This window comes from Mesorhizobium loti (assembly GCF_003148495.1).
In the GTDB taxonomy this organism is placed as follows: Bacteria; Pseudomonadota; Alphaproteobacteria; order Rhizobiales; family Rhizobiaceae; genus Mesorhizobium; species Mesorhizobium loti.
The window spans coordinates 169,933-227,603 of the sequence record NZ_QGGH01000007.1 but is presented as its reverse complement, the minus strand read 5'-3'; the positions used below and the strand labels follow the sequence as shown (position 1 = coordinate 227,603).

Sequence of the window (57,671 nt, the reverse complement as noted above, 5' to 3'; positions counted from 1 at the left end):
ACTGGCGACGGCATTGTCGAAATCAGACTCGAAAGACGGCACGGTTTCAGCGGCGGCCGCATGGCTGGCGCCGGCTGCTTGGTCGTCGACTTCGTCCAGGTCTAGATGGAAATCGTCGTCGAGCGACACCGAAAGCTCGTCGTCCATTGCGCCGGCGTCAGCCGCTTCGAACGCCGGCTCATGTCCGAATCTCGGCTCATGGGCCCCGGCAACCGGAGCGGCGTCGCTGTCGTCAGCGCCGAACTCGCCCATCATTTCCTTTTCGAGATCGATATCGAAATCGCCCTCTTCCGCCATGTGGTCGACGGCGGGGGCTTTCGGCTGGGCGGGCGATTGCGGCTTGACCGGCTGGCGCGGGTCGAACCCCATGATCCTGGTCAGTTCCGCGAACGGATCATCGTCAGCGATGTCGTTGTTGTCGGCTACTCTCAGCTGGGTTCTGTCTGCCATTATTGTTCCCGAACTCGCACTCATTCGGACGCCATGGACGTCGCGTAGGGTTGGCCCTTACCAGCGCAATGTGGGCAAAAGGTGACAGGTTATTTAGTCAAACCTAACGCATTTCGGTGGGCGCGGCGGCTCCGATCAACGTCAGGCCGGACGTCAAAACGTCCGAAACAGCCTGCACCAGCCCTAGTCTGGCATGCGTCAATTGTCGGTCGTTAACCTTAACAAAACGTAAGTCCGGATTATCCGTGCCACGGTTCCAGTGTCCGTGGAAGCTGGAAGCCAAATCATAGAGGTAGAATGCCAGCCTGTGCGGCTCGAGCGCAAGTGCCGCTGACTCGATCAGACGCGGGTACTCGGCAAGCTTGCGGATCAGGCCGATCTCGCCCTCGTCGGTCAGCAAAGCCACGGCGGACACCAGGCTGTTGCGGTCGAAATTGGCTTCGCCCAATTGCTCGCTCGCCTGACGGAACACCGAATGGCAGCGCGCCGAGGCATACTGCACATAGAACACCGGATTGTCCTTGGACTGCTCGGTCACCTTGGCGAAATCGAAATCCAACGGTGCATCGTTCTTGCGGTAGAGCATCATGAAGCGTATCGCGTCGCGGCCGACCTCCTCCACCACTTCGCGCAGCGTCACGAAATCACCGGACCGCTTCGACATGCGCACCGGTTCGCCCTCGCGAAACAGCTTGACCAAATTGCACAGCAGCACGGTGAGCTTCACCTCTTCGCCGGCGATCGCCCGCGCCAGGGCTTCCAGCCGCTTGACGTAACCGCCATGGTCGGCGCCGAGCACATAGATCAAGTCGACGAAACCACGATCGACCTTGTCCTTGAGATAGGCCACGTCGGCGGCGAAGTAGGTGAATGAGCCATCCGACTTGACCAGCGCCCGATCCATGTCGTCGCCGACCGCGGTCGAGCGGAACAACGTCTGCTCACGGTCCTCCCAATCGTCGGGCTTCTCGCCCTTGGGCGGCGGCAGCTTGCCCTTGTAGATATGGCCTTTCAGAGTCAAATCGTTGATCGCCGAGCGAATCTTCTTGGCATTGTCGGCGTGCAGCGTGCGCTCGGAGAAGAACACGTCGTGATGCACGTTGAGCATCGCCAGATCCTCGCGGATCATCGCCATCATCGCATCGATGGTGCGGTCCTTGACGATGGCGAGCGCCTCATCGTCCGGCATCTGCAGAAGCGAGCGGCCGAATTCCGTGACCAGCGCCTGACCGACTGGCACCAGGTAATCGCCGGGATAGAGGCCGGCAGGTATTTCGCCGATGTCGTCGCCAAGCGCTTCGCGGTAGCGCAGGAATGCGGAACGGCCGAGCACGTCGATCTGCGAGCCGGCATCGTTGATGACATATTCCTTGGTCACGTCGTAGCCGGCGAAGGCCATCAGATTGGCGAGCGCGTCGCCGACGACAGCGCCCCTGCAATGGCCGACATGCATCGGCCCCGTCGGATTGGCCGAGACATATTCGACATTGGTCTTCCTGCCGCCGCCAACCGTCGAGCGGCCATAGTTGCGGCCCTCGCCAAGCAGTGCGGTCAGATGTGTCTGCCAGAAGCCGTCCTTGAGCCTGAGATTGACGAAACCAGGACCGGCCACCTCTGTCGCGGCGACATCCTTGTCGTCGCGCAGCGCTTGCGCCAGTCTTTCGGCCAGTGCGCGCGGATTCTGGCCGGTGGGCTTGGCCAGCACCATGGCCGCATTGGTCGCCAGATCGCCATGGCTGGCGTCGCGCGGCGGCTCGACGGCAATGCGCGACAAATCCGGCGAAACGCCATCATTGTCTTTCAGATCAAGCGCTTCGACGGCTTTTATGATTCGCGCGGTGAAATCGGCGAAGATGTTCATTTGTGTGACTCTGGGGTCTGGCTCTGGCGGCTTTGCAGCGAATCCGGCTCGTTGGCCGGCAAAATCGAGCCCGCCCTAGCTCAATTCAGGCGTATGGTCAAACAAACGCCGGTGTTCCTTGAGCGCGTAGGTGTCGGTCATACCCGCCAGGAAGTCGGCAACGCTGCGCGCCTTGATGCGATCGTCGGCCCGATCCAGCCCCTCGCGCCAGCCGTCCGGCATGGCTCGCGGATCGGCGAAATAGGCGTCGAACAGCTGCTTGACGATCTGCTCGGCGTCCGCGCGCACCCGCATCACCTCGGCATGCCGATAAAGATGCTTGTAGAGAAAGGCCTTCAGTTCCTTCTCCAAGGCGGCCATTTCCGCGGAAAAGGTGACCATCGTCTCGCCCGCCGCTCTCACCGCGTCGGCGCTCTGCGGCTTGATGCGCTCCAGATTAGCTGACGTGGAGACAATGACATCCTCGACCATGGCTGTGATCTGCCGCCGCATCAGTTCGTGGCCGGTGCGCACGTCATCGAGGGAAGGATAGCGTGCGCGCACGCCTTTCAGAATGGTTCCCGGCAGCGAAACCGTCTCAAGCATGTCCAGCGTCAGCAGCCCTGCCCTCAACCCGTCATCGATGTCATGCGTGTTGTAGGCGATATCGTCGGCGATCGCCGCGCATTGCGCCTCGATGCCGGCAAACCGGTCCAGTTCGAGATCATGCAGCTCAGAGTAATCACGGATCGCCTGCGGCACCGGCCCTTTCAGACCCTTGCCGTTGGCATCCGTCAGCGGTCCATTGTGCTTGACCAGGCCTTCCAGTGTTTCCCAGGTCAGATTGAGCCCGTCGAATTCGGCGTAGCGCGCCTCCAGCCTTGTCACGATGCGCAGCGATTGCGCGTTGTGGTCAAAGCCGCCCCAGGCGGCCATCTTCTCGTTCAGCGCGTCCTCGCCGGTGTGGCCGAAGGGCGTGTGGCCGAAATCATGCACCAGTGCCACCGCCTCGGCCAGATCCTCGTCGCCACGCAGCGCCCGTGCCAGGGCGCGCGCGATCTGAGCCACTTCGATCGAATGGGTCAACCGGGTGCGGTAATGGTCGCCTTCATGCGCGATGAAGACCTGCGTCTTGTGTTTCAGCCGGCGGAACGCCGTCGAATGGATGATGCGGTCACGGTCGCGCTGGAACGGCGTGCGTGTCGGGCTTTCCACCTCGTCGAACAGTCGTCCGCGCGACTTTGCCGGATCGCAGGCATAGGCAGCGCGTGGCCGATAGCCGAATCCGATGTCGCCCAACTCATTGGTCATGGCTGATGCTGCCGCAGTTGACTTGGTCTAGATAATTTGGGTCTAGTTGACTTGGCCCCTCGCGCTTCATACCTATCATGTGAAACCGAAAGCAAGGTGACGCCCATGGGCGCTGATGCCAAGACTGCCATGAAAGTCGATATGACCGAGGCCGCCGCCAAGCGGATCGCCAAGATTGTCTCTGGCGAGGCCGGCAAGACTGCGCTGCGCGTTTCGGTCGAAGGCGGCGGTTGCTCGGGCTTCTCCTACAAGTTCGACCTGGTCGATACTCGCAATGACGATGACGTCGCCATCGAGAAGGACGGCGCCACGGTGCTGATCGACGATCTGTCGCTGGTCTATATGGGCGGCTCGGTAATCGACTTCGTCGACGATTTGATGGGCCAGTCGTTCCAGATCCGGAACCCGAATGCAGTCGCCTCCTGCGGCTGTGGCACGAGCTTCTCCATATAGCCATGCCTGCCATCGGCGCGGTCCGTCAGATCGCGCTGGCGGCCGGACGCAACCTCGACGCCACGCTGGCTTTCTGGCGCGACGTACTCGGTATGGCTGTCCACGCGCGCTTTGATCCGCCGGGCATCGCCTTCATCATGGCCGGCGATATCAGGCTGCTGTTCACCGACGGCATACCGGCCGGAACCGTCTATCTCGACATATCGGGCCTTGACGACTTCCATGCCTCGGCGGTCGCGGCGGGCATGCCCTTCACCGCGCCGCCGACGCTTGTCCATCGCGACACCCAGGGCCAGTTCGGTCCAGCGGGGGAAAGCGAATGGATGGCCTTCCTAAAGGACCCGGCTGGCAATACGATCGGACTGGTCGAACGCCATCCGCCGCAAGAGCCCAACTGAACAGCATCGAGACCGTCATGAAAATCGTCACCTGGAACATCAACGGCGTCCGCGCCCGCATCGGCAACCTGACCCATTGGCTGACCGAAAGCGCGCCCGACATCGTCTGCCTGCAGGAGATCAAGACCGTCGACGAGCAATTCCCGCGCGCCGAAATCGAGGCGCTTGGCTACAATGTTGAAACCCATGGCCAGAAGGGTTTCAACGGCGTCGCCATCCTGTCGAAACTGCGCTTCGACGAGGTCATCAGAGGCCTGCCCGGCGATGATGCCGACGAGCAGGCGCGTTTCATCGAAGGCGTTTTCTCGACCGACAAGGGCGCGCTGCGCGTCGCCTCGCTCTATCTGCCGAACGGCAATCCAATCGATGACGAGAAGAAGTTCCCCTTCAAGCTTTCCTGGATGGCGCGGCTGGAGCGCTGGGCGCAGGAGCGACTCAGGCTTGAAGAGGCCTTGGTACTGGCCGGCGACTACAATGTCATTCCCGAGCCGATCGACGCGCGGTTTCCGGAGAACTGGCTGGGCGACGCGCTGTTCCAGCCAGAGACGCGGCAAGCTTTCCGGCGGCTGCTCAACCTTGGTTTCACCGAGGCTGTCCGCGCGGTCACCGACGCGCCCGATACCTATACGTTCTGGGACTATCAGGCCGGCGCCTGGCAGAAGAACAATGGCATACGCATCGACCACCTGCTTTTGTCGCCGGAAGCCGCCAACCGATTCTCATCGGCCTCGATCGAAAAGCACGTGCGTGCCTGGGAAAAGCCGTCCGATCACGTCCCGGTGGCGATTGATCTCGCGCTGCAGCCGGCCTGACAGCGGCTAAACCCTCATATCGCCACATTTCGCGCCGTTCATTGCGGGCCAGCATGGCGGCTGGGGTTCCCATGACCATTCGATTTTCTCTTTGTCCGATCGGCCTGGCATTTGCCATGGCCGCTCTGCGGCGGCGCTTGCCGACCAGGAATGCCTGGCCAATGGAAAATCCTACCAGCTTGGCCAGGTCGCCTGCCTGACGGTTGCCGAGCAGAGCCATCTGGCCCGCTGCGACATGGTGCTCAACAACACCTCGTGGACGAAGGTTGGGGACAGCTGCCCCGCAAACACGATGGCGCCGCACCTGCACGTCACGCCGATCTCAACGCCGGCTCCCAGCATGGTGCCGACGGAGCCGACCGAGAACTGATCAAGATCGAAATCGAGTGCTTTTGGCGAAACCAGCGCGGCCGCGAGACTACTGGTCCGCGTTGCCGCCCTTGGTGAGGATATCATCCGCCAGCGAGATCGCGGTGCGGCGGTCGGCCTCGCCGGCGGTGGCGAATGCCTCCTCCTGCATACCGCGAATCCAGGGCTGATCGGCCGGCGAAGCGCGTTCGAGCGCTGCCGTCATCATCGCCAGGCCTCGAACGATCTTGCCGCTCTGGAACAACAGGTGGCCCAGCGTCGCCTGGGCGCCGGCATGACCCTTCTCGGCGGCAAGCTGGAACCAGCGCCCGGCCTGCTTGACGCTGGCCTTCACGCCGCCCTCGCCCTTCAGGAACATCTGCCCCATTTCGAACTGCGCGTTCGGATTGCGATAGTTGGCGGCGGCGCGCATGTAATATTCCTGGGCCGCGACCTCGTTCTCGGTGACCGGGCTGCCGGGAATGCCCTTGCGCAGATAGTCGCCAAGCGCCACCAGCGCATCGGAGACATAGCTTTCCTCGGGCGAGCCGGGTTCGACATCCTGGTCGACGATCTCCGAGAAGAACTTGAACGCCTCATAGTCGTCGCGCGCCACGCCATCGCCCTCGGCATACATCCGCGCAAGCTTCCAGGTGGCGCCGATCTGGCCGTTCTCTGCGGCGTATTTGTAGGCCTCGGCGGCCTGTTCCTTGTGGCCGTTCTTGTAGGCGGAGAAGCCGAACTGGAACACCGCCCAGGGGCTGGATTGCGGCTTCACGCCGGTCTTGTCGTCGAACACCTTGTCGTCGAAGGCCATAGCCTGGCCCACGCGGCCAAAGGTCGCGCCAAAAGTGGCGATCACGACCAGTGCCGAAAAGACAGACGACCTCAACAACTCAGATGTCCGCATAGCAATGTGTTTCTTTCGCACCGCCCGGATGGGTCACCGCGCCATCGCGCGCCGGCCCTACCGTCTGTGCATATTTCCATATCGCGCCCGACTGATAGTCTGTCGTGCGCGCCTTCCATGTCTTTGCCCTCGCCGCCAGTTCGCTATCGGACAACGCCACGTCGATCGTGCCGTTCACCGCGTCGATCGAGATCACGTCGCCATCCCTGAGCAGCCCGATCGGACCGCCCACGGCTGCCTCGGGGCCGACATGGCCGATGCAGAAACCGCGCGTCGCGCCCGAGAAGCGCCCGTCGGTGATCAGCGCCACCTTGCCTCCCATGCCCTGGCCGTAGAGCGCCGCCGTCGTCGACAGCATCTCGCGCATGCCAGGGCCGCCGCGCGGCCCTTCGTAGCGGATGACGAGAACCTCGCCTTCCCTGTAGTTGCGATGCGTCACCGCCTCGAAACATTCCTCTTCCGAATCGAAGCAGCGTGCCGGGCCGGAGAACTTCAACTCCGCCATGCCCGCGACCTTCACGATCGCGCCTTCGGGGGCAAGGTTTCCCTTCAAGCCCACGACGCCGCCGGTTTGGGTAATGGGTCTGTTGGCCGGGCGGACCACATCCTGATGTTCATTCCAGGCAACGTGCTGCATGTTTTCGGCCAAAGTGCGGCCAGTCACAGTCAGGCAGTCGCCATGCAGATAACCGTTGTCGAGCAGCGTCTTCATCAACAGCGGAATACCGCCGGCCTCGAACATGTCCTTGGCGACATATTTGCCGCCCGGCTTAAGGTCGGCGATGTAAGGCGTCTTCTCGAAGATTTTCGCCACGTCGAACAGGTCGAACTTGATGCCGGCCTCGTGCGCGATCGCCGGCAGATGCAGTGCTGCGTTGGTCGAGCCGCCGGTTGCCGACACCACGGTCGCCGCATTCTCCAGCGCCTTCAGCGTGACGATGTCGCGCGGCCGGATATTTTTCGCGATCAGCTCCATGATCTTTTCGCCCGAGGCGAAATTGAAACGGTCGCGCATCTCGTAGGGTGCCGGCGCGCCGCAGGAATAGGGCAGCGCCAGGCCGATCGCCTCGGCAACGGTGGCCATGGTGTTGGCGGTGAACTGGGCGCCGCAGGAGCCGGCCGACGGACAGGCGGCCTGCTCGATTTCAAGCAGTTCGGCATCGTCGATCGTGCCGACCGAATGCTGGCCGACCGCCTCGAACACGTCCTGCACGGTGATCTGGCGGCCGCGATAGCTGCCGGGCAAGATCGAGCCGCCATAGATGAAGATCGACGGCACGTTGAGACGCACCATGGCCATCATCATACCGGGCAGCGACTTGTCGCAGCCGGCCAGGCCAACCAGCGCATCGTAGCAATGGCCGCGCATGGTGAGCTCGACCGAATCGGCGATGACCTCGCGCGACACCAGCGACGACTTCATGCCCTGGTGGCCCATGGCGATGCCGTCGGTGACGGTGATGGTGCAGAATTCGCGCGGCGTGCCGCTGGCGGCCGCGACGCCTTTCTTGACCACCTGCGCCTGACGCATCAGCGAGATGTTGCAGGGTGCCGCCTCATTCCAGCAGGACGCGACGCCGACCAGCGGCTGCGCGATCTCGGCCGCCGACAAGCCCATCGCATAGAGATAGGAACGGTGCGGCGCACGCGCCGGACCGACGGTCACATAGCGGCTGGGGAGCTTGGCCTTGGAAACGACTTTGGCGTCCATACTCTTCCTTGCCGCGGGCGGTGCGGCCTGCCCCATCGCCGAGCCTTTTGGCGCGTGTCCCGAGACAAGATCGAGGTGCGCCGGGTTTATGGCGGGAAATGGGCAATTTCTTCAGCCTGACTTCTAGCGCAGGGGTTGTTCAGAAAGTGTTGCCAAAACGTCACAATCGCACGAGGCGAAAGCGGTGCGGCTAATATGCAACGCCGCTTGGATGAGAGGATCGCAGGCAATGCCAGCTCAATAGAAAAGGCCGGGCGTTGCCCGGCCTTTCGTCTAAATTTTCAAAAGCTTAGAACTTGATCTTGAGACCACCGGAAATCGCAGTGACCAGATCATTGCCGAAATCGTAGCTGACGTCAGTGCCGGCTGGATAGCCATTGCCATCAACCAGCACTCCAGAATGGCCGCTGGTTAGCACTCCGACAGCGCCGGCGAGACGCAGTTCGATATTGGGTCTTGGCGTGTAGGCAACACCGCCGCCGAACGTCCAGGTATCGGTCTGGTCGCCGTAGCCATGCGACGTGCCACGATCCCACGAAATCTGCGCGGCGCCGCTCCATTGCTCATTGAATTGGTGACCAATGCCGGCGGTAACCGTCCAACCATCACGGTACATCAGGTCGAGCGACGTCAACCTGATCGGATATGGGGAAACCGTTGTGCATCCAAGAGGCTTGGTCGCCTGCGAGCAAATCGGAACGCTCTGCAGCACACTCCAATTAACCCATTTGATCGAACCGAAGGCGAGCCAACCGGGCGCAATGCCAGACTGCAATTTCAGTTCCAACGAATCCGGCATCGACTCCGTCGGAGCATAGATGTCAGCGATGCTGCCACCGATGTTCAGAGTACCCGCGATATTGTCGAGCTTCACCTGCGAATTGTAGACGAGGCTGGCGCGCAGCGCGATGTCCGGAATTTCGTAGGCGATGCCGGCGCGCCAACCCCAGCCACTGCTATCGAGATCCACCCGGCCAAGCGTAGTGCCTAGAGCCGGGCTGGCATAGCTCTCCTTGAAGCCATAGACCTCCTGGTAGAACACGCCGCCAATAAAGCGAAGCTGCCCCTTGCCGACATCCATCTTGTAGGAGCAGGTGCCAGCATAGTTGTTGCTTTTGATTTGGGTGTTGATGTTGGAATAGGAGCCGTTCCAGATGCCGGGGTTGGAACTGGCCCCCCATGGCTGCGAATAATCCACCAGACAGTCGACATCATGACCAAGCGAGGCCTTGAAGCCAACATAGGGCACCCAGTAGCCCTCGGTGTTACGGGCCGAGCTCTTGCCCGTCAGCCCTCCACCGGATGTATCCACCGCGTTTTTGAGATCACGTTGCGGCATAACGTAAGTCGCACCAACGTCTGAAGCGAACGGTGCCGGATCAAACAGCAGGTCGATGTCGTAGCCACCGCGCTCCAGGCCGCCGGCATGCGCCGGGCCGATCGCCGTTCCGATCAAAGCCAGCGAAAAGCACCCTGCCCCCAGCAGCGCTTTCAGACGCAGATTGTTCATGAGTCTCTCCCCGAATTCGAGCACAACCCAAGCAAGAACCAATTCGCCTAGGTGACGCAACAACGATTTCAAGGGGCGTACACGTACATATTCGCGGAGCGCATTTTCAACCTGATGCCACCGAGTCTAAAAGCACCCGTCTGCGCGCATGCATTGGCAAGAAACCAAGGAAAATCCGCCCGAACCGCTCAAAAATGATACCTTCGATAGCCGGCCTGCCCGCTGTTACATTATGGCAACAATACGGCAAAAACTTCCGCTTACGTCAACAGCAACGCACCGGAGTGCCCCGTTTGAAGGTTCTTCGAAGTCGGCAAGGCAACAAAAAGGCCGGGCGGTGCCCGGCCTTTTTAACATACAAAAGAGCTTACCACTTCAGGGCGTAGCCCAGGTTCAGCGCAACAGCATAGCCAGCCTTAACGGCCTGGTTCCCGGATACGCCCGGAACTTCCGCGTATTGCGTCTCGGTTGCAGATGTCAGATAGCTCAAACCAACGCCGCCGCGCAATTCTCCGCCGATCCCGTCCTTGTAGGAGCCGCCGATGCCGAGCGTATAGGTGTCGCTCGTCAGATCCCAACCAGTCCCAACGCCCTGATCCCAGGTCAGGCTGACAAGACCAGAGAGGCGCTCCGTAAACGCGTGCCCGACGCCGCCGGTGACGGTCCATCCGTCCTTCCAGTTATAAGTATCGATAGTGTTGGTTATGGGGGAGTTTACGATCAACGCCTGCTGAACGCTCCAGTCCATCCATTTCACCGAACCAAAAGCCAGCCAGCCAGGCGCGATGCCAGACTGAAGTTTCAATTCAACACTCTGGGGTAGATTGCCGGTTCCCGTGGCAGGCGCCGTCGTGTCCAAGCCATTGGCGGCGGCGAGATAGGCTTGCTGCAGCGTCGCTGCTGCTTGCGCACCCAACTGCTGGGCAAGCGGTATATTGCCCTGCCCCAGGGCAGCTACAGCGGCTGCCTGCAATTGCTTGGCCTGCGCACCCAGCAATGCCGCCGTCGGCACGGTCAGGTTCCCGTCTGCACCATAGCTGGTTCCGGACCGGTACATAAGTTGAGCCCGCAAGGCTATCTCAGGAATGTCATACGCCACCCCGAGGCGATAGCCATAATCCTGCCCCGCCAGCTCGAGGTTTGCATTCGGCAGCACGACGTTACCCGGAAGAGAACCAAGCGCATTCACTCGGTTGTAATCAAGATTTTCGACAAACCCACCGCCCAGAAGCCACAGATTGCCGCGTCCAAGGCTAAATTTAACGCCGCAGGTCACCGCTTTTTCGTTGGTGGTAAACTCCTCGGCCAATTTGCCGCTCACCTTCGGGAAATCATAAGTGGTCGAACCACCATTGTTGTCGACCATGGTCCCGGCGCAGCGGAAATTGTCGGTGAGATTGAACTTCACCGCGGCGGACGGGATAACGTAATCGTCTGTGTATTCAGTGCCGACGAGCGCTGGATTCGGGTTCTTGGTGAATTCGCGATGCGGCGAAACATACGTCACGCTTGTACGCATGTTGAAGTTGCCGTCTTCAAAAATAATGTCGGTGTCGGCCGAGCCGCGCGAGAAACCGCCAGCGTGCACTGAGCCCATCAAAGCCAGCGAAAAGCACCCTGCCCCCAGCAGTGCTTTCAGACGCAGATTGTTCATGAATGTCCTCCCCGAATAACTAGTGCATCGAGCTAGAACCAATTCAGGTTAACGGTGCAACAACGAATTCTAGAAGCGTACACGTACAGTTGATCAGAGTGCGTTTTCGGCAAAGTTCCGACGTTCCCAATAAGACCGAAAACTCGGCATTTGGGTGCAAATGGATCAGTAAAATCGGCAAATTTGTGCAAAACGGCTCTAGAAGAGGGTGTTTTGCGGGGTATACGGCCCCATTGTTACATTATGGCAACAATGGGGCTAAAACTTCCGTTTACGTCAACATTAACGCAACGGAATGCCTATTTTCCAGGCAAAATACCGCCATTTTAGAGAGAACTAAAGTCTCTCGAATCCACCCTCAACCGGCATCGCGAACCCTGGTCAAAGCCACCGAAAGCTTGTCCTGCGCGTCGCGATATTCGGCGAGCTTTTCGCGCTCGGCTTCGACGATCTCGGGCGGCGCGCTGGCGACGAATCTTTCGTTCGACAGCTTCTTGTGCAGGCGCGCGATTTCCTCGGTCACCTTGGCCAGTTCCTTCTGCAGCCGCGCAGCCTCAGCGGCAAGATCGATCAGGCTGCCGAGCGGCAGGCAGATCGTCGCCTCGTTGAGCACGATCTGGGCCGAACCCTTTGGCGCGACATCGGCGAGCGAGATGTCGCCGACCCGCGCCAGCCGCTTGATCGCAGACTCCTCGCGAACGAGCCGTTCACGTGTCACATCATTGGCGCCGACGACGACGAGCGGTGCGATGGCTGCCGGCGGCACGTTCATCTCCGAGCGCACGGAGCGGATGCCGGAGACAAGGTCGACCAGCCAGTTGATGTCGGCAGCAGCCTCGGCATCTTCGAAATCTGGCGACGGCCATGCAGCATGGCACAGCAGTGAGGGGCGTTCCTTGCCTTCGCCTGCGGTCTGCGCCCACAATTCCTCGGTCATGAACGGCATCATCGGATGCAAAAGCTTGTAGATCTCGTCGAGCACGAAGGCGACGCAGGCGCGGCTTTCGGCCTTGGCCGCCTCGTCGGTGCCCATGAACACCGGCTTCAGCAGTTCCAGATACCAGTCGCAGAACAGGTTCCAGACGAAGCGGTAGGCAGCGCCCGCCGCCTCGTTGAAGCGGTATGAGGTGATGCCGTCCGTGATTTCACGCGCGGCCCGCGTCAGCTCGGTCAAGATCCAGCGGTTGACCGCCAGCTTGGCGTCGTTCAGCCAGAAATCGTCATTGCGCGCGACCTCGTTCATCTCGGCAAAACGCGTCGCGTTCCACAGCTTGGTGCCGAAATTGCGATAGCCGGCGATGCGCGCCGGGTCGAGCTTCACGTCGCGGCCTTGCGCCGCCATCACCGTCAGCGTGAAGCGCAGCGCATCGGCGCCGTATTCGTCGATCAGGTCGAGCGGGTCGATGACGTTGCCTTTCGACTTCGACATCTTCTGCCCGTTCTTGTCGCGCACCAGCGCATGGACATAGACGGTGTGGAACGGCTCCTCGTCCATGAAGTGCAGGCCCATCATCATCATGCGGGCGACCCAGAAGAAGATGATGTCGAAGCCTGTCACCAGCACGTCGGTCTGGTAGTAGGTCTTCAGCTCGGGCGTCTCATCGGGCCATCCCAAGGTCGAGAACGGCCACAGCGCCGACGAGAACCAGGTGTCGAGCACGTCCTCGTCACGGGTCAGGATCTCACCTGGCTTGTAGTTCTCGAGCTTGTCTTCGACCCAGGCCTTCCATGGGCCTTCCAGCGCCAGATAATATTCGATCGCCGCGCCCAACGCCTCTTCCTCGGTCTTCTCGACGAAGACACGACCGTCCGGTCCGTACCAGGCCGGGATCTGGTGACCCCACCAGAGCTGGCGCGAGATGCACCAGGGCTGGATGTTCTCCATCCAGTCGAAATAGGTCTTTTCCCAGTTCTTCGGCACGAAGTTCGTGCGGCCCTCGCGCACCGAGGCGATCGCCGGCTTGGCCAGTTCCGCCGCGTTGGCATACCACTGCTCGGTCAGGAACGGCTCGATCGGCACGCCGCCGCGATCGCCATGCGGCACCGCGTGGCGATGCGGTTCGACCTTTTCGAGGAAGCCGCCTTCGTCCATCAGCTCGACGATCTTCTTGCGCGCGACGAAGCGATCGAGGCCGTCGAGTTCATCCCAGACCGCCTGGCGCTCCGGCGTCACCTCGAGACCGGCGAGGAAATCCTCATTGTCCTTGAGGCTCACCGCCGCTTCCGTGGTCAGGATATTGATCGCCGGCAGCTTGTGGCGCTTGCCGACCTCGAAGTCGTTAAAGTCGTGCGCCGGCGTGATCTTGACCGCGCCCGAGCCTTTCTCCGGATCGGAATACTCATCCGCCACCACAGGAATCTTGCGGCCGACGATCGGCAGAACGATGTTCTTGCCGACCAGATGCCGGAAACGTTCGTCGTCGGGATGCACCGCGACGGCCGTATCGCCCAGCATCGTCTCGGGGCGTGTCGTCGCCACGGTGATGAAGGTTTTCGGGTTTTCCGGGTCGAAGACCTGGCCCTCGATGGGATAGCGGAAGTGCCAGAGATTGCCGTTGACCTCCTGCTGCTCGACCTCGAGATCGGAAATCGCGGTCAACAGTTTGGGGTCCCAGTTCACAAGGCGCTTGTCCTTGTAGATCAGCCCTTCCTTGTAGAGCGTGACGAACACCTCGAGCACGGCCTTGGACAGGCCTTCATCCATGGTGAAGCGTTCGCGTGACCAGTCGGCCGAGGCGCCGAGCCGCTTCAGCTGGTTGAAGATCGCGCCGCCGGATTCGGCCTTCCACTCCCACACTTTCTCGATGAACTGCTCGCGGGTCAGGTCGCGGCGATGGATCTGCTTCTCCATAAGCTGCCGCTCGACCACCATCTGCGTGGCGATGCCGGCATGGTCCATGCCCGGTTGCCACAAGACATTCTTGCCACGCATGCGCTCGAAGCGCACCAATATGTCCTGCAGCGTGTTGTTGAGCGCGTGGCCCATATGCAGCGAGCCGGTAACGTTCGGCGGTGGGATGACGATGGTGAAGGCCTCGGCCCCCTCCTCGGCCCCGGCACCGGCGCGAAACGCGTCGGCCTCTTCCCAGACTTTGGCGATCTTCGGCTCGACGGTTTTGGCGTCGTAGGTCTTTTCAAGCATGGGAAAATGGTCCGCGCTGTCGGGAGTTTTGCTGGTCCGGTGTAAATCGGAAGGTTTTGGCCAAGTCAACCGCCGCGGCTGTCTTGGACCCTAGACGTCAAATAGGCATGGCCATGATCCGATCAAGGAAGACCACTTGCGATCGTCCTTCAAAGAAAGCAGCCACTTGTTGCCTGGGAAAAGGGGAGCTTGACCGCCTTGACCGCCAAGCGTCATCCCAATACCGTACCAACGCTGCTGTAGGGCGCATCGGCTTCCGGCCGGAGGGGCATTGCCCGCCTACGCCACCTCAACCCGCAATGCGCCCATGCCAACGCTCGAACACCACAAGAAACAGGCCAAGCTCTATCTCAAATGGCACCGCGAACGGTACTATCCCGTCGCCGCTGTGATTGGATGGATTTTGCCGCGTTTCCGCAATTTGACCGATAGTCAGATCCTCGATCACGGTTTCAAGCTTGCCGATGCCCAGGAACTGGTTGCCAGGAAGTCAGGCTTCGATAGCTGGCAGGCGCTGAAGAAAGGCCCTCAAACCGTGACTGACCGCATAGCAACAGATGTCGCAAAACCGCACCTCGCCTTCGCCGAGCCGCAGCTCTTTGTCTCCGATATCGAAGCAGCCTGTGATTTCTACCGGCGAATACTCGGCTTCAAGACACGCTTCACCTATGGCGAACCGCCCTTCTACGCACAGGTGTTCCGGGACGGTGCGCGGCTCAACCTGCGCCATGTTGACAAGCCGCCTTTCACCAACAGCCACGGCGACGATCTGCTGGCGGCGACGATTGCCGTCGACAACATCAAGGCGCTGTTTCTGGAGTATCAGGCAGCGATGGCCCCTTTCCACCAGACATTGCGAACCGAGCCGTGGGGCGCCCGCACGTTCATCGTTAGGGATCCCGACGGAACCTCATCTGCTTCGCCACCAGCGCGAACTGACCTCACCAAAGAGAAACGGCGCCACGAAGGCGCCGTTTCTCCTGGGCAATCGGTATGGGGACTACTGTGCCCCGCGCGCCACGCGCTCGATCTCCTCGCGCACCAGCCTTTCGACCAGTGTCGGCAGATTGTTGTCCAGCCAATCCTGCAGCATCGGCCGCAGCATCTCTTCGGCCATCTCGTCGAACGTCTTCTTGCTGCGGCTGGCAAACGCATCGGAAAGCTCACCAAAGGCCGCTGCGACCTGCCGGCCGGTGTGCTCGGAAACGATCGCCGGACGCGGCGCATCGCTGGCCGCCGCCGGCCGCACCACGCTTGCATCCGGACGAGACGGCTCGACGACCGGTTCCGTGGCCGACTCGTCCCTGAGATTGTCCACCGGTGGCTGGGCAACCGTCTTGCGGACCTCGCCCGTGTCCGACACCGCCCTCGGCTGCTCACCAACCGCGGCGATCTCGCGCCGCCAATCGGCGACGGGGGCCTCGGTAGCAGGGACAGGACGCGGTGCTGGTGCATCGACCGCAGCCGGCTCGGCGGCAACGCGGGCGCTGACCTCGGCAAGTGTCATCGTTGGCTTTGCCGGGGCGGGATCGGGGCGCACCGGCGTTTCCATGCGCGCGATCACCGGCTCGGCCGCCGGCAATTGTGCCTGGACCTCCGCCAGCGTGACCGGCTTCCTGACCTCGGGAGCAGCATGCAGGTCGGCACGAAATGCTTCGACGTCGGGGGCTGCGGCGGCGCTCGACGCCGGCTCCAGATCTTGGAGCAGTTCATCGGCATCGCCCGGCTGCTTGCGGCCGCCGTCGCTGTCCTCAATGATCCGCCTGATGGAAGCCAGTATCTCTTCCATGGAAGGTTCGCGCTGTGCGCTGCTTGCCGTTGCCATCGTCACATCCGCCGCCTTTGTGACCCCTGTGGGTTTCCGTTCCGGCAAAGCCGGATCGAATCATGGCGACAGCGTAACCGACAGAGCGCCGCACGAGAATCCCCAATCTGGGGACTTGTGGGATTTCAACAGATTAGCGCGATCCCGAACCCAAGAGCAGCGGAGCCAAAAGAGCCCGCTCAAACAGGGAGACGGCAAAGCCCGGGCCGAACGCCCTCAGCGGCCGTCCGGCGTGCGCAGGCCGTACCACTTGTCCTTGACCGCGTTGTAGTGCTCTTCAGGCTTGTATTTCGTCACCTGCAAGCCAAGCCGGTCGACGGACAGACGGCCTGTCGCCTGCAGGATGGCGTAGCTCGCCACCACCACATCATGCTCATAGCCGGCCTGGTTGATCTGGGCGGTGATGACCGTCGCCTGCGCGTTGAGGACGTCGAGCGTGGTGCGCTGGCCGACATTGCGTTCTTCGATGACACCGTTCAGCGCCAGCTTCGCGGCCTCGATCACTTGCCTGTTGGCCGTCAGCTGCTGCTGCGCGGCGGTGTACTCGGTCCAGGCGGCGGTAACGGCCTGGCGGACCTGGTCGCGGCTGACGTCGACCTCGATGCGAGCCTGGCTGAGCGATTCCTTGTCCTGGCGCACGATCGCCGAGGTGCGGCCACCAGAATAGATCGGGATGGTCAGCGTTGCCCCGACACTGGCCGAATTGGTGGTGCCGTCCTGCGAACTGACGCCCGGCAAAGGCGAGGTGTTGCGATAGGCGCTCGAAACGCCGGCGGAAGCCGACAGCTGCGGCAGCAGCGCACCTTCAGCCGATTTCACAGAAAACGCGGCGGCGTCGACCAGGTGTTGGGTGGCAAGGATGGCCGGGTGCTCGTTCGCGGCCACCCCGACGGCGGCGGCGAGGCTCGACGGCAACAATTTTGCAACCGGCGAAGCACCCTTGAGCTTGCCCGGTTCGTCGCCGACGATCTGGCGATAGCTTGCCGCACTTGCCAGCGCCTGCGCCCGGGCAGCACTCAGCGATGCCACTGCGGCGGCCCGCGAAGCGTCGGCCTGCGCGACGTCGGTGCGTGTGCCTTCGCCAACCTCGAAGCGCGACCGCGCCGCGCGCGCCGTTTCGGTCAGGAATTGCAGGTTCTGCTCGGTCAACACGGCGACCTGCCGGTCGCGAATGACGTTCATATACGCTTGGGCAGCAGTGAACAGGATGCCCTCTTCAGTATTGCGCAGGCTTTCGACCGACGCACGGACCTGCGCTTCGGCGGCAGCGACATTGTTCCTGGTCTGAAAGCCGTCGAACAGCGTCTGATTGATCTGGACGCCAAAATTGCCGGTGGTCAGCCGTACGCTTGAGTTGGTGCCGTTGAGATGGCTGCTCGAATAGTCGATATTCGCCGAGCCGGTGACAGTCGGGCGCCAGCCCGACTTGGCGATGGCGACACCCTCATCGGTGACACGGACGCCGGCGCGGGCCGAATTCAGCGAAGAATTGTACTGATAGGCCTTTGCAAGCGCGCCGGAGATGGTTTCGGCCGAAGCGGCCAATGGGGATAGCATGGTCGCCGAAACGAGGACGGCGGTGAAAAGTGACTTTCGTACAGACGGCACGGTTAAACCCTCATTCGTTTTCCATGGGAACCGCGCCGCCCCAGCTTCTCCTTTGAGCAGCTGTAGCGGCGTGTTTCATGTTCCCTGCTGCTCAGCCCCAAAGTGCCCCCAGTCTGGGATCAGCAATGATCGTTCAAATGCAAGCGACCATGACAACGTCTCTCCTGCAAGGCAAAATCATTCAGAATTCGAAGGCGCGAATACGTTCGAACCCCGGTAGTGGCTTAATTGCCGCATTAAACGCGCGTCTTCCGGTTACAACCCCCCCGGCTTTGAAAAAAAGTCGGGCCACGCCGGAATTGCCCTGTCCTTCGACGGCGACGAGTCGGCCGCCTTCGGCAAGCTGGTCGAGCAGCGGGGCCGGCACTTCCGCGACACTGCCGCCGATGAAGATGACGTCATATGGCGCGTTGGCTGCATACCCTTGCGGCAACGCCCCCTGAACTACGGTCACATTGCCGCAGCCAAGTGACGAAAGCGTCGATCTAGCGGTTTCGGCCAGCGCCGAATCGCTTTCGAGCGCCACTACGGATCCGGCCAGCCGCGACAGGATGGCCGATGCGTAGCCCGTGCCGCACCCGACATCGAGCGCCGAATCGGTCGGGTTGATCTCAGCCAGCTGGATCAGCTTGGCGAGCGGCGAGGCTTCCATCAGGTAGCGCGCGCCGTCGGCGTCGGCGGCAATGCGGATGTCCTCGTCGATATAGGCGAGATCGCGCTGGGCGGCGCCGACAAAGACCTCTCTTGGCACGACAAGCATGGCGTCGAGCAGCGGCGCGCTGGTCACATCGGTGGTGCGAACCTGGCCGTCGACCATCTTGACGCGAAGCTCGGAGAAATCAGCGCTCATGTCCCAACCAATCCGCTTGCCGCGACAGAACCGCGGTTCATTGTGTCAGGAACTTCAGGCCCCTGCGCTGCTGCGCGGGGGCCCGGGCATTGGAGGCCTCGCCCGGAATCGAACCGGGGTGCAAGGATTTGCAGTCCTCTGCGTAACCACTCCGCCACGAGGCCTCGTTGCTCCCGGCGTTCCACCCGGTTCCAATAGGTTGCGGCGAAAATGCCGTCAAGCGGCGACCGTGCATTCCGAACGGTTTCCTCTGCACCAGCGCGGGGAGCATCCGTCAAATCCTCATTACCCAGGCAACACAACGGCATATTAGCGGATTGTTAAGCATGGCTTGTCGTCGGAAGAAACGCATCCACGGCCCATGCGTTGAGCACGCCAGGAGGCAAAGCCATGCATCAGGCAACGGTGGCAAAAGACAAGAACGCGCCGGCCAGCCTGTCTCTGCCGCAGTGCGGAGAGCTTTTGCACTACGCCATCGATCGCCTGTCCATCGAAGGTACGGGCAGCCTGTCGCCGCACGACAGGGCAAGGCTTGCCTCAGCCGCGGCAATTCTCAAACAGATCTGTGAGGCACTGGAAGAGCACGCTGGACGCTAAGGCGCGTGATCTTGCGATATCGGCCGTCAATCCGGCCGGCGGCGCCGTTCCCACCAGACGACAAAGCGGCGGCGGTGACGCCGAACCATGGCGAATTCATAGGACAGCACCAGCAATCCGAGCGGAACCATCCAGAAGCCGAGGATCGGCAGGAAACCGAGGATGCCGCCGATGGTCAGCAGGATACCGATGGTGATTCTGAGCCCGCGCGAGCGCGGCATCTTGAACTCACGCCCGAAAACCGAGATTTTTCGCGCCGGCATCTGGTTGTCTTGTGCTGTCATCGTCTCGAAAGGTTAATCCGTTTTGATCATTCAGGAGCACCGTTAAACTAAGGCCGCAGCCGCGCTTTCGGTTCCCTACCCCTGCCAAGACGGCTAATATGAGGGCATCTGTCGACGATTGCGAGAAACCCCTGCGCGAAAAAGCCTCGGAAAAATGCGAAATGCTTCTTTGCAAAGCCGAAAAGGGCAGCTATAGGCTGCGCCACTCACATAAGAGCCTCCGTTCCCCGGTAGCTCAGTGGTAGAGCAACCGGCTGTTAACCGGTTGGTCGCTGGTTCGAATCCGGCCCGGGGAGCCATTTCAGTACAAAACTGCGAACGTCGTGCCCCGCCGTATGCACTCCGGGGTTTCCTCTAGACGCGACAAGCGTCTGCAGGAGTTTAGTCTTTGATCCCTTGATAAGAATCCGGTTGGCTCCAACCTCAACCCGCTGCACCAGCGTTTGCAGGTGGTGACGCCTAAAGCTTCCGTTCTGAACCCGCAGTCGCTGCCTGACCTCTTCTGCGAACCGCGCAACAGCCTCTTGGGTAATTTCGATCGCTTGGCTGTCTCGATGCTCCGCGCGCTCAGCATCGGCATTGGCTGCGTCCCGAATTCTTTTCAATTCGGCGATTCGTCCCTTGAGATTGCTATCGGCTAAATCAGCCAGGCCGTTCTCGATCGCTTCGTAGATTCGTGTGAGCCGTCCTTCAGCTTCAGCGGCCTGTCGTCGTAGATCACCCACCCGATCCTTCTCGCGATCGCCTTGCTCCACCCTCCGACGCAACAACCCAGACAGCAATTCCTCAAGCCTAGCTGGGTTCAAGAGCCGCAGATCCACGTATTCCGCGACCAAATCGTTGAGTTTCTCCATCGGCATTGTTCGGCCCTTGCAGCCGCTATGCCCCTGCCGAGCGGTCGTGCAACAGGTGTAATATCGATACTGTTTGCCCTTTCCCGAGGTGCGCAAGGTCATCGCACCTCCACAGTCCTCGCAGAACACAACTCCACCCAACAGCATGGGGCTGTTCACAAATCGAGGCGCTCGCAATTGCGGGCTTCGCGACTTGAGGAGATCCTGGACCGCAGTGAATTCGTTTTCCTCGATGATCGGTTGCACGGCAACGTCGATGATATCTTCCGGCGCCTTCTTCCGCTTGCCGCCGACATTGAAACGATGTCGCCCGATGTAGGTTGTACGCGTGAGAACCTGATGCACTCCCCCGAGACCCCACCGTCCTCCGGTTTGTGTCCGAATCCCTCGATTGTTTAAGTAGTTAGCAATCTGACGCACTCCCATCGGGCCATGATCACTATCGCCAGCATGAGCCAAACGGAACATCAAGCGGACATGGTCAACGGTCAGAGGATCCGGTTCGATTTTCTTTTTAGCCCGAGTGCCACGCTGCTCGGCGGTCACTATCCGATAGCCGTAGGGCGGCCGGGAACCATTCCAGTAGCCCTGCCGGGCGTTTTCGCGCATAGCCCGAAGCGTATGCTTGGCATTCTCCTTGGACTGATATTCATCGAACAGCGCCATGATTTGGCGCATCATGGTGCTCATGGGGTCGTCACCAAGATCCTGCGTGATCGACGTCAGCCGAACACAGTTCTTCGCCAACCGACGGACGTAGAATTCAAGCTGGAACTGGTCCCGGAAGAACCGTGAAAACGAATGCACAATGATTAAGTCGAATGGCGCAGGCCGTTGCGATGCAGCGTCCATCATTCTCTGGAATTCGGGCCGCCTGTCGTCGGTCGCCGACGCACCTGGCTCAACAAACTCCGTCGCCACAGCAATCCCCTTGGTCTGACAATACGCCTGTAGCTGGCGACGCTGGTCAGGGATGGAAAGATCGTGCTCGGCCTGCCGGCCTGTCGAGACGCGGAGATAAAGTGCGGCGCGCCTGGAGATCGCCATGGCGGAGCTCTCATTGGCCTTCATCAGCGGCCTCGTCTCCTTCGGTCAGTTTCTGGCCCCGAACATCTCATCAAGCAGATCGGAGCAGTGAACCTCGAACAGGTCCAACTCTCGCTCCGAAACGGGAATATGATCGGGCCAATCGTCGGCGATTTCCGGTTGCCAATCTTTCTTGGACCGTTTCGCCCGGTTAGGTTGTGTACAGCGATTAGCTGCGGCGTAGTCGAAGAGACCGATGAATCCCGTCGATCTGCGAAGTGGAAAGACTTTAGCTGACATTCCGCCATTGTCGCTGCCCAAATCAAAATTGCTAGCCGATACAATGCATTATGTGAGCTATCGAAAGCGGCCATTCGGATACCGCCGAAGACTGCTGGCCTAAATTGGCTCCCGTGGGCGATCATGGAGAAGTGCATATCGGCGGGTCTACACCGCCCACCCGTGGCATTGCGCGCCCTTGGCATTGGTCCTTCCAGTTCGAAATTAGATTACCCGGCACGAAGGTGCGTAAACACTCCGAACCCAAATCGGTATTTCGCCTTTATGCCTTACGACGCGTCGGGCCGAATATCTTACCCAGCCCACCTTGCCCGCCAATCCGAACAATATCATCGACGACTGCTCGAATCAGGGGCCAAGGAAACTCAGTATCGGCCTGCGAAGACTGCCCTTCCCTCAGCACCGCATCAAGTTTGGCTGCTACACCGGCAAGGGAAGCAGCGGGGGTCTTAGACAATAATTCCAGCAGGCGCTGTGCTCGATCGGCGGTCTCGCGTTCGGCGCGCAACGTCGCCGAGTAGCCAATCTCCCTGTCGGCGGCGTCCCAATGCGCCTGATGAGCGGCAAAATCGGCTTCGGCCTTCCCACGAACCGCCGCTTCCGCTGGAGCTACATTGAGCACGTCGGCAAGTGCCGCAAGTGAGTACAGCTTTACGTTCTCTCCGTCGCGCAGCCGCACAGTCGTGCAAGGAAATCCGACCGTTTCGGCAAGCTTGCGCTCCAGACGCTGCTGCTGACGGCACAACCGTTCGGTCTGCTGGTGTGCTGCCTGCCATTTGCGCCACGCCGCAATCGCAGGATCGGTTGATAGGTCCGTTTCCAAATCGGTGACGGCAAATGCTTTACGTTCCGAACCCGCAATTGCAATTGCCGTTCCGGCAAGCATCTTCCTGCGGGTGATGCGCGGCGGAGTCGTGCTATTGTCGGAATCAGCCATGATCCGAGCTCCTAATAGCTTGGCAGTGGTCAGGCCGCATTGGGTGTTACGAGCACCTGTGCGGCCGCGTAGTCATCATAAGCTTATGTCACTTTTTGTGACTTTTTACAAGAAGTATGTCATGAAAAAGGACATTTTTCCGTCGCAACTTAGGGCAGCTCGAGCACTGATCGGCTGGACAAGAGAGGATTTGGCAAGTGCCTCCGGACTGACAGTTCGCACAATCGCTAGAATCGAGAGCTCTCAGACGATACCCAGACAGACAACAATTGAAGCGTTGGCCGAAGCGCTGGAGGCTGCCGGGATAGAGTTTATTCCGCAGAACGGCAGCGGGCCCGGTGTCCGGCTCTCTCGCAGACTAGACGGCAAATGAGGCGATACAGTCTCATCTTGAGGGGCAAAGCCACATGAACTCGTTCCTTCAGCGGCTATGCGATCGAGCGCAGCAAAGGCAGCGGCTGGGAGTAGTGGCGGAGGTGAAGCGTAACAATTTCTGTGTATATCCGTAGTTAAACATTCAAGATTGCTGAAATGATCCCTATCTCTCGTTTCGGGAGATAGCGGTGGCACTCAAAGAAGACCTCCAGGCGGAAGTCCAGCAGATTTTCCATGAGCAATGGAAAGTTCGTGCGGGTTCGACGGTGCCGAGCGAAGATAGCATTACGCTTGGCAACGATGCCGTTGATATTGATGCTACCGTCTTGTACGCAGACATTTCCGATTCAACCAAGTTGGTGGATACCTACAAACACCATTTTTCTGCTGAGATTTACCGTGCATTCCTGAGGGTGGCTGCAAGAATCATCCGCTCGGAGGGAGGCACAATCACGGCCTATGATGGCGACCGCATCATGGCCGTGTTCGTCGGACAGTATAAGAACACTATAGCAGTCCGGACGGCACTCAAAATCAATTGGGCTACTAAGAACATCGTTCAGCCTGGCTTGAAAGCTGAATACCCGAACTCGCCTTTTGTTTTGCAACATACGGTGGGAATTGACACCTCCCCGCTTCGAGTTGTGCAGGCCGGCATTCGAGGCTCCCGAGACTTGGTATGGATCGGCCGGGCAGCCAATTGGGCGGCCAAGCTTTGCGCTTTAGACGACGCCCATGCCACCTGGGTCACAAAAGCGGTTTACGATGTCCTCGCCGATGAGGCTAAATATGGAGGAGACCCACGCCGCGACATGTGGGAAGCAAGGACGTGGACAGCGATGAATGCAACACCAATTTATCGTTCAAGCTGGTGGTGGTCATTTTGAGCGAGAAAACCCAAATTGGTCTCGACGTGGCTGAACGGCAGCTCGACCGCGTGATGGGCTTTTTCCCCCGCATCGACTCCAAGGTGTCCGCCCTCTTCGCCATCGTATCTGCACAAGTGGCATTTGCTGCCGTGAACATCACCATCGACGACCTAAAGTCTTGGTGGATAGCCGTCCCCGCCGCCGCCTTCGTTATCTGCATCGTCTGGTCCATCGGTCGACTCTATCAATGCACCTTTCCCAACCTCGCCGGTGGCCACGCCTCGCTCGTCTACTTCAAAGAGATCGCCAAACTGACTGAGGGCGACTACCTCGCCCGCTATCAGAAACTGGATGAGGAAACCCTGAGGCGTGATGTGGTTGGCCAGATCTGGCGGAATTCTGAAATCGTGGCAGCGAAATATGTCTATCTGAAGCAGGCGACCCTAGCCACGATGATTGCAATCCTCCCGTGGAGCCTTCTCCTTCTCGGAACGTCGGTCGTGCACTGGAAGCTGCCCCTTGGCACGCCATAGGCGCGCTGGAGTTGCGTTGTGAAAGAAGCACAGCCCGAACCCGAGAATTTCCACGACCGACTAAACCGGCTTATGGGGCTGCTCGCCCATGAGGATGAGCGGGGACTGGTTCTCACTACAGCGGCGTTTGCGGAAGACCTGCTGGGGCGGCTCATCCGCGCCTACCTAGTCGACGTGAAATCCTCTGGCGAGCTGCTTGAGGGCTTTAACGCTCCGCTTGGCACACTGTCCTCGCGCACGAAAGGCGCCCATGCCCTCGGACTCTTGTCGCGAGATCAATTCTCCGACCTCGAACACCTACGCAAAATCCGCAATGAGTTCGCCCACAATTGGGAAGGGTGCTCGTTTGATCGGCAGGATATCGCCGACAGGATCGGCAAGCTCTCCGCAACGCGTATACCTTCAACCGACGGTGACGACGACGCCACGCTGAAAAACAAACTGCGCTCGTCAATCTCGTGTGTCCTGACCGAGTTGGACGTGTTGACTAGGCTCATCGGCGACCACGGGTATCGCATTCGGCCGCGGGCTATTCACCTATCGCTGACGCCGCAAACCGTGCCCACCTCTCCCGCGTAGGGGCTTCTCATGGCTGCTCAATCCGATCTGCTGGATTTGCTGTTACTGCCGAATGAAACGCTCTCGAACGAGTACAAGAGCTGGCTTGACTTGACCGACACAGCCTCGAAGGCGGTGTTGGCCAAGGCGGCCATTGCTTTGGCCAACCATGGTGGCGGTGTGATTGTGGTCGGCATGCGCGGCGCGCAGGGATCTACGCTAGAATCACAGCCGATGCCTGACAACGTAAAACGCTATGACCCCGACGCCGTGAATGCTGCGGTCAATCGGTACGCCGACCCGAAGATCCATTGCGATTTGCAGTTCGCCACCCATCCCGGCACCGGCATCGAGCACGCCTTCATCACCGTGCCTGGCACGTCTGTGGTGCCTGTCATGTCCGCTAGGGACTATGAGAAGGTCATTGCCTCCCAGCGATGTTACATCAGGAAGCCTGGGCCGAAGAGCGAAGAGCCCTTTACGTCGGAAGAGTGGCGTTCTCTGTTGTCGAGGTGCGTGCAGGCTGGCCGCGAGGCATTGCTTGACGGTATTCGGACCATCCTTCAGGGCCAAGCCTTAGAGGTGCCGACGGCAAATGAAACCGATCAACTGGCGCAATTCGCATCGAAGTCGCGAGAACGATGGGAAAGCCTCATCGCTCCCCTGCCCGTCAATGATCCGGCACGCTTTTCACTCGGCAGCTACGAGCAAGCCTTCCAGTTGCTAGATGTACCAGCCGCCGCCGGCCTCGGAAGACTGCGCGACCGGCTTGATGAAGCCGGGAACACCGTGCTGACAGGATGGGGGCCATTCGTGAATCTCAGGCGGCCGCCAATTGGCCCGATCCCCGTCAACGATGGGATAGAGGCTTGGGTAGGTCACCCAAAAGAAGAGCACCGTAGTGGGCGCCATTGTGATTTCTGGAGGGCTGAGATCACCGGCCTGATGTACGAAATACGGTCTTTCGATGAAGACTTTTCTGAGAAGGTGAGCCCTGGGACAGGGATCGATCTCACACTGCCAATATGGCGCGTTGGGGAGACACTCCTGTTTGTGGCGCGTGTTGCGAAGCAATTCGAGGAAGACCCTGAAATCGCAATTCGTATCCAATACAGTGGCCTGCAAGGTCGCGAGCTTAAAAGCCTGTTCGATTGGCGCGCGCCACTTTTCGAGCGGGATATCCACGTTGACACTATCGTCCTGCAAGGCCGGGCAAAGGCATCCCAGATCTTGGATACAACGTCAGAGGTCGTGCTGCCCTTGTTGCGCCCCCTCTATGAGGCTTTTGGGTTTTATGAACTCAAGATGGAATTGGTTGCCTCTGAGCTTGCAAGGCTACGAAAGGGAACTTGACGGGCTAGTCCTTTGCAATGATCGCACTCGACCTAGCACCTGCACGGCTCCCTGAAGCCGCTCTGGTCGCTCGGTGGTGCGCGACTTACTTTGCGCTCCACCGCCCGCCGACTCTGTGCCGAGTGCAGTTGCTGCAACCGTTGAGCGCCGACTGCGCTGCCGAGTGGAAGAGCAATGCGCGGGAGTTGATCCTGGACGTGGCGAACTCTCGATTGCTTCGAAGGCTATCGAAACGGCGACGTAACACCATCAGTCCTTAGCACGCCGGTTTGCCCATTCGTGTCAGGATGGAGAGACCCTTTGGCAGTCGATAGCCAGTGCGGCTGGGCGATGCGCAGCGCCTACATCTCGGACAGGATGCCGCGCCTGACCGTCCTACGAAGGAAGCTTCGATTGGTAATGAGCTTGTCGCGACCGGGCGCCTCCGTTGGGGCCGTCAAGCCTATGCACCCGCTGTGCGGAGGATAGCGCCAGCCGACGAGCCTGCGCTCGGCCGCTATCCTACGGCCGACGCTGGCGATGTCGGCTGTCGCCGAATCGCAACAACGGCCCCCAGCCAACCGTGCCGACCAGCGATCGCGAGTCACCGCAAGCCAGGTCGACGAGATCCTGACGTTGAGGATCCATCGGCTCAACTGCCTGCCTACCGGAGGTCACCGAAGTGACCCGTGCTCCCTTCCGATAACTGGGTTCTCTGTCGAGCGTCTCGCTCCCGTCTCTGACCACGCCCCCTTCCCGGCCCAAGCTTCCTCAACTGCCCGCCGAGCCCTCGCACATTGCACTAAGCCACGGAAATAGCTGAGATATCGATATTCTGGCAGTGTGCAGTAAACATCCACACCTCGCAAAATCAGCTTCTAACCTATTGAAACAACACAACCGATCGACGCCGCACCTCGCGGCCTTTTATCTCGCCGTCTTAATCGGTCGTATTTTGCGAGACTTTCTTTCCATCGTCGTTCTCCTTCCAATCTACGATAATACACTATTCTATGCTCTACGACACGATCCCGTACTCTTACGTCGAGTTCCGATGCGCCGTGCAGTCTTCCGCGCTCTGCGACGGGGTAGCAGCGCTGCTTATTTGCAGCACGGGAACCGTCGTGGCGCACTTTTCCATCGGAGTGACGGAGCAGCGTCACAGGCAATCCGGCGCGGTCCGGCCGTCTCGCGATCGGCGCGGCCGCAGGCAATGTATGGCCCGCCGCGTCTGCAAGCAGAATGTTTTGGATGGAACAACCGGTCTGCACCAATGTATCCGGCCTCGGCGCTCTGCGCGCCCTGCCAAGATGGAGATTCGCGCGCCCGGCTCCTAACAAGATACACGACCTCGAAAGGGCCGCTGCCTGCCGACAGGTTTGCCGAACGCCGATCAACCGTTGGGCCATCTCTATGTACATCCTCCCGCAGACTTCATGCGGCCGAGCAGTTGCCGGGACGCTCCCGCTCGACCAACTCGTTACCCCTTCGACGCCATTGCGGCTTCATAGGGGCGCTGGTTCGACATCACCGCCCAGGCGATCCGGGCCAGTTTATTGGCAAGCGCAACGACCACTACGTTGCGCTTGGCGCGCTTGAGCAGTGCCTGCAGCCAGGCGTCGAGCTGGGTGTCCATTCGCGCCAGATATGGCAGTGCCGCTCGCGCGCCATGGATCAACAGCACGCGCATGTAGGTGCTCCCGCGCTTGCTGATCCCCGACAGGCGCGGCTTGCCGCCGGTCGTGATCTGACGTGGAACAAGCCCCAGCCAAGCAGCGAAGTCACGCCCCTTCGCAAACGCCGACACGTCGCCGACCGCTGCTGCCAGCGCTGTTGCATTGAGCGCGCCAATGCCCGGAACACTGCGCAACAGACGAGCCCGTTGATCGCTCTTCGCGAGCGCTTCGAACTCTTGATCGAGCTGCTTGATCCGATGATCGAGCGAGTGCAATTCGTCGACCATGTCATCAACGAGTTGCCGCATCCTGGCGGTTAGGAGCGTGTTGTCCGGCAGGTTCTCGCGCAGCCACAGGCTCAGCTTTGGGCGCCCCCTGGCGATGACGATGCCGCGATCGAAAAGCACGCCGCGCAGTTGATTGATCAGCGCCGTCCGAGTGCCGACCAGCCGCTCGCGGGCACGGTGCAAAGTCTGCACATCGAGTTGCTCTTCCGACTTGATCGGCACGAAGCGCATTGTCGGCCGTGTCGCCGCTTCGGCGATTGCCTCCGCATCGCGATCATCGTTCTTGTGTGATTTCACGTACGGTTTGACATACTCTGGTGGCATCAGCCGGACATTGTGTCCGAGCGAGTCAAACTGACGCGCGAGGTGATGAGCACCGCAGCACGCCTCCATGCCAATGATGCAGTGCGATTGCTTTTCGACGAATGCAGTAAGGGACGCACGGCGTATCCGACGACGCAGCACAACCGCTCCTTCACGGTCGAGGCCGACCAGGCTGCAGAGCGTCTTTCCAAGATCGATTCCGAGTACGACGATGTTCATTTTCCTTCCTCCTTCTGACACGGACTAGCAGTTTGGCTGGAACTGGAGGGGCGGGCCATCCCATAAGATAACGTGCGTTCCGTCGTTCCTGGTCCGCATCGGTCCTCATCCGCCGGAGCGGATCTCTTGTGTCAGGTGGCGCCGGTCAGCGCGTCGGCGCCATGCGCTTCAATTTCCGTTGCACCGTTCATCGATGCGCCCCTAGCAGCCTGCGATCCTTGCGATGAGCGCGCCGGGCGGCATCGCTCCGGATCGCCGCAGAATCGTCGACATAAAACGTTCCGTCGGTCCACATGGCGTGCATGATCACCGCCAGCTGCGCGCGACGACGACACAGGCCTTGTGGTGGCATGATCGTTTGGCGATCGCCTGGCCCCCGCTCTTGACCTTGTCCGAGCCCTTGAAGCGCGTCATCAGCCTCGACGCCGCCTCGTACAGCGAGCGCCGCACATCAGCATCGCCGGCTTTCGATATGCGACCCTGGACGTCGATCGAGGTGCCCGACTGCCAGCGCCGCGAGGTCAGTCCGAAGTAGGCCGCGACGTCGCGCGAGCGACGGAAGCGCGACGGATCGTCAATCGCCGTCATGAACGAAAGTGCTGTGACGGGGCCGACGCCAGGGATCGCCATGAAGCGTCGGCACAGTTCGCTGCGGGCCACCATTTTGACGACGAGATCGTGCAGTCGGCAATACTGTCTCCACAGCGCTGCGCGCGCTGACAGCATGGCGTCCATCAGCTCGGACGACAGCGGATCCTCCGCCACAGCCTGGCGCACCGCCTGCTCGAAAGCGCCGCGTCCGACCTTGCTCAGGCGGATGCCAATGCCTTCAGCGAATGGCGGATGGCGTTCTCCAGGTCGAGGAACTTGGCTTTCAGGTTGCGCCGGTGCGTCAACAAAAGCTTCGTCCGGTAGCAGCTTTCCGACTTGATATGGGCCTGCCGAAACCAGCCGGTGCGCATGATATGGGCGATGCCCAGCGCATCGGCCTTGTCGGTCCTGTTGCGTTGGGCCGACATCGCGGCGCGCACGTGCTGCGTCTTCAGGCAGATGGCCGGCAGGCCGAGTTTCTTGAGTTCCGGATGCAGCCAGGGCCACAACGCGTCGGCCTCGTGGCCGACACGCCGCAGGCGCGGCAGAAACGGCTTCAGCTCCGCAAACAGCGCATCGGGATCAGTCAACGCCGTCATCTCAAGATGCACCACGCCATGATCGTCGACGACACACACCGCTGTTTCGTCCATCGCCACGTCCAGTCCGCAAAAGAATTCCATCGTTCGCCTCCTGCGTTGCTTCACAGGAGCAGATTTTGCCGCCGAGTCGCCGGCGTTCGCCAGTTGACCCGTAGTCAACGCACAGTTTTGCTGCTCGGCAAGGCGCCCGCCCCGATTACGGGCGGCAATCCCCCGATCGCGTCGCCTGCCCCTGCCCTATCCGCGCGCCATGGCACGCTGGAGCACGAGATGATGCGAAGGGCGCCGGGGTGTCTCATGACGCGGACCTGTCGCTTGCTTTGGGCACGAACAGGCCGATTGCCCGCGGCGTCGGCACCGCGGAAAAGTCCGGTAAGCTGGTTCATAGGAAATCCCGGCCCGGACGCAGGCGTCTGTGTGGAAGGGCACATTGCAACTACATGCCACGCCGCCATAGCAGCCGCTTTCACGCGGCGGTGGAAGAAAATACAATGTCACCAGTGACTAATAGCAGGTTTGATTTGCGTGGAAAAACTATGTTCACTTATTGTTCCTTGCGACTAGATGGTGCAGGATCGGTAGCTCTCGATTCGTGGTTGAATTGGGTTGCGTGATTGAGTGAGAGGCGGAATGGTAGTCGAGCGGATTGCCAAATTTCTTGGCCGTCGCAAATCAAAGGTGCCCGGGCCGTCCGCGTCCGCGCCTCAGGTGGAACGTACGCCGACAAGACCCTCCGTTCGGCAAGCGCCGAGCAGAACTCTTATCATCTGGGAGTCAGAGCTACGCGCCATCGCCGCAGAAGCTGGGGCCTGGACCGTCGAGACCGGAGGCGACCTCTTCGGTCGCTGGCAAGGTAATCCGACGGTGTTTCTTGCAACAAAAGCAGGTCCGAACGCCCAGCGCGACAATGCGCATTTTCGCCTCGATGTCGACTATCTCCGGCAATTAAGCGAACCGCTCGCGACCGATTGGGCGCTTCGCTACTTCGGCGATTGGCACTCTCACCACCGGCTCGGCCTCTCGGCTCCGAGTTCCGGCGACCGCAGACGCATCCGCCAACTTGGAAACCGCAACAACTTCCCCGGGATGGTGGAAATTATCGTCACGACGGAGGGATCGCGCAAGATGCCCGTCGTGCGCGTCCATCCGTGGTTCTATGATCTCGGTGTTGAGGATGAGCCGACCGCGATGAACGTCATGGTTCATGCTGGATGCAGTCCTGTGCGCGAAGTGTTGCGCATGCGTGGTACATTCCCGGAACAATCGCTCGATGAATGGCAAAGCGTTATGCTGGACCGCGTCCGCATTGGCGACGCCACCGAGCTTCCCATCGTCAGCAAAAACCCGGGCGCCGATCCAACAACGCACGAGAGAGCAGTGTCTCATTTGGCCGAAGCTCTGGAGCGAGAGAGCGGCGCACCGATCGAGCAGCACACGACAGCTTTTGGCAAGATTTTAGTCGCTCAGTTGAAGGAGCCGCATCACCTTGCGTTCGCTATCGATCGGAAATGGCCGATGAACGTCCTTGAGGTTCATCGTCTTGATCGGGCAACCGGTGGTGCCGAGCAGATTGAAGTGCCGGCGGGGCTGATGGTCCCGGATATTGGCGGCATTGTGCAGGTGTATCGTGCGGCCAAGACCGAAAGAGGTATCGCTTGACGTGGACGGTAACACAGCAGCAACGCCTGGCGCTTGAGCACCAGATACTTCAAAATGAAGGCTTTGCGCAGTTCGGCGTTTATCATTACGCGACATACGATACGTACAACGCATCGGGCACGGCGACGACGAGCTCAGGCCGAAGCTATCAGCTTTTCTGCACAATCCCTCCAGGTTATCCCACGGAGCGGCCGTCGCTCTACATCACCGATCCCAAGCCACTGCTGAATTACCATGGTGCAGTCATTTCGGGGTTGGGCGTCTCCCATGCAATGCACACCTTGGAGCCGCACTCGGCAGGCTGGGTTCAGATTTGCCATTGGCGTGCCGACCGTTGGCATGCAGGCATCGTTCTACAAAAAGTTTTTCTCAAGGCCATGCTCTGGCTCGAAGCTTACGAACAGCACCTAGCCACGGGGCGCGATCTTGCTGACTTCGTTCGCACCATGCAGGAGGCCGCATGAGCAACAGCGACCAACGCTCGATGATCCGCGATGCGATGCAAGCAATCGCCCAGCGGAAACCTGGCAAATCAAAGCTTGTCTACGACAAGACAAAGCGTACGATCGTGGCCGTCTCCGAAGGGGCGTCCACACCGCAGGCGCTGAATATCACGGCCGACGATGCCGATATGTTTGGTGTCGTGACCCTTTCATCGGGGTGGCTACGCGAAAAGTGGCCCTACCTGACAAAAGTCGGTTCACTTCCAGTTGAGTTCAGTTCCTGGGACGATGGCGACGCACTCACTCAGTTAGACCTGTGCATTCAGAGCAGCGGCACTCAAGTGCCAGCGACGCTCGTGTTCGGCAAGCAGCAGGGACAGCCAGCCGGAGGGATGGTGATCTCAATCATCGAGACCGACAAGCCGGTGCATCGGGCCGACGTGTTCGTATCGCCTGACAACATCGCGTATCGGGCAGAGCTGATCGAACCTCATGACCATACAGTTGATCGGCGGGAGGTGGTGTTTGCCGATATTGAGCCGCAACTCGACCTACGCCGCGCGGGAATATTGGAAACGACTATCCTGAAGGATCGGACGGTCCTGTGCATCGGCCTTGGAACGGGCGGAGCACACGTCGCGGTCGAATTGGCCAAGTCTGGTGTGGGCCATTTCATGCTCGTGGATCGAGACCGGTTGTCGGTCGGCAATGTGGTACGGCATCCGGGCGGGATCTCGCAGGTGGGCCGCGCCAAGGTGAATGTTACACGCGATCTCATCCTCGAAAAAAATCCCAACGCACAGGTCGATGTGCGTGTGGCCGAAGCCAGTTTTGGCAATCGCGACATGATTGCCGGGCTTGTGCAAACGGCTGACCTTGTCATCTGCGGAACCGACAACCGGCAAAGCAAATTGCTGATCAACGAGATTTGCGTATCGGCGAACAAACCGGCCGTCTACGGCGGTGCGTTCCGCCGTGCCTATGGTGGCCAGATCTTGCGGGTCCGTCCAAAAGAGTCCCCGTGTCAGCAGTGCTTCGTTTCCGCTCTGCCGGATGCAGCATCCGACGTTGAGGTGTCCTCGCAGGATGACGCCGACGTCATTGCCTACTCGGATCGGCCTGTGGCCGTTGAGCCAGGGCTTTCTCTAGATGTTCTTCCCATAGCCACGCAACTCGCCAAGCTCGCCCTGCTCGAACTTCTCGCCGGCAAATCCTCCACACTCAATGTGCTCAAACGGGACTTCGATGCACCCTGGTATCTCTGGATCAACCGGCCTGAACCCGGCACCCAGTATGCCGAGATGCCTCCCTTGAGCGAGAGCCGCGATGAAATGACGATCAATCGCTGGTACGGCATCTATTTTGAACGGGACGAGCAATGCCCCGTTTGCGGTGACTTCCTTGCGGGATTCGTCGCCGCATACGGCATCGACCCATCGCAGCTTCCGGCGCTCCGGGAAAAGGATTAACGCGTGGAGCTGCCGGGAGATTTCGCGAAATATGTCAGCTCGTGCGAGCCTGATGACGATGCTGTTAGCACAGCCAAGAAAGCGCACGAGAAGGTCCGCGACGAGCTCAAGACGGACGAAGATGCGAAGGATGCTCACGAAGAAACGTTTCTGACGGGTTCCTACAAGCGGCACACGGCCATCCACAACATCGAAGATGTGGATGTGATTTGTATCCTCGATTTGGATGTTTACGCGGAGGGATCCGAGCCCGAAGTCGTCCTAACCTGGCTCCAAGGTATACTCGATAAATATTACACCGAAACGCGCCCACAGGGCAGATCCATTGGTGTCAGCGCCAAAGGCGTATGGCTCGACATCGTGCCCGGATCGCCCGTCTACCAGGACGGTCCACTTTGGATTCCGGACCGTGATGCCAAGCAGTGGGTGCAATCGCACCCCAAGGGACAGATCAGCGCCGCGACCGAGAAGAACAAGGATACGGGCGGCTACTATGTGCAGACCGTCAAACTGATGAAGTCCTGGCGCGATCGGCTGCCAACCGAGAAATCAAAACCGAAGTCCTACATCTTGGAAACACTAGTCCACCAAACGATAGGTTGGCCCACCTCGCACGCGAGCGCCATTGTTAGTGTGTTTGAAGGAATCAATTCGTCTTACGGGTTCTATTGCGGCTTAGGCGTCGTGCCCTTCATAGCCGATCCAGGCTTTGGAAGCGTGAACGTCGCTAAGCGGTGGGGAAGCGCCGAGTTCGACGCCTTCCTTGACCAAGTGAAATCGGCCGTCACGACCGCACGCCAGGCGCTCGATGCGACCGATGAAGCGGAAAGCCGCAAGCTATGGCGAAAGCTTTTCGGTTCGACGTTCGGCGTGTAGGAGAAGCCAATGGCCAAAACCTCTTCCGGATCGGCCAATGGTAAGGGCTCACTACTCTCTCCGGACGCGATGGGCGGCCTTAACGCTGGAAAGGGCTTTGATTTCCAGACGCGCTACACGGTATGCCACCTGCCAATCTGGTTGCAGGATGGCGCCTTTCATCAACTCTTCACGGAAGGCACGGGCGACATCGACATTCGCTATGTCGAAGACGGGAAGTCGCGCCGAAAGCACCTACAGACCAAAGACCACGACGTGGCGCCTGCCGAATTCAAGGAAGTCATCGAGGCGTTTCGTGGTTTTGATGCGCGCATGCCGGACGTTTACCAAGAATTTCGGCTGGCATGCCCAAGTCTTTCGCAGCAGATGCGGCCCATTGAAACGGGGCTCTCACGTTTTCGAAACGCAAAGCCCTTCTATGACGACGAAGTTCCAGCGCTTGCCCAAACGCAAGCCGATCTTGATGAGCGCATGCGGAATGTCGGACTTGGCTCCGAGGAAATCGCCTTCATCCACGGGAAAGTATTTATCGACGTCGGCCATGGGGATCTCGCGCATGATGACCGAGCGCTTGATATCTTCATCGGTCGAATGCTTGGCCACCCTGAGTTTGCAAATAAGATTCGATCGATGGTTTTGCCCGCCTACGCCGCACTTTTGGCAAAAATCGGCGCCAGCAAAGGCGTCGTTCTGGACAAGTCCTCGCTCGAAACTTTGCTGCGTTCGGCGGTCCTCGCTGATCTATCGCAGGACGCCAGTGTAACGCTTTGGATCCACAACTGGACGAAAGAAACATTCACGCCACTCGCGGACTACGAGCTGGATTGGGCCCCTCTCTTTGACCGGGCGGCGAGGAAGGTGCCTGCGCCGGACGCCTGGACCAACGATCTCGTCCCGCAACTCGACGCCTTGCGAAAGCAGATCATGGCAGCTGGCGCCGTTCGTACTATACGGCTGCGCGGAAAATGCGCGCTCTCAACCGGCGTCGCCCTCGGGGCGACATTTCCGGCCGTCGGCGGCTGGACCTTTGAAATTCCTCAGCCTCCGGCGAAGGATCATTGGCGCTCAGATGCAGTGCCGACGCCTGGTTATGCATTGCAGACGGAAGTCACAGAAGCCAACCCAAGCGGCACCGACCTTGTCCTTGGTTTGAATATTCGGGGTGACGGTCGCGCCGATGTCATGCGGTACATCGAGTCGACCGGCCATACGCCGAACGCTTTCGTATTCATGGCGCCGCCGAGTCAAGGATCACAATCGATCGGCGGCGATAGCGACGCTGTCGCTATGGCAACGGCCGTTCGGGAGGAGCTCGGCAAGCTGCTTAAGGTCCGTCAGCTCCGCATGACAAAGCTGTTCTTCTACGGACCCTTCGCACTTTCGGTATTTCTTGGTCAGCAGCTTACATCGATCGGAAAGATTCAGCTGTTTGAGTATCAGGATCCCAGCTACGTTCCGAGCTGCCTTTTGAAAACCTAATCCTTGCCCTTGAACACCTTCCCATGCCCGTCCTTGGAAAACGACCCGAACTGATAAGACTTCAAAAGGCGTTCGAGGCAGAAGCCGGAACGTTTCCTGACCTCTCGCTTTCGATCTTATACTTTTCGCAAGAGAGAATTCCGGCGGATCGGACCTTCAGAAAACCCAATCATCAGATAATGCTCTGGCAGTATTACGGCCAGCTCGACGGTTCCGAGGAATCGACCAAGCGAATGTTCGAAAGTATGCAGTCGAGTAACATCGCCATGGCGGGTTTAAGGGGCTGTCAGTTCTCTTGCTGTGCGTTGCTGGAGGGCGAGCCGACGGCGCACTTTATTCGCATGGCGCAACGTGCGGGAAACATCTTCTCGGATAGGGAGTGCGACCGAATTAAGTTGCACGCCATCAACGACTTCGCATCCAATTTCCCCCCGTCAACGAATGGCAAGCCGATATCTTGCAGCAACAGCAATCGTTTGGCGATTTGGCTCAATCATGTCTTGCATCACCTTGGCCGAACACATCCTCGCTATCTGATGGAAGCGAAGATCGATATTGATCCTTATGCGGCATCGCTCTCGGCGATTGATGCCATGCTCGCCACGACAAAGCCCAAAGTGGCAACGTCCTCGACGTTTGATACGCGGCGGTTCCGGGTTGCGCTTTCCTTTCCAGGCGAGCACCGTCCGTTTGTTCGCGCAGTCGCCGAGCATTTGAAGAACGATCTCGGGCACGATTCCGTGTTCTATGACAATGACTATGTTGCGGAGTTGGCGCGGCCAAACCTAGATGTGCTCTTGCAGCGCATTTATCACGATAACTCCGACCTGATCGTCGTATTCCTGTGTGGCGACTACATTGCCAAAGAGTGGTGCGGCCTCGAATGGCGCGCTATCCGTAACATTATCAAGCAACGACGCGACGCAACGGTGATGCTTCTTCGCCTCGATCAAGCGCAAGTACCGGGATTGTTCGGAATCGATGGTTACATCGATGTTGAGAATTGGTCGCCGGCCCAAACCGCCGAGGCGATTATGACGCGTCTACGGTCCGACGATGTTCAGTCTGAGTAGGTTCCTGGCTAACTCTCGTGTAGGGACGCGAACGTACTGCCTCGACCGCTTGTCTAGTTTCAGGCGTGTCTTCCCCAGTTCGAGCGAACCGGGTCTGGCGTTCCAACAAAAGCGCCGCCCTAGATAGTGCTCTCCCAATAGAGCGAACCGACGACGAGTACCCCGGTGCGTAGAATGAGCGGCATGGCTATTCACCCCAACGGACTTTGGTTCCACTTCACGTTCGGTCACATGGCAATAGCATTCTGGATTGCGTTGCGAGCGATGTCATACACACTCTTGCGGCCGTGACATCTTACACGAGACCAACCGTTTTCGATCGGGCCTTGGTAGAAGGCGAGACCTGATAGCAGGCAGTCAACCGGTCTAATCCGGCAATCGGCCTCTTGTTTCAGCAGAATCTGCCAGAGACCTCCACCGCTTGTCCCACCAATATTGCCCGGCATTGGCGAATTCGGTCCATGGGGGATCGGAAAACTGAGGTAGTCATAATTTTCAATAGGAGGTGCTTCATTGACCTGTCCAATCGGACAAAAGCCGGCAAACCGCTTTAGCTTTTTGAAGCCCAGCGCGGGCTCGAAGTCTCGTGTCAGTGCATCCTGAAGGCCGCAAAGGCACCAAAGACCGTCCCTCAGTTCTGGTTGTCCGCTCGCTATCCGCTCCCAATGCTTGTCCAAATTTGCAAACGACTTTTTTGCCGTAAGGCTGGATGGAAGGACAGCTGGAAGAATGACTGCCCCCAAGTCAGGTCCCTGCTCGTCTTCTGTCCCCCGAGCAATCTTTAGATATTGCAGGGCTTCAACCTCCACCGTGTGGGCACCCACATATGGCGACATGATCAAACCCAACTCGCCTGATGTGGGAAGCGCGTCGAGCACATGGTGGGCCGTCAAGATTGCTCTGGTGCTCCTTACCTGAACAAGGGTGCCCGAGCCTCGAAGATGGGCATCCAACTGGTTCGAGCTTCTACTCGCTTGAGCGAATCCGATCGAGAAGGCAGCCACGAGTTGCCCAATCTCGGAAGCGAGCGACTGGGACAAGTCACTGGGTACCAACTCGGCCACTTCGGATCGTCCTCGCCGGGCAAGACTGTGATTGGTTTTGCCACGATCGCACGGCCGGGCTGCTTCATCAATCGAGGGTCGCGTTCGGAACAGGGTGGCCGGCGATGCACCAGCCGCGCTGCGACAGACCCGGAGACGTGAGCGAACATGTCCGCTTTCGGGCAATAGCAAGTTCTATCTCTGCGACCGAAGGCCCAATGCCGCTGTTCAAACATGGCACTTAGGAGTTCGTGCTCGCGCCATAAGGCACAACGTGCCAGAAAGCGATGCCTTCGAAGCGACTCTAGTATCCAACTTTGTCCATGAGCACTCGCAATTCAGGCCGAGGCGCAACCCAGAAAGTTCGAAAAGCTTTCAGGAACCCCAGTCGACCGCCAATTGTAGAACCGGCTGATATCCGCTTCAGGCCGATTGCAAACAGGCCGCCTTAGGCTGGGATGCACGACGAGCGGACATTCAGATCGTCGTGAACATAGCGACCTGATCTTTTACGTTGAGTCCGAGGCGCATCGCTGGCGCTTGCGCAAGATGCTGAGTGCCCGTTGCAGACACGAGATTTCAAACTGGCAGCCACGGCCGCAACGAACATCGTCGTCACTGACGGCACGGCGAACACAACCGAACCGCATCAAACATATACGCTGGTTTGAGTTTTAAACTTGGATCGATATCCACGAATCTGCGGTCGAGCTAAACGAAAGACTGGGACCTGGCAGAAAAAAGCGAATCTGAAATGAATACCTGGAGAACGCGAAATAACGGAGTCATTTCAGTTCGTGATCGCGCGCGCATTAATAAAGCCCGGTCCCAACCCAAAGTGCTCTCGCCTAACACAGGGGAAAAGTCTCTCGTCGAGCGAAGGCCGCTCGATGTCCCGAAGCGCCGCTCCGAAGGCGCGGCGATGGACTTTACAAACAGGGCATGGTTCAACAAATTAGCAACCATTCCTTCCGAGGGGCATCTAGCAGTATGGCATCACCAGGAATACATCCCAGCTTCGAGTACGACGTATATGGTGGAGAGGAGCAGCAGATCATTAGGCGCTTTGCCTCGGAATGGTATATTACGTCCGGGACGCGCCCATTAATCCTTTCCGAAAAAAGCAACTATCGGGCCTTCCTGGGCAAACCATGTGACCCGGCTGCGAGAATGTTTAATTTGGAACGCGAAGTAGTCGCAGTTTTCAGTAATTATGAAGAATTTGAGGTCCGAACCATCGACGCCTTCGAGGTTGCGGCAAGCCGATTCAATCAGCTCAGGATAGATCCCATCTGCCGTGTGTTGATAAGCAGAGATCGAAATATCGTCGAACGTATAAAAGACGTACTAAAAAGCGATCCAGAGTTACCAATAATAATACCATTTACCTATTATGAATTGATAAACAATAGAGATAAGTCGCTTATTATAAACAGGTTTCGACAGCACTTTTTCTCACGAGACCTATTTGCGTTCGAAAGCCCGCTCAAGCGCGACACATACTTTTTTGGGCGCACCGATCTTATAAATAGCATTCTGTCGAGACACCGCTCAAATGAAAATTCTGCTTTATTCGGTCTCCGTAGAAGCGGTAAAACATCCATAATTTTTGGATTGGAACGAGCGAGTAGGCTGAACGGTCAAACGTTTGTCTCAATAGATTGTCAGAACCCATCCGTACATCAGCGCCGATGGTTTCAATTGCTGCCCTACATTCTACGCCAGACGACAATAAAATATAGCTTGAAGCACAATTTGATTGACGAGAGCAAATATACAGAGCTGAACGCGTCGGATCAATTTTTTGACGATATAAAAACGCTCTTTTTGGCTCTCAAGCGATCTCCCATTATAGTTGCTTTTGACGAAGTTGAGCGAATTTCACCCAAGACTGGGTCGTCGCCGCACTGGTCATCCGGAACTGATTTCATATTATTCTGGCAGGCTATACGTTCCGCATTTCAGCGTCACACAGGCGTGTTTTCCTTCTCTCTGATTGGTACAAATTCTCAATGCATAGAGAGTGCGTTTATTGAAGGGCATGATAATCCGATATTCAACGGTGTCCCGATCGAATACATTCCAGGATTTGACCACAGCCAGACATCGGAGATGGTAAAAAAGTTGGGTCTTTATATGGGGCTTCAATTCAATGATGTCGTGTGTTCCAAATTGCACGATGACTTTGGCGGCCATCCGTATCTGGTCAGGCATATCTGTTCTATAATCAACAGAAATGCCAATATGGCGAGGCCTGTCGAGGTTGACAAGTCAATGTACGACAAGGCAAAACTAGATTTTGAGGTAAATTATGCGAATTACACAGAAATGATACTAGATGTACTTATACGGGATTTCCCGGACGAATATGTTATGTTGAATTCATTGGCCAACGACGACATAGATCTATTCAATTCATTTGCGCAGGACACATCGCTCACGAGCCATCTTATTGGATATGGCCTGATTGCCAAGGGACGTGACGGCTATTTCTTCCGAATCGAGTCAGTCCGTGACCATCTACGAAAGAAGTCCAAGTATGTGAGATTGGTAAAGACGAACGAGGAGCGAATGGTGGAGGTTGCCGCCCGCAGAGCGACCATCGAGCCCGCTATTAGGCGGCTTATTCTGGCGATGTTTACGGCGAGTTTTGGAAAAAAGGCGCAGCAGGAGGCAATATCCATCCTTTCGGGACAGAGCCTAAAGCGGGTAACTGACCGGGGCTTTTCGGGGGCGCTTCAACCGAATTCCATCGATCTCAATCTAAGCGATCTGGCAAAAATGATTATAGCCAAATGGAGCGTGTTCGAGAATCTTTTCTCAATTACGAAGAACGAGTTCGAATTCTATTTGGAAGCAATTCGAGTTGTCCGTACAAACGAGGCACATTCCGGGCAAATTACCAACGACCAATTTGTGCAGGCGCGGATCGCCTTCTCGAAGATCGAGGATGAACTGCGATCTACCGGATTTCTCTCTGCGTGATATGACGCGATTATAAGGCGTCTGCGGGTTACAAGGGCTGTATCTGAGGCGACCAAAAGCGAGGAGCTAGACGGTGGTCATTGATACTTGCGTCGGTTGTTTGGGATAGAACTGTCCGCAACCCGTTTGAGTGGCCTAGAGTGTTCGACCTTCTCGGGTTTAAGCGATATTGTCCGATGCGACGAAGGATGACGAATCCCGTTGAAAGGCCTTGGCCTTTGTGATCCACCTGACGGGCGACCTTGCCCTGCCCCTGCATTGCGTTCAGCGCGTTGATCGAAGCCAGAAAGACCAGGGAGGAAACACCCTGACGGTGACCTTCAACGTCACCCAGCCCGCGCCCGACAACTCGACGTTCAGAGATTTCACGACTTTCCATTCCGTCTGGGACACCGACCTCATCACCTTCAAATGCTACGACTGGGGGATGGCAGCCGCCGAGGCCGAGAAGCTGATTCCGACGTTCGCGGCCGACCTGCTGGCCGACGACACACCGGAAAAATGGCTTGCCGAGTGCCATCGGCAAGCCGAGGCCGCGTATCAGGCCTTGCCGGCAGGAACTCCGTTAAAGTCGATATTGGTCGGCCCGTGATCCTGGATAAGCGTATTTTGACAAGTTCCATCCCCTCGTTATGCAGCAACTGGCTTTAGGCGGTCTGCATCTGGCTGCGGAACTGAATGAAACGCTGAAGACCGGGAAGTAGGGTACCAAAGCCCCTCTGCGCACGATTTACGCAACCGGCGCGACGATCGTCGGATCGGCGGCGAGGACCGACTGGGTAATCCCGGATGGATCAACTCCGACCCTCTTAGCCCATTCCTGCAAGTTTTGGGGTCGGTAGGAGGTGTCGGCCTGCCAGCGATCGAAAACACTCTTATCGACGGTCTCGTTGATCGTCGACGTCGTAGAGCCGGTGCCGATCTGGGCGGCTGCGCCGATCGGCCGGTAGTAGGGACTGCTGAACCATCGGTAGATACCTCCGAGGAACCCCGCGTATGAATCTGTGATGGGCGGAAGCGCGTTGTCTCCCTCGACGTCGACATCCGCTCGGAATTTCAGGCCATGGGCTTGCGCTTTCGTCATAAGCCACTTCAGAGGAATCTGGGCCAGCAAATCGCTTGCATAACCTCCTCCCACATTTGCATGCGCCCCCACGAACCATCGCTGCTCTACGTTTGCCATAGGTCTGGCCGGCGCGGGATTGGAACCGCCAATCACGTCTGTCCTGGTCCACAGCGTCGGGGCAAAGGAGGCGCGATGTTCGTCGACGGCCAACGCCTGATAGGCGTTTACATTGCTTAGCCGGAGATGGGTCTCAAGGAACCGATATTTCTCGATATTGCGCCTTTTGCCGACAGGAATGCCGAGAGATCCGACAGTGTCCCACACGCCTACGAACTCAATATTGATCGGCTTGGAGTAGCGCAGCACCCATTGCTCCTCCAAAGACAAAGTCTGGCTTGCCCCTCCTGCAGCCGCGAGGTCGCGAATTGTTTTGTCGGTTCGACGCCGGTAACGGCCATAAAGCTGGGAGACCGACAGCGGCGATCCCGGCCTGAGCAGGCCGCATTTTGAAATGAAGCCTGAGAGACTCCGCGCCGTGTAGGCGCCCCGGCTGAACCCGAAGATGTAGAGCTGATCGCCATCGTTGAAGTGGTCGATCAGCCATTCATAGGCGTCGGTGATCTCGTGATCGAGGCCATAGCCGAAGAGCCCGCCCCTGATCTTTTCTCCCAGTTGGGTGCCGACACCAGAGCTGTAGTAGACCAGCTGCAGCGGATCGTCCGGATCGCAAAGGGATTTCAGGCGCCAGACATTGGTATTGTCGCCCAACGTGTTCCAGGTTCCGTCCAGAAAGACAGCCAGTCGTTTTGGATTTCCCACGAGTTCCCCTCCCTGCAGTGGACCTTTTGATCAAGGCCACCTTGACGGCGAAGTCACGCCTTTTACTACCGCGTGTTTATTAAATCAGTTGATAGCTAATAACTTAGCTATGCAGCAGCGGAATTGGATAGAATAAAGGCTGACCGAGGCAGATCGTTGACTCTAAGGGTGCTGCATGCTCAGGGTAAAATGGATTCAGCACGCGGTGGGCCATGGCGGCTTCCACACGGGCCACCTCGAGGTTCCTGGCGAAGGAACATTCAACTGGGCCTTCGACTGCGGTTCGCGGCGGACCGCCAGATTCGATGAGTACCTCACCGCCTGGGCCCGTCGATCGCCGATGGCACTCGACTGGTTGTTTGTGTCGCATTTCGACACCGACCATGTAAGCGGTCTCGACAGAATCATGAGCCGCACGGTGGTCAACAACGTGATGGTGCCGTATCTGAACGAACGCGAATTCGCCTACCTACTTCTACACGAAATCGCCCGCGACAATCTTGACCGGGCACTGTTTGATCTGGCCGCGGATCCGGCCGGCTTTTTCGGCTCTCGTGGAGCAGACCGCGTCATCTTTTTGCGCAGCGGTGATGCCGATGGAGGAGGAGGCATTTCGGAGGGCGGTGAGCCGGATCGTCCCAAAGACGAACGTGGCTGGTATATAGTGATCACACCGTCACCGTCGCCGGTGGTGGCCCCCCAAATGGTGGTCGGTGCGTCGATATCACCGGTCCGAACCGAAATTATCGAGGGTGGTGTTTGCGAAATTGTGCTGCATGCCCGTACCGTTGGACTGCGTCTTAAGCCCTATCGTGCACCCATTCAGCCTTATGCGTTGTCCGGCATAATCAAAGACATCGAACAGTTGGTTGGAACCACGCTCGCAGGATCGCCTCAGCCTGGGTTGGGCGCATTGGCTTATGCTGTGGCCCGTCACGCGCGGACTCCCGCGGGTCGGGCCGGGCTCCGCAGCATCTACAAGCAATATGTCGGTTCTTCGAACCGCGCGTCGCTGTCGTTGCTAAGCACCCCGGTGGTGAGCGCCGATATGAATTATCACTGGCGCATCCATCGACCGAATTGGTGGTCTACAAGCGGCTCCGAGGCCGCCTGGCTAAACACCGGCGACGCCGAGCTGCTCGAGCCTGCCGACTTTAGCGATTGCCCGCGTCCAGGTGCTCGCACTGCCGCACCATGGCTCGGATAGGAATTCCGATGCAGCATTTCAGATGCTTTGTCCCGAGGCCATCCTCGTCGCGCATGTCCGCACAGGCAGTAAAAAGCACCCCGGCGACGCGGTTGTGGCGGCCGCCGGAACTCGCCTGGTGTCGGTGACCGAGGAGCTTGGCTCGACCGTCACGATGGACTACAGGGCCTACAATGCGAGATAGCTGCGGAGTCACACCCTGTTGTGGAGCGGGTGTTGGGCTCCCGTCGATGGATTGAACCGAGAATGCCTCCCTACCTAGTCGAAAGCCGCGGCTTCTTCTGGCAGTCTGAGCTGGTGGTGCCGGATACACATTTCGCGCACCCCACCAGCGTCCCGGGCGTGCTGCGGGTGTCCGAGACCGGTCGGATCGACCTGGAATTGGATGCCCCGCTCGGCCGGCCAGATCCCGTGGATCGTGTCTCGCGGTTGTTTCACCAGGGTCCTGTCGAGGGCAGCGTGGCGGGGGTGCTTACCGGGACAGATGAGCGGGTGTGGCTCGGAGGACTGTCCAGGAACGGTGGCAATACCCATACGGACGGACCATCCACCGAGGCCTATCTCGCTAGCCAATGTCTGATCTCTCACGATCGGTTTAACGCGGAGAAAGTCCTGCGGTTCTCGCGGCTCGACATACCTCTCGACGGTCTTGAGGATTGGCTTGTTTTGAGGAGCATAAAGGTCAGGAAAACCGAGCGCACCGTCTCAGCCACTTACCGAAGTCCCGCTGCACAACGCTGGAGCCTGAAAGGACAAACGCTCGAATTGGCCCGCTGGATTGACGGCCCCCATGCTCCCAAGATGCGCGAAGTGGCCTGGCAGGAACGGGCCTCGTTGCGCTTGCTGCGCTCAAAGCGGACGCTGACTGCCCACGATGCCATCGATCTGACGTCGAAAATCCAGGATTTGCTGATCTTGCTGACGGACAGCAATCGAGGCGTGCCGTTCCCCATCCTCCGCCGGACCCGAAAGAGCCCACCTGTGCGGCTTTATTACCGACGGGCCCGGCGCGGACCGGAGCCGGTGATTTGGGATCAGTGTTTCGCCAGCTTCGGCTTGTGCCGGGAACCATTCGGCGCGGTCCTCGAGAACTGGCTGGGTCTCTACGACAGGTTCGGTCCCGGCGTGCACCTCTACCTCGGCAACCGGCGAGGTCAAGTGATGTACCCAGAGCACCGCTTCGCCAGTCTCGTGTGGGGTCTGGAAGCACTGCATCGCACGCTCTATCCGGCGCCCGCGACCCATCCGAATCTCGTTGCCAAGGTGCAGCGCATTTTAGACGCGATCGCAACGAAAAAGGATCGCGACTGGGCTGAGCGGTGGCTGCCGCAGAGCGATGAGCCTTCGCTTGCCACCAGGATCGCTCAACTTCTCGCCACCCTGCCACTTGAATTTCAGCTGGGGCAGCTGAAAACCTTCGCTGAGCGATGCGCAAAGCGGCGCAACGACGTCTCCCACTTCGGCGGAAGACGAGCACCTGGTGATTACGATGCCTTTGTTGACGACATCCAGCTGCTGAGTTCGGCGCTCAGCGTCCTCTATCACGCGTTGCTTCTTCATCTTGCCGGATTGCCGACCTCGCTCGTCCAGCGCCGCTTCATCGACGGGCACAGCAGCTTTGCCGCCGTCCGTGTGCTTGAAGACGCCGGGCTCACCCTGCTGAGCGATCAGACCGTCGCCGCTGGCGAGGACCAGGCGATCTCGTCGCAACGAGATGTGTGAGAGTTCCGGTCCACTTCAGCTCGTATCGATCGGACCCGGGCATGAGCCAAAGGCAACATAAGCGCCAGCTCTATCCCCAAATGGTGGAATTCTCGACTGCTCCCCACGCCAGTGAAGTGTGCACTGCGCGCAACCGGACAGCCTGACAGATGATGAGCGTGACGGACTAAAAGGACTCCAAGAGTGCCAAGGCGAAGACGGTGCGCTTCGGCATGAAGCGCGACATCAACATTCTGGCGCCGCATTTCCGCGCCGCGGCAACAGCACCAAGTCGGCCGCTTCCTCGGCATCCTTCAGAAGCGTCTTGCGCGTCATGCCCATCTGCGCACGCATGGTGAGACCGCGCGACAAGTCGAGGAACTGGCTCGCACGCGCGGATACCGGAAAGTCAGATGGTACCTCTCCCGTGCTGATCGCGTCGTAGAATCGCCGTTCTACCAGCGCCATACCGCCAGCTACGGTGTCCTTGAGGAACTTCCGGACCTCGGCATCGTCCACGAGCGGCGCAACGCACAGCAGAAGATACCCCGGCGCTTGTCCTTCCTCGGTCGCACTTTCTACGGCGTGCCTCACGAAGCCCGCGAGCGAATCGCGAACGGTCGTCGGCGAGAAGAGCGTCTGCGCAGCGCGGGCGCCCTTCGCTTCGGCATAGGCTCGAAGGGCGCGCAGGAATATCGCCCGCTTGTCGCCTAAGACGGAATACAGGCTTGGCCGTCCCACACCTATGCCTGCGACGAGATCGTCAATGGTCACTCCGTCGTAGCCTTGCAGACCGGATGAGCGAGCTAATCGACGTGTTGCAAGGAACGATGCGGCGCCGAGCGCAAGGCAGCGCGACCGAGTTCAATCGGCAGATATCCGACAGCCTTGGGGATGGCTCGCTGTTGTCCAGCCTGGCGCGACCCGATCTGATCCCCCGTCGGTTGGCCGGCCTCGTGACCAACGCCGGCGATGCCGTCAGGCGCGTCGCACTTGGCAGCAACGTCCGCGCGCTCGCGACGCGGACGGCACTGGAAGCCGGGCAGGCGCTGGAAGCGCGCTGGCCAACAAATGTTGTCACGGTCGAATGTCGAACCTGCAGGTTTGAGCAGCTACCCGGCCGGCCGGATTTGCCAGTACTAGCATTCGAGGAATAAGCGCGGCGCTAGCGTGGACTTTGAGAATGCCAGAGCAGTGGGCTTGAGCCTGGAAACCGTTCACGAAAACGAAATCGAGCTCCATCTTGAAGGAGTAATCACCATCACTCTTGTGCAAGGTGGCATCTTCAAATGGGGTATTTAATGGGCTGGAGATCACTTCCTCATCGTCGATATCCACAGAGTATGTGCTAAGGAAGGGGTTAATCATACTGGGATTTATGTTCGGAAAATCGACTACGTTCATCGCATCAGATGTAACAATTATGAGATGGTCGGCTTGCGAACTCTTTTCCCCGGGTGCACATTTTACAATTACAGTGTTTCCGCTGCCAGAAACATTAGCGTTGCAGTCCCCATTGTTATCAATAGTAGTTTTAGAATATGCGTTAGGTGAACCTAGAAATGTCATCGCCCAGATGACACCCAATGCTATGAAGCGTCTGCATCTCAAGAAATAGACTTCTAGCATTTCACTTACTCACAGAAACGTTATTTCCATTTCCTACAACAGCGGCGTTTCCACTCCCGACGGTTTTTACAGTCGTAGTGACAGTAGGCGGCTGCCCAGCCTCTTTATCATCAGGTGGCTGAGGACAGTGGTCGAACCCTGTATGCGCCTGCTCCAGGCTCTCGTCAGCACTCGGATAGGTGTCGTCCGCGGCAGATCCATCAGGAGCAGATCGAAGACGGAGTAGCACCTCATCCATTTGGTCCTTCTCTCCATGCAGCCGCGCAACTGCACAACCTGCAAATTGATCGGCGGCGGCCTCCTTATCGTGCCTGGATTTGGCTTTGTTGGCGGTGAAGTCACCGTTCAGCAGATGCCCCATCTCATGGCCAAATATGGTGACCAACTCGGTGTCATGGTCACCCGCAACCTGTTGAACCCATTGGGGGTTGTAAATGATATATTCGCTGCCTTCCGGCATCAGTGGATTGGAGCCGTCGCTTACGAAAGCCTCGGCATCAGTCACGCTCGTGCAAGGCACAATCTGGATTTGCCGGGCCAAGCCGATCGCGCTGGACACGTTCTTGACTATAGCGGCGACCTTTGCGGGCGCTGGCGATTGCGCCGCGAGAAAATGCTGGATGCAGGATTTTTCGCCGGCGGCGTGGCAGACCGTGACGTAAGCACCAGCGATCAGCACAATGCCAATGGAGCGCCAATCAAGTATCATCAGTTTGCCTCACCGACGTCCAAGTCCACAAGGTCAGCGGTAGGTACGGCGCCGAGGGTCTCGCACTGAGCTTCGCTGAATTTTCCATTCTTTCCGTAAGTGAGATCGCTTACGAAAAGTGTGGCCTCACATGCTCGTCGCGTCACCAGTCCGGGAAGTACTTTTCCTTTTGACTTTACCCAACGCCCAAATTGTTTTGACGCTTTATCAAATTCTGACTCGTTTATCAGCGACAGCATACTCGAGTTTGCAAAATTGTCTTTTCCGACATTGAATACAAAAGAAGAAAGAGCGCTGAATTGATCGTCCGATAGGTCAACTTTGACCAACTTTTCGACAGACGCCCTCGCGCTCCTTGTATCCTTCTCAAGCAAGGCAATCCCTTGCGGGTCAGTGAGCGGCTTAGAAAAATCATTAAGATCGATCGAGCGGCACGGCTTTAACGCTATAAGATGGCCGTAGCCAATTGTACAATATTTGGATGGGTCGTCGTATGCTGCGGCCGACCAGCCTTCGAAATGCTTGATGAGGTCGAACCCAAGCTTAGTGAGTTCTCGCGCGCTGCCTAATGGAACTGCGCCGAGTGCCCCTTTTAGGTCCTCAATTTGACTATTGGAAGGATATTGATTTTCGAGATCAGATTGTGCGTTTGCAGGTGCTGACGCAAATACGGCCAACGCTAGTACAGCTGGTCGAAACCACATTATGATCATCCCCCTGTTTTTTGAAAGCGTAACACTGCTAGTAATCGTCACGCAAGTATGGGAGCGGATCTCGGGCAAGATGCAGGAGAGAGCCAGATGGCGGATGAAACCGAGAACGGCAGCGCGAAGGGCAGCTACCGCCGGCCAATCGTGCCGCCCATGCGCTCCCAATGAGACCGAAAAGGCCGGGTAAGGCGCCCAGCAGGCTCAGCTTGGCGGGCACCTGAATGTTGTTTCGAACGATCAGATGAGCCCACCATAGCGGTCGGGGTAGAACGGGTGGCCGCCCATACTAGAGGAAAATCCGCCACCGTCGTGGGACGACGGCACATGGTACCCGACATCCGTGGCGTGATTGGTTTCTGCCGGCGAAGTGGAGGCCGGTGGCGGATTTTCGATCGGCGGCAGGGCCGCTCAAGCACCGATAGACGGGCTCAGTTGCTCGGCCTGCGCCTGGCTAGGATTTGTTGGGCCCGACGGCACTTGCGGAACGTGACGGCCTTCCGAAGTCGTAGTGGAAAGCTTTTGAACAGCCACTCCGTGCCAAGTCAATGACGGCAGTGGTGTCGTCAAGGGCGCAGGCAAATTCGTCGGAATTGCGTTGGAATGCCCACTTGTTACGTGGAGGTTGACGCTCGGCGCATCTGCCAAGCACAGCGACGCCGCAAGACAAGCCGCGACGGTCGTGGTAAATACCACCAAAAAGAGCTTCTTGAGCGCTGGCATGTGAATCTCCATTCGATTTTGAGTAGAAGCGTGCATGCGACGCTCACACTTACTGACAGTAAATGTTGAATGCCAATTTTCAGGCACTTGTCACGCCGATCCATCTAAATTTGGATATGCTGTGGCCGTAGGACGAGGTGCTAGGCTTGTAGGAGATTTCAGTCATCTGGCCGTGTTTGAAGTCCAAGCGCGCACTTCCGGATTGGCGAACGCTCGCCTGCGGGTAGCCCCACGACACGCGGGTTTTCGGCGACTGGGTGACTCTTCCATTGAAGGCCCGAATTGGTTCGCTGCGCGCCCGAGGCAGCTCATTCGCGATGTGTGCGGGAAAAAGATGTGGGACAAGCCGGCGCATACTTGCAACGGTCGCATAAGCTATTGATTTTGTTGGCGCCCCCCGACAGGATACGAACCTATGACCTCTGCCTTTGGAGGGCAGCAATCAACCTCTGCTCTCAGAACTGGAGAGTTTCGACTAAGCGGCGTGCTTCCGATAGCAAAAGAATGCCCCTTCAATAGTGGGTCTAGCGATGTAGCGGTCTCCCGCTACCATCAATGCAGCGTTAGGCGCTGTTCCTGGTTTGCGATTTGGTAGGTTGAGAAGTTCAGCCAGCGCACCGCGGACTTTCAGCTCACCTGTCCCCTACCCGCCGTCGGAATGATATCAATCCCCGCGACGAGCGCCCCGATGATCCTCGCCGCCTAGTGACGCTCGCGCTCGTCTGATTGCAACGCGTCCTGGAGTTCGGATACTTGCCGACGGTAGACCGTCACCGCTGCCGGATGAAACTCGCAATGCTTTCAGCGGCTGCCATCGCCTGAAGCTCTCGGGCTAGATTCTCCTTCTCAAGTTCGAGGTCCAGCAGCTTTGATTTCATGCTGGTCGTCGCGACGCCGAGCCCGGTTCGAGGCCCCGCGATATTCACCTTCTCAGGCCGCCATCCACGTATGCTGCATGGCGGCCGCTATGGTGCCGGTCTGGCTCGGGTCGCCAAGGCGCGGATCGTTGGGTTGGATGCCCGAACCGGTCGGCGAGGTAGCCGGATCGAAACCGGCCATGGCGGCGACCAGCGTCGCGACATCGGACGAATGCAGCCTCTTTCCGTCGCCGGACTTCAGCGTTTCGACGACATTGCCTTGGCCCGTGAACCAGCCGCTAACCGTCACCCTGTCTGTGGTGCCGAGCACCGAAACAACGAGGTCGTTGCCCTGCTGGGCGAACCAGAGCTCGTTGGCATCGATCCCGTTTCCGAAGTCAAGTTCATCATTGTCGTTGTAGTCGCCGGATTCGATAATGGTGTCGGCGCCATCGCCGGCCCTGAACCGATATTGGTCGTTGCCAGTACCGCCGACCAGCGTGTCGTTGCCCGCGCCGCCCGACAAAATGTCATTGCCGGAATTGCCGTTGAGCGTCTCATTGCCGGTGAGACCGAAGACGATGTCAGCTTCGGCGCTGCCGTTGGCGATGGCGCCGGTTGAGGCGGCGACGACGAAGTTCATCGTGCCCAGCCCGTCGAGAGCTATTTGCTCGACCCGACCGACAACGCCCTGCTGATAAAGCGTGAGACTGTCGCCGGCCGGTCCTCCACCAATGTTGATCACGAGATTATCATGCCCGACGCCGGTCCAGGAGAAGGAAAGGTCGTCAGCCTTGATACCCTGAAGATCTATCGTGTCAGTGCCCGCCTCACCCCGCTTAAGAAGGTGACTGTTGGTGGCATCCCAATCATAGCCTCCGACCCACGTGTTTACGACACCACCGGCATAGACACCTAGGGCAGCAGCGGCGTTGATATCCGCAGTGGCGGTTGTTACGGCATAGGTCGCATCGTCGACGGAATCGGCTTGGTCGCCTCTCCGATAAACATATCGATCGTCGCCGTCCTGACCAACCAGGTAATCATTCCCGGCCTGCCCAAATAATGTATCATTGCCGGCCCCACCAGCCATCCAGTCATTGCCAGCCCCGCCATAGATCACGTCAACGCCGCTATTGCCGTAGAGCGATTCATTGCCAGATAGCCCAAAGATAATGTTTGAACCGCTGCCGGCACTAATCGTTCCACCCGACGATGGCGCGACGAACAAGTTCACTGGCCCAAGCCCATCGAGCTGGAGTTTTTCGATCTTTGCAACACCTGTCTTCTGCTGATCCAACCGGATGCTGTCGCCAGCAGGACCTCCGGCTATGGCAAGTTGAAGATTATCCCCACCAACCCCTATCCATGAGAAGGAAAGGTCATCCGCCTTGATGCCGCCTTCCAGCGACAACGTGTCGGAGCCGGTGCCATCGATCAGCTTCAGCAGGCTGTTCGTACTTGTCTGCCAGAGATAGCCACCGATCCATGTATTGGTGTACCCAGTAGCGGAAACACCCAAGGCCTGGGCGGCGCTTACATCGGCCGCAGCCGTCGTCACGATCATGCTGAAATCTTCGACAGTATCGGCGCCATCACCTCGCCGGTACACGTAACGGTCGCTACCACCTTCACCGTTCTCATAGTCATTGCCGGTCCCGCCGACCAACGTGTCATCGCCCGTCCCGGCGGAGAGCACATCATTTCCCGCGCCAGCGTAAATTATGTCCGTTCCAGTATTGCCCCACAGTGTTTCGTTCCCAGCAAGGCCAAAGATTATGTTGGACCCAGTTCCAGCGTTTGCGGTTCCTCCGACCGCGCCGACAACAATGAAATTGGTTGCGCTCATACCATCCAGCGCAAGCTTATCGATTCTCGCTCCAGCAAACGCCTCTTGACCGAGTGTTACACTGTCGCCGGACGAGCCTCCCGCAATTGTAATAGTAAGATCGTCTCCATCCCGCCCAGTCCATGCAAAGGATAGATCCTCAGCTACTATGCCACCTGAAAGCGTCAGGGTGTCGCTGCCGGCATCACCCAGTATGAGCAGTTGATTGGCAGTAGTACTCCACATGTAACCACCGACCCATGTGTTGACTATACCAGTGGCGGACACGCCCAAAGCCTGAGCCGCAGCGGTATCACTCGAGCCGACCTTCTTGGTAGCGCGGAAATCGCCTACATAATCGTTGCCGTCGCCGCGTTGAAACACGTAGTTGTCATTGCCCTCGGCACCTTCAAGATGATCGTTCCCGCCGCCGCCGCGCATTGTATCGTTACCCGTGTTGCCGAGCATAAAATCGTTACCAGCCCCCCCGAAGAACGTGTCATTGCCACCGTTTCCGGTGAGTCGATTGTCACCAGAGTTGCCGGTCAGAACATTCGATGACACATTGCCTGTGCCGTCGATCGCAGCGGTGCCGGTCAACGTCAGGTTCTCCACGTCCGCGTAGAAAATCGTGTAGGTAACCGAGCTCAGCACCATATCGATGCCTTCGCTGGCGGCCTCTATCACCTGGTCGCCGGCATCGTCGACGACATAAGTGTCATTGCCGGCATTGCCCTTCATGATGTCGGCACCAGTGCCGCCGTCGAGAAGATCATCGCCAGCGCCGCCGTTGAGTGTGTCGATGCCGGCTCCGCCCTGGATGTGGTCGTCACCCGCGCTGCCTGTGATGGTGTCGTTCGTTGTGCCAGTGGCGATGAATTCGACGCCCGCGCCGGTTGTGGTCCCGGTTCCGGTCGTTCCATTTGCGGCGACGACCGAGGTGGACTTACGGTCGGCGCTGACATCCGTGGTCACAGTCTGCGTCACGACGCCGCTAGCATTGTAGTCGGTCGCGACCTTGCGGATCGAGCCGTCGATACGCGTTACGGCCATTTCCCGATGTTCATAGGTGCCATTGTTATCGGCATCCTTGAGCAACGTGGTGGTCATGCCATCTATGCTGACGGTCATGATGCCGTTTGCGACAACGGCCCCGCTTCCATTCCTCTCGGTAAAAGCTGTCGATACTGATCCGTCGATCTGCTGTTGGGAAACAGCTATGACCTCATAACCCGTCAGGTTCGGGGCGTTACTAGGAGCTGTCGACGGGTCCGTGGCATTGCCGTCATAGTCAAAATAGCTCGTCGTTGTAAGTCCGTCCGAGCTTGTTTTCATGACGATATTGTTGGCTATCGCCTGCTTCCAATAGACAAATCCTGGAATAAGCTTTGAAACATCTCGTGCGATAGCCTTCGTGTGAATAGTGTCAACCACCGAGCCATCGAGATTGGTGAACCTGTTATCCGATATATCCCAGTAGTTATCCTGGTCATAATCGACGCCATTGAATGAGTACTGACCATCGTCGGTATCCATTGTCCTACCGATGCTGATTACGCTTCCCGCAGTTCCGTTCACGTCGGTTGACGAAGTTTGATACCCCCCGTCACCCAGCACTTTCGCGATTGTTGTTCGCCGTTGATCAACCGTTCCGTCGCCATTGAAATCCCAGTCGGAAACGGTCGTAAGGCCATCGGCGCTTGTCGTAACCCTGGTTTCACTTGTTTTATGATTAGCCGAGCTGAAATCATCGATAACAAGCGTGACGGACCCATCGACCCCCCTGGTCGTTACTTCCGTCTGGTCGACAGTGCCGTCGCCATCGCTGTCGCGTGTGATCGATGTCTTGCGTCCGTCACCACTGGTAGTCGCAACCTGGCTATCGAGCAAAACGCCGGAGGTGGTTTGCCTCTTGACCGTTTCGATGATTGTGGCGTCGGAGAGTATCCGTCGGTCGTAGATGGTAATTCTGTCGATACCCACGGTGCCGTCTATGTCCTCCTGTGTCGTTGCAGTTTTGCCGTCGACACTAGTGGCGGTGATGAATTTTGACAGCTGCGAGCCATCGGCTTTGAAGTTGGTGACGGTTCTTGTATTCGTTCCGTCAGCATTGATCGTGGTAACGTCGGTTGAATCCTCACTGAGGGGATTGGCTCCAAATAGATCCCAATTGGTGGTGATCGAGAGGCCGTTTGCGCTTGTGGTCGTAGCGAGCGCACTGGTTAGCACCGAGCCATCGAAACGGCTAACGGTACGTACTTTCGAACCATCGGCGTTGAGCGCGGTAACGTCCGTCCGCTTCTGGGGAAAATTGTCGTCGTTGGTAGTAACACCAGATTCCGTTGTGATGGAAAGACCATCACCGGCAACGGTGACTCTCGCCTCGTCCATTAGCGTAAGACCATCCGAGGCATACTTCTTGAGCAGATTGGTCGTTGACCCATCTGCCCCAAGTGTGGTCGTGCTAGTGATTTTTCCGGTTATTCCGGCTACATATTGGTTTAGCGTTGCGCCATATACTGTTGAAGTAGTCAGCCCGTTCGCGCTGGCAGTGGTGGCCTTACTGGTAGTCGAGGACGTCCCCGAACTGCTGTTCGGCCCTGTCGTGGTGGTCGTGACACTTCCATCGGGGGCCTCTGCTGAGGTGGTAGTGATGTCGATCGTACCATCTCCGTTGACGTCTTTGGTGATTGTGGTGGTTAGCTTGTTGGCACTGACCGTTGTGACTGTGCGGCTCTCTAAAGTCCCATTTGCCCTTTTGTAGTCGATTGTCTCTGTCGTGCTGCCATCAGCGTTAAGCAAGTTCGTGTCGACTTTCGAGCGGCTGGTGGTCGTGCCAACTGCCGCCCAGGTCATCGTCTTAGTCAAGCCGTTGGCGCTCGTGACAACCGTGGTCTTGTCCCTCACGGCACCGGCACCGTCGAAATCTGTGATGGTCTCGGTTTTGCTGCCGTCGGCGTTGAGCACGATCACATCGGTCATCGACTGATCGATGGTGCCATTGCCGTCGAGATCGGTGGCAAGCGTGTTGGAGAGAGCGTTGGCGCTGACGGTCCTTGTCGCCGAAGAGGTCACAACGCCGACCGCATAGGTGCGATTGACCATTGTGGTCGAGCCATTGGCGTTGAGGGTGGTCGTACTGCTAGCGTCTATCGTCCCGTTGCCGTCGACGTCCCGAGTCGTCGTCACCGTGTCGCCATCGCCACTAGTGATGGTCTGATAGAAGGCGATCTGCACGTTGTTGGCATTCTTGACCGCAACCGTGTCGGTTTTCGATCCATCAACGCCGAGAATGGTGGTGGCGTTGCTAGTCCGGTCGATCGTGCCATTGCCGTCCAGGTCAGCCTGTACCGTCGAAGTCAAGCCATTCGCGCTGATTGTGGTGATGGTCTTGCCGATCAACGTCCCAGTCCCGGCAAGTGCGGACACGGTCCTGGTCGTCGAGCCATCTACGTTCAGGACGGTGACGTCGCCGGACTTGCTTTCAATGATGCCGTCGCCATCGGCATCGGTTTGGCTGGTTACCGACAGTCCGTTGCCGCTGGTGGTGATGGTACGCTTGTTGAGCAAGGTGCCGTCGTTGCTGAAGTCTTCGACTATCTCCCTCTTCGAGCCGTCGTTGTTGAGGCTCGTGATATCCCAGTGGGTATCGTCGGTCTTGCCGTCGATGTTATACGCCACCGATGTCCAGAGACCGTTGGCGCTGGTCGTCGTCACCGTTTTGTCGATTTGCACGCCATTGGCCGCGGTATCGGTGACCGTCTGCGTGGTCGAGCCGTCAGTGTTGCGTACGGTGACCTGGGTCTGGTCGACATGCCCGTCGCCATTGGCGTCGATCGTCGTCGTGATCGTCTTTTGGTCGGCACTCGTTGTCGCCGCGGTCTTGGACAGCACCGCACCGCTTGTGCTGGTGGTTGTAGCACTCACAGTACGGCTTCCGTCGCTGCCAAGCACCGTGGCCGTCACGATCGTGCGGTCGACGGTGCCGTCCGCGTTGATGTCGTCCTTCTCGGTCTGGGTGAGCCCATTCGGACTGGTCACTACGGAAGAACTGCCGATCAGCGTGCCGTTGCCGCTCTTCCTAGTGACGGTGCGCGTGCGATTGCCGGAGGCATCGATGGCAGTCACATCGTTGACAACGCTATCATAAGTTCCGTCGCCATCTATGTCGGCCTTGCTCGTCAGAGAAAGGCCGTTGGCCGACGCCTGATCGAAAGTCCTGACCGCCAGCGAGCCGTCGGGATTGTAGATATTCATCGTCGATGTGGTGAGGCCGGTATTGTCGACGATGATCGTCTTGACAGTGTCGACATGGCCGTCCCCATCGGCGTCGGTCGCAATCGAGATCGTCTTTCGGTCGGCGCTGCTGCTGGTGGTCGAGCTCGAAAGCAGTGAGCCGTTACGGCTTTTCACCTGCAGCGTTTCGCTGGTGCTGCCATTGGAGCTGAGAAGCTTCACGTCGGACGAGACAAGATCGAAAAGTCCGTCGCCATCGAGATCGCTCGATATCGTCAGCGCCTGACCGTTGGCGCTGGTGGTGGCCATGGTCTTGCCGATCGAGGCGCCCGTACCGCCAAGCGATGAAACAGTCCTGGTCGTCGCCCCATCGGCGTTGAGGACGGTGACGTCGATGGATTTGCTTTCGACAACTCCATCGCCATCGGCGTCGGTCTGACTGGTCAGTGACAAGCCATTGCCGCTGGTGGTGACGATACGCTTGGTGAGCAGCGTGCCGTCGTTGCTAAAGTCTTCCAGCGTCTGGGTCTTGGAGCCATCGCTGTTGAGTCCGGTGATGTCCCAGAAGGTGTCGTCTACTCCGCCATCGATGTTATGCGAGACCGAGCTCCAGAGCCCATTGCCACTTGTCGTCTTCACCGTCTGGTCGATCTGGACCCCACTCGCTGAGGTATCGGTCACTGTCTGGGTGGTTGAGCCGTCGGCGTTGCGTACGGTGACCTCGGTCCGGTCGATATCACCATCGCCATCAGCATCGATCTTCGTCGTGATGGTCTGGCGGTCAGTGCTGGTCTTGACTTCGGTTTTGGCCAGCAACGCTCCGGTGGCGCTGGTGGTCGTAGCGGTCACGGTGCGGCTGCCATCGCCGCCAAGAACAGTGGCGGTGACAGTCGTGCGGTCGATCGTTCCGTTGCCGTCGACGTCGTCCTTTTGAGTCTGTGTCAGGCTATCGGCACTGGTGGTGATCGCGGAAGTG

45 protein-coding genes, 3 tRNA genes and 2 pseudogenes (2 of these 50 only partly in view) are annotated in these 57,671 nt (G+C 58.5%); 24 read left to right on the top strand and 26 right to left on the bottom strand.

Annotation, left to right across the window (positions count from 1 at the left end; all coding sequences use genetic code 11):
• From C8D77_RS24595 to C8D77_RS24585, 3 genes are all read right to left on the bottom strand, one after another.
• A protein-coding gene (locus C8D77_RS24595; protein ID WP_109668853.1) for an SPOR domain-containing protein crosses the window boundary here: on the bottom strand, positions 1–450 show its 5' end (the start). The gene continues 2,922 nt to the left of window position 1, outside the view; 450 of the gene's 3,372 nt are visible here — the first part of the coding sequence; its start codon is at positions 448–450; its stop codon lies beyond the left edge, outside the window.
• 103 nt (positions 451–553) lie between these two features.
• Positions 554–2,311 carry an arginine--tRNA ligase gene (gene argS / locus C8D77_RS24590; RefSeq protein ID WP_109668851.1) on the bottom strand — a complete coding sequence of 586 codons (1,758 nt, stop codon included), beginning with the start codon at positions 2,309–2,311 and terminating at the stop codon, positions 554–556.
• 75 nt (positions 2,312–2,386) lie between these two features.
• Positions 2,387–3,601, bottom strand: a complete 1,215-nt coding sequence (locus tag C8D77_RS24585) for a deoxyguanosinetriphosphate triphosphohydrolase (RefSeq protein ID WP_109668849.1) — start codon at positions 3,599–3,601, stop codon at positions 2,387–2,389.
• Positions 3,602–3,706: 105 nt separating this feature from the next.
• Between C8D77_RS24585 and erpA the strand changes: the two genes are divergently transcribed.
• From erpA to C8D77_RS24565, 4 genes are all read left to right on the top strand, one after another.
• The gene (erpA, locus tag C8D77_RS24580) at positions 3,707–4,054 is read left to right on the top strand and encodes an iron-sulfur cluster insertion protein ErpA (protein ID WP_031259639.1); all 348 of its coding nucleotides are present in this window, start codon (positions 3,707–3,709) and stop codon (positions 4,052–4,054) included.
• A gap of 2 nt (positions 4,055–4,056) precedes the next feature.
• The gene (locus tag C8D77_RS24575; protein WP_109668846.1) at positions 4,057–4,452 is read left to right on the top strand and encodes a VOC family protein; all 396 of its coding nucleotides are present in this window, start codon (positions 4,057–4,059) and stop codon (positions 4,450–4,452) included.
• Positions 4,453–4,469: 17 nt separating this feature from the next.
• On the top strand, positions 4,470–5,264 hold the full coding sequence (xth, locus tag C8D77_RS24570; RefSeq protein WP_109668844.1) for an exodeoxyribonuclease III: 795 nt from the start codon (positions 4,470–4,472) through the stop codon (positions 5,262–5,264).
• A 91-nt stretch (positions 5,265–5,355) separates the two neighbouring features.
• Entirely contained in the window at positions 5,356–5,634 is a 279-nt protein-coding gene (locus C8D77_RS24565; protein WP_245951865.1) for a hypothetical protein, read from the top strand.
• Between the two features lie 48 nt (positions 5,635–5,682).
• Here the strand turns inward: C8D77_RS24565 and C8D77_RS24560 are convergent, their stop codons facing one another.
• The 6 genes from C8D77_RS24560 to C8D77_RS38965 all read right to left on the bottom strand — a co-directional run bounded on the left by C8D77_RS24560 (position 5,683) and on the right by C8D77_RS38965 (position 14,987).
• Positions 5,683–6,522: a tetratricopeptide repeat protein gene (locus tag C8D77_RS24560; RefSeq protein ID WP_109668842.1), complete on the bottom strand. Its 840-nt coding sequence runs from the start codon at positions 6,520–6,522 to the stop codon at positions 5,683–5,685.
• Positions 6,509–8,233: a dihydroxy-acid dehydratase gene (ilvD, locus tag C8D77_RS24555; protein ID WP_109668840.1), complete on the bottom strand. Its 1,725-nt coding sequence runs from the start codon at positions 8,231–8,233 to the stop codon at positions 6,509–6,511. The genes C8D77_RS24560 and ilvD overlap by 14 nt, the downstream gene beginning before the upstream one ends.
• 289 nt (positions 8,234–8,522) lie before the next feature.
• Positions 8,523–9,743, bottom strand: coding sequence for an OmpP1/FadL family transporter (locus C8D77_RS24550; protein WP_109668838.1), 1,221 nt, complete (start codon positions 9,741–9,743; stop codon positions 8,523–8,525).
• Between the two features lie 367 nt (positions 9,744–10,110).
• On the bottom strand, positions 10,111–11,397 hold the full coding sequence (locus C8D77_RS24545; protein ID WP_109668836.1) for an outer membrane protein transport protein: 1,287 nt from the start codon (positions 11,395–11,397) through the stop codon (positions 10,111–10,113).
• Between the two features lie 358 nt (positions 11,398–11,755).
• On the bottom strand, positions 11,756–14,539 hold the full coding sequence (locus C8D77_RS24540; RefSeq protein WP_109668834.1) for a valine--tRNA ligase: 2,784 nt from the start codon (positions 14,537–14,539) through the stop codon (positions 11,756–11,758).
• 289 nt (positions 14,540–14,828) lie between these two features.
• Positions 14,829–14,987: a hypothetical protein gene (locus C8D77_RS38965; protein WP_342770053.1), complete on the bottom strand. Its 159-nt coding sequence runs from the start codon at positions 14,985–14,987 to the stop codon at positions 14,829–14,831.
• Between C8D77_RS38965 and C8D77_RS24535 the strand changes: the two are divergent.
• Positions 14,928–15,386 (top strand): annotated as a pseudogene (locus tag C8D77_RS24535) (VOC family protein); the annotation flags it as partial. The gene C8D77_RS38965 and the pseudogene C8D77_RS24535 sit on opposite strands and share 60 nt — an antisense overlap.
• Before the next feature lie 153 nt (positions 15,387–15,539).
• Here the strand turns inward: C8D77_RS24535 and C8D77_RS24530 are convergent.
• The 4 genes from C8D77_RS24530 to C8D77_RS24515 form a co-directional block, all read right to left on the bottom strand.
• On the bottom strand, positions 15,540–16,364 hold the full coding sequence (locus tag C8D77_RS24530; protein ID WP_109668832.1) for a PopZ family protein: 825 nt from the start codon (positions 16,362–16,364) through the stop codon (positions 15,540–15,542).
• Positions 16,365–16,580: 216 nt separating this feature from the next.
• Positions 16,581–17,972: a TolC family outer membrane protein gene (locus tag C8D77_RS24525; protein ID WP_109668830.1), complete on the bottom strand. Its 1,392-nt coding sequence runs from the start codon at positions 17,970–17,972 to the stop codon at positions 16,581–16,583.
• A 181-nt stretch (positions 17,973–18,153) separates the two neighbouring features.
• Positions 18,154–18,822: a protein-L-isoaspartate O-methyltransferase family protein gene (locus C8D77_RS24520; RefSeq protein ID WP_109668828.1), complete on the bottom strand. Its 669-nt coding sequence runs from the start codon at positions 18,820–18,822 to the stop codon at positions 18,154–18,156.
• Between the two features lie 90 nt (positions 18,823–18,912).
• Positions 18,913–18,986 (bottom strand) — tRNA-Cys (locus C8D77_RS24515).
• A gap of 226 nt (positions 18,987–19,212) precedes the next feature.
• On the opposite strand from C8D77_RS24515, the gene C8D77_RS24510 reads away from it, so the two are divergent.
• On the top strand, positions 19,213–19,419 hold the full coding sequence (locus C8D77_RS24510) for a hypothetical protein (protein WP_109668826.1): 207 nt from the start codon (positions 19,213–19,215) through the stop codon (positions 19,417–19,419).
• A 26-nt stretch (positions 19,420–19,445) separates the two neighbouring features.
• Here the strand turns inward: C8D77_RS24510 and C8D77_RS24505 are convergent, their stop codons facing one another.
• Complete coding sequence (locus C8D77_RS24505; protein ID WP_024503836.1) at positions 19,446–19,703, bottom strand: hypothetical protein; 258 nt, start codon at positions 19,701–19,703, stop codon at positions 19,446–19,448.
• Positions 19,704–19,927: 224 nt separating this feature from the next.
• Between C8D77_RS24505 and C8D77_RS24500 the strand changes: the two genes are divergently transcribed.
• Positions 19,928–20,002: transfer RNA gene (locus C8D77_RS24500), tRNA-Asn, on the top strand.
• On the opposite strand, the gene C8D77_RS24495 is transcribed toward C8D77_RS24500, so the two are convergent.
• Both C8D77_RS24495 and C8D77_RS24485 read right to left on the bottom strand, forming a co-directional pair.
• On the bottom strand, positions 19,961–21,604 hold the full coding sequence (locus tag C8D77_RS24495) for a recombinase family protein (protein WP_245951867.1): 1,644 nt from the start codon (positions 21,602–21,604) through the stop codon (positions 19,961–19,963). The genes C8D77_RS24500 and C8D77_RS24495 overlap by 42 nt on opposite strands.
• 541 nt (positions 21,605–22,145) lie before the next feature.
• The gene (locus C8D77_RS24485) at positions 22,146–22,820 is read right to left on the bottom strand and encodes a hypothetical protein (protein ID WP_109668822.1); all 675 of its coding nucleotides are present in this window, start codon (positions 22,818–22,820) and stop codon (positions 22,146–22,148) included.
• Between the two features lie 121 nt (positions 22,821–22,941).
• On the opposite strand from C8D77_RS24485, the gene C8D77_RS24480 reads away from it, so the two are divergent.
• The 5 genes from C8D77_RS24480 to C8D77_RS24460 all read left to right on the top strand — a co-directional run bounded on the left by C8D77_RS24480 (position 22,942) and on the right by C8D77_RS24460 (position 26,508).
• Complete coding sequence (locus tag C8D77_RS24480) at positions 22,942–23,193, top strand: helix-turn-helix domain-containing protein (protein ID WP_109668952.1); 252 nt, start codon at positions 22,942–22,944, stop codon at positions 23,191–23,193.
• A gap of 190 nt (positions 23,194–23,383) precedes the next feature.
• Entirely contained in the window at positions 23,384–24,082 is a 699-nt protein-coding gene (locus tag C8D77_RS24475) for an adenylate/guanylate cyclase domain-containing protein (protein WP_109668820.1), read from the top strand.
• Positions 24,025–24,597, top strand: a complete 573-nt coding sequence (locus tag C8D77_RS24470; protein ID WP_146211805.1) for a Pycsar system effector family protein — start codon at positions 24,025–24,027, stop codon at positions 24,595–24,597. The genes C8D77_RS24475 and C8D77_RS24470 overlap by 58 nt, the downstream gene beginning before the upstream one ends.
• 18 nt (positions 24,598–24,615) lie before the next feature.
• On the top strand, positions 24,616–25,176 hold the full coding sequence (locus C8D77_RS24465; RefSeq protein ID WP_215732076.1) for an MltR family transcriptional regulator: 561 nt from the start codon (positions 24,616–24,618) through the stop codon (positions 25,174–25,176).
• A gap of 9 nt (positions 25,177–25,185) precedes the next feature.
• Positions 25,186–26,508 carry an AlbA family DNA-binding domain-containing protein gene (locus tag C8D77_RS24460; RefSeq protein WP_109668814.1) on the top strand — a complete coding sequence of 441 codons (1,323 nt, stop codon included), beginning with the start codon at positions 25,186–25,188 and terminating at the stop codon, positions 26,506–26,508.
• Between the two features lie 1,459 nt (positions 26,509–27,967).
• On the opposite strand, the gene C8D77_RS24455 is transcribed toward C8D77_RS24460, so the two are convergent.
• Together C8D77_RS24455 and C8D77_RS24450 are read right to left on the bottom strand one after the other, a co-directional pair.
• On the bottom strand, positions 27,968–28,993 hold the full coding sequence (locus C8D77_RS24455; protein WP_109668812.1) for an IS110 family RNA-guided transposase: 1,026 nt from the start codon (positions 28,991–28,993) through the stop codon (positions 27,968–27,970).
• Positions 28,994–29,180: 187 nt separating this feature from the next.
• Positions 29,181–30,267, bottom strand: a pseudogene (locus tag C8D77_RS24450) (IS110 family RNA-guided transposase).
• A 549-nt stretch (positions 30,268–30,816) separates the two neighbouring features.
• Here C8D77_RS24450 and C8D77_RS24445 point away from each other — a divergent pair.
• From C8D77_RS24445 to C8D77_RS37680, 6 genes are read left to right on the top strand one after another with little or no spacing between them, the layout of a single operon-like run.
• Entirely contained in the window at positions 30,817–31,845 is a 1,029-nt protein-coding gene (locus C8D77_RS24445) for a Mov34/MPN/PAD-1 family protein (protein ID WP_109668810.1), read from the top strand.
• Entirely contained in the window at positions 31,842–32,309 is a 468-nt protein-coding gene (locus C8D77_RS24440; RefSeq protein ID WP_109668808.1) for a hypothetical protein, read from the top strand. The genes C8D77_RS24445 and C8D77_RS24440 overlap by 4 nt, the downstream gene beginning before the upstream one ends.
• Complete coding sequence (locus tag C8D77_RS24435; RefSeq protein WP_109668806.1) at positions 32,306–33,757, top strand: HesA/MoeB/ThiF family protein; 1,452 nt, start codon at positions 32,306–32,308, stop codon at positions 33,755–33,757. The genes C8D77_RS24440 and C8D77_RS24435 overlap by 4 nt, the downstream gene beginning before the upstream one ends.
• A gap of 3 nt (positions 33,758–33,760) precedes the next feature.
• Entirely contained in the window at positions 33,761–34,633 is an 873-nt protein-coding gene (locus C8D77_RS24430) for an SMODS domain-containing nucleotidyltransferase (protein ID WP_109668804.1), read from the top strand.
• 9 nt (positions 34,634–34,642) lie between these two features.
• Positions 34,643–36,112, top strand: coding sequence for an SAVED domain-containing protein (locus C8D77_RS24425; protein WP_109668802.1), 1,470 nt, complete (start codon positions 34,643–34,645; stop codon positions 36,110–36,112).
• 23 nt (positions 36,113–36,135) lie between these two features.
• Positions 36,136–37,185: a TIR domain-containing protein gene (locus C8D77_RS37680; protein ID WP_170136810.1), complete on the top strand. Its 1,050-nt coding sequence runs from the start codon at positions 36,136–36,138 to the stop codon at positions 37,183–37,185.
• Between the two features lie 227 nt (positions 37,186–37,412).
• Here C8D77_RS37680 and C8D77_RS24415 read toward each other — a convergent pair whose 3' ends face one another.
• Positions 37,413–38,078 carry a hypothetical protein gene (locus C8D77_RS24415; protein WP_146211804.1) on the bottom strand — a complete coding sequence of 222 codons (666 nt, stop codon included), beginning with the start codon at positions 38,076–38,078 and terminating at the stop codon, positions 37,413–37,415.
• A gap of 1,140 nt (positions 38,079–39,218) precedes the next feature.
• Between C8D77_RS24415 and C8D77_RS24410 the strand changes: the two genes are divergently transcribed.
• Together C8D77_RS24410 and C8D77_RS24405 are read left to right on the top strand one after the other, a co-directional pair.
• Positions 39,219–41,213 carry an ATP-binding protein gene (locus C8D77_RS24410; RefSeq protein ID WP_170136809.1) on the top strand — a complete coding sequence of 665 codons (1,995 nt, stop codon included), beginning with the start codon at positions 39,219–39,221 and terminating at the stop codon, positions 41,211–41,213.
• A gap of 220 nt (positions 41,214–41,433) precedes the next feature.
• Complete coding sequence (locus C8D77_RS24405; protein ID WP_245951866.1) at positions 41,434–41,805, top strand: S1/P1 nuclease; 372 nt, start codon at positions 41,434–41,436, stop codon at positions 41,803–41,805.
• A gap of 138 nt (positions 41,806–41,943) precedes the next feature.
• On the opposite strand, the gene C8D77_RS24400 is transcribed toward C8D77_RS24405, so the two are convergent.
• Positions 41,944–43,098 carry a DUF2235 domain-containing protein gene (locus C8D77_RS24400; protein ID WP_109668794.1) on the bottom strand — a complete coding sequence of 385 codons (1,155 nt, stop codon included), beginning with the start codon at positions 43,096–43,098 and terminating at the stop codon, positions 41,944–41,946.
• Between the two features lie 175 nt (positions 43,099–43,273).
• Here C8D77_RS24400 and C8D77_RS24395 point away from each other — a divergent pair, with 175 nt between their 5' ends.
• The 3 genes from C8D77_RS24395 to C8D77_RS24390 all read left to right on the top strand — a co-directional run bounded on the left by C8D77_RS24395 (position 43,274) and on the right by C8D77_RS24390 (position 46,027).
• Positions 43,274–44,305 (top strand): MBL fold metallo-hydrolase, encoded by a 1,032-nt coding sequence (locus C8D77_RS24395; RefSeq protein ID WP_109668792.1) that lies wholly within the window; start codon positions 43,274–43,276, stop codon positions 44,303–44,305.
• Positions 44,306–44,327: 22 nt separating this feature from the next.
• Positions 44,328–44,489: a hypothetical protein gene (locus C8D77_RS37675; protein WP_170136808.1), complete on the top strand. Its 162-nt coding sequence runs from the start codon at positions 44,328–44,330 to the stop codon at positions 44,487–44,489.
• 62 nt (positions 44,490–44,551) lie between these two features.
• Positions 44,552–46,027, top strand: a complete 1,476-nt coding sequence (locus C8D77_RS24390; protein ID WP_109668790.1) for an ApeA N-terminal domain 1-containing protein — start codon at positions 44,552–44,554, stop codon at positions 46,025–46,027.
• Between the two features lie 225 nt (positions 46,028–46,252).
• On the opposite strand, the gene C8D77_RS24385 is transcribed toward C8D77_RS24390, so the two are convergent.
• Positions 46,253–46,798: a TetR/AcrR family transcriptional regulator gene (locus C8D77_RS24385; RefSeq protein WP_109668788.1), complete on the bottom strand. Its 546-nt coding sequence runs from the start codon at positions 46,796–46,798 to the stop codon at positions 46,253–46,255.
• A gap of 5 nt (positions 46,799–46,803) precedes the next feature.
• On the opposite strand from C8D77_RS24385, the gene C8D77_RS24380 reads away from it, so the two are divergent.
• Entirely contained in the window at positions 46,804–47,163 is a 360-nt protein-coding gene (locus C8D77_RS24380) for a hypothetical protein (RefSeq protein ID WP_109668786.1), read from the top strand.
• A gap of 473 nt (positions 47,164–47,636) precedes the next feature.
• On the opposite strand, the gene C8D77_RS24375 is transcribed toward C8D77_RS24380, so the two are convergent.
• The 5 genes from C8D77_RS24375 to C8D77_RS24360 form a co-directional block, all read right to left on the bottom strand.
• Positions 47,637–48,344, bottom strand: coding sequence for a M48 family metalloprotease (locus C8D77_RS24375; protein ID WP_109668784.1), 708 nt, complete (start codon positions 48,342–48,344; stop codon positions 47,637–47,639).
• Positions 48,344–49,048: a lysozyme gene (locus C8D77_RS24370; RefSeq protein ID WP_170136807.1), complete on the bottom strand. Its 705-nt coding sequence runs from the start codon at positions 49,046–49,048 to the stop codon at positions 48,344–48,346. The genes C8D77_RS24375 and C8D77_RS24370 overlap by 1 nt, the downstream gene beginning before the upstream one ends.
• A gap of 414 nt (positions 49,049–49,462) precedes the next feature.
• Positions 49,463–49,774 (bottom strand): hypothetical protein, encoded by a 312-nt coding sequence (locus tag C8D77_RS37300; RefSeq protein ID WP_146211802.1) that lies wholly within the window; start codon positions 49,772–49,774, stop codon positions 49,463–49,465.
• Between the two features lie 388 nt (positions 49,775–50,162).
• Positions 50,163–50,232 (bottom strand) — tRNA-Trp (locus C8D77_RS24365).
• Positions 50,233–50,704: 472 nt separating this feature from the next.
• On the bottom strand, positions 50,705–57,671 hold the 3' portion of the coding sequence (locus C8D77_RS24360) for a calcium-binding protein (protein ID WP_146211801.1). Its footprint extends 1,799 nt past the window's final position; 6,967 of the gene's 8,766 nt are visible here — the last part of the coding sequence; the start codon falls outside the window, past its right edge; it ends in the stop codon at positions 50,705–50,707.

Bases quoted from the DNA above. Each gene is read 5' to 3' on its own strand.
- argS (WP_109668851.1), bottom strand. From the start codon at position 2,311: ATGAACATCTTCGCCGATTTCACCGCGCGAATCATAAAAGCCGTCGAA.
- C8D77_RS24585 (WP_109668849.1), bottom strand. From the start codon at position 3,601: ATGACCAATGAGTTGGGCGACATCGGATTCGGCTATCGGCCACGCGCT.
- erpA (WP_031259639.1), top strand. From the start codon at position 3,707: ATGGGCGCTGATGCCAAGACTGCCATGAAAGTCGATATGACCGAGGCC.
- C8D77_RS24575 (WP_109668846.1), top strand. From the start codon at position 4,057: ATGCCTGCCATCGGCGCGGTCCGTCAGATCGCGCTGGCGGCCGGACGC.
- xth (WP_109668844.1), top strand. From the start codon at position 4,470: ATGAAAATCGTCACCTGGAACATCAACGGCGTCCGCGCCCGCATCGGC.
- C8D77_RS24560 (WP_109668842.1), bottom strand. From the start codon at position 6,522: ATGCGGACATCTGAGTTGTTGAGGTCGTCTGTCTTTTCGGCACTGGTC.
- ilvD (WP_109668840.1), bottom strand. From the start codon at position 8,233: ATGGACGCCAAAGTCGTTTCCAAGGCCAAGCTCCCCAGCCGCTATGTG.
- C8D77_RS24550 (WP_109668838.1), bottom strand. From the start codon at position 9,743: ATGAACAATCTGCGTCTGAAAGCGCTGCTGGGGGCAGGGTGCTTTTCG.
- C8D77_RS24545 (WP_109668836.1), bottom strand. From the start codon at position 11,397: ATGAACAATCTGCGTCTGAAAGCACTGCTGGGGGCAGGGTGCTTTTCG.
- C8D77_RS24540 (WP_109668834.1), bottom strand. From the start codon at position 14,539: ATGCTTGAAAAGACCTACGACGCCAAAACCGTCGAGCCGAAGATCGCC.
- C8D77_RS24530 (WP_109668832.1), bottom strand. From the start codon at position 16,364: ATGGCAACGGCAAGCAGCGCACAGCGCGAACCTTCCATGGAAGAGATA.
- C8D77_RS24520 (WP_109668828.1), bottom strand. From the start codon at position 18,822: ATGAGCGCTGATTTCTCCGAGCTTCGCGTCAAGATGGTCGACGGCCAG.
- C8D77_RS24510 (WP_109668826.1), top strand. From the start codon at position 19,213: ATGCATCAGGCAACGGTGGCAAAAGACAAGAACGCGCCGGCCAGCCTG.
- C8D77_RS24505 (WP_024503836.1), bottom strand. From the start codon at position 19,703: ATGACAGCACAAGACAACCAGATGCCGGCGCGAAAAATCTCGGTTTTC.
- C8D77_RS24495 (WP_245951867.1), bottom strand. From the start codon at position 21,604: ATGGCGATCTCCAGGCGCGCCGCACTTTATCTCCGCGTCTCGACAGGC.
- C8D77_RS24485 (WP_109668822.1), bottom strand. From the start codon at position 22,820: ATGGCTGATTCCGACAATAGCACGACTCCGCCGCGCATCACCCGCAGG.
- C8D77_RS24480 (WP_109668952.1), top strand. From the start codon at position 22,942: ATGAAAAAGGACATTTTTCCGTCGCAACTTAGGGCAGCTCGAGCACTG.
- C8D77_RS24460 (WP_109668814.1), top strand. From the start codon at position 25,186: ATGGCTGCTCAATCCGATCTGCTGGATTTGCTGTTACTGCCGAATGAA.
- C8D77_RS24455 (WP_109668812.1), bottom strand. From the start codon at position 28,993: ATGAACATCGTCGTACTCGGAATCGATCTTGGAAAGACGCTCTGCAGC.
- C8D77_RS24445 (WP_109668810.1), top strand. From the start codon at position 30,817: ATGGTAGTCGAGCGGATTGCCAAATTTCTTGGCCGTCGCAAATCAAAG.
- C8D77_RS24435 (WP_109668806.1), top strand. From the start codon at position 32,306: ATGAGCAACAGCGACCAACGCTCGATGATCCGCGATGCGATGCAAGCA.
- C8D77_RS24425 (WP_109668802.1), top strand. From the start codon at position 34,643: ATGGCCAAAACCTCTTCCGGATCGGCCAATGGTAAGGGCTCACTACTC.
- C8D77_RS37680 (WP_170136810.1), top strand. From the start codon at position 36,136: ATGCCCGTCCTTGGAAAACGACCCGAACTGATAAGACTTCAAAAGGCG.
- C8D77_RS24410 (WP_170136809.1), top strand. From the start codon at position 39,219: ATGGCATCACCAGGAATACATCCCAGCTTCGAGTACGACGTATATGGT.
- C8D77_RS24395 (WP_109668792.1), top strand. From the start codon at position 43,274: ATGCTCAGGGTAAAATGGATTCAGCACGCGGTGGGCCATGGCGGCTTC.
- C8D77_RS37675 (WP_170136808.1), top strand. From the start codon at position 44,328: ATGCTTTGTCCCGAGGCCATCCTCGTCGCGCATGTCCGCACAGGCAGT.
- C8D77_RS24390 (WP_109668790.1), top strand. From the start codon at position 44,552: ATGCCTCCCTACCTAGTCGAAAGCCGCGGCTTCTTCTGGCAGTCTGAG.
- C8D77_RS24380 (WP_109668786.1), top strand. From the start codon at position 46,804: ATGAGCGAGCTAATCGACGTGTTGCAAGGAACGATGCGGCGCCGAGCG.
- C8D77_RS24375 (WP_109668784.1), bottom strand. From the start codon at position 48,344: ATGATACTTGATTGGCGCTCCATTGGCATTGTGCTGATCGCTGGTGCT.
- C8D77_RS24370 (WP_170136807.1), bottom strand. From the start codon at position 49,048: ATGTGGTTTCGACCAGCTGTACTAGCGTTGGCCGTATTTGCGTCAGCA.
- C8D77_RS37300 (WP_146211802.1), bottom strand. From the start codon at position 49,774: ATGCCAGCGCTCAAGAAGCTCTTTTTGGTGGTATTTACCACGACCGTC.